A 55169-nucleotide genomic window follows, 5' to 3' on the forward strand; every position below is an offset into this window, starting at 1 on the left:
TGCTGCCGGTCCTGACCTTCGATGAATCGGGGCATGTCGACTCCCGGGATCGAGATACCAAACTCTATCTAGATCACCGTAGCGGCGTCAAAGAGTTTTCACACAGCCTCGACCCGAAGCTGCCATTACTTCGTTATATCGAATGCTTGATGATAGGTAACAGTGCCGTTTGGTTTCGGTAGCCCAAACGAGAAAGCCATAAAGTACTCGGGCGGCACATAGGGCAAGACAAGATTGGCGTCGTTTGCAAAACCAAATCGTTGGTAATAGGACGGGTCACCAAGGACCACACAGCCTGACGCACCTTGCTGAGAAAGCCTCTTCAACGCCCCTCGTATCAGCTCAGAGCCGATGCCGAGTCCTTGCCATTTTGGCGTGACCGAAACTGGGCCAAGCCCAAACCATCCTAAACTGCCATCGGATATGGAAACTGGGGATACCGCGACATTTCCAACGATGGTCCCCTCCATTTCGGCAACTAAGGAAATGGTTAGAGCACTCGCTTCGCGCAACCCAGCAAGAATGAACTGTTCGTTGTGGTCGGTATGCGGTGCATTTAGAAATGCCGATTCCGTTACGGCTTCAATTGCTGGAACATCTTCTTCTGCTTCGCGGCGGATGATTGGCGTTCTCATGTTGATGAGTATAGGCCGCAACGGCTGCTTCTGGCCAAAATCAATTTCACCCGTCTGCTCAAAGATGCACTCACGCTGGTCGAACTCCCGTAGTCGCCGATATCGCAACAGCTCTCGTGTGTTACGGATAGTCAGCGGTGTGAATCACCTGCTGAGTCTGCGGCACAACTGGATGGCCCACGCTTAGGCGCCCCACGCATTCGCTGGTGAACGTCTGTAAACAGCCTGAAGCAGTCGGCAGCGGAAAAACTCCGGACGTCCGTTCCTGGCCGCTTGCAGCCGTTCGAGAGCAGTGCTACGCAGTTACAGTGAGAATTCCTTTGGGCTTTCTGCGCCTATCGGGTGGCAGATCCAGCGCCTCTAAGCAAGGCGCTGTTTGCCATTTGTGCGGATCTAAAACGTCATTCTGAAACCCGCCGTTGCGGTGACGATGTAGCTGCCGGAGAAATCCGCGTCGGCGTCGACCTGGGCGTAGATTGCATAGCGATCGCTCCAACCGTAATTTGTGCCCAGCCCAACGCTGCCCCACGTACGCGCCATGCTGCTGGACGCGGGTACGCCGGCCACGCGCACACGGGTTCCGTCCAGGAATTCATGTTTCACATTGGCGACGCCGTAGACGCTCGATTCCCGATTCACGCCACCCGTTTGCCAATTATTTTTGTAGTCCAGCGCGATGCCGATGCGGGCCAGCAGGCTGTCGCCCCTGTCGCTTTCCACGTGCGCGCCGAATCTGTCATTGAAACTGTCGAAGCGGGTTGATACGTAGCTTAGCTGCGCCTGAGGGATCAGGGCCAGCCGCTCGTTCAACCCGAACGCCTTGCCCGCTTCGATACCCAGCCCGTAACTGTTGGCTTGGCTGCCGCCCTTTAACTTGCCGGCCAGCCGGGACTTCAGGTCGCTGTCGAACCAGGTTGCTTGGGCCTGTGTGTCGATATAGACGCCATTCTTGCCATACCAGGTCAGGGTCGGTGTCAGACCATAGGCCGTGGTGTCGATCGTGCCGTTGCCATACATCGAAAACACGTGTGTGTCGGCCTTGCCGTAGTAAACGGCTATGCCTCCCACCAGACGAGATCCTTCTTCCTGACCCGCCAGGATACGGTCAACACCAAATTGCGCCTTCCAGCTGTCGATATCCTGGCGCGCGCCCGTGGTGGACGTGGAAGGCTCGAGCCGGCTCGTCGTGCCCTCCATCCGGCTCCATACGCCGTTGTGGCCGACATCCGCCGAATCATAGAGGCGATTGCCGACCCGCTGGCGCAGGGTGGGCAGCCGGCTCAAGTTAAGCAGTGTGTTGGCGTAGGCTTCATAGACCGGCACACCGGGCTGATACAGCAGGGGCGGTTCGGCGCCCGGCGAAACGCCACCGGTCGGCGGAGTGCCGGGGCCGATTGGGGGCGTGCCAGGATCGATCGGCGGTGTGCCAGGATCGATCGGCGGTGTGCCAGGATCGGTTAGGGACGATCGCAAATACCAGCCACCGTCTGCGGAGTCCTGCTGCAGGACATAGCCATAGGCGCCGGCCACCAGGGCTGGCCGTCCCTGGATGACGTAGTCGCCATTGGCCAGGTTGAACTGCCCCGCCGAGATCCCGTTGACCTGCACGATCTGTATGCCCCGTTGGGTCAAAGCGCCAGCGCCTCCCATGTTCTTCACGTTGACGGGCGTCGCGCCTGCGGTGTCGCCCGTGACGACCAACTTATCTGTTGGAGAGTTGTCCCCGCCAAGCTGGGTGCGGATCTCCAGGTTCCCGCTCTGGGCCGTATAGTTGCCTGCGATAGTGAGGGTGCCGAAGCCGCTGCGCGGCCCCGGTGCGACGGTCCCCCGGTTGACCGTTGCACCGACTCTTCCCGTGCCGGTCATCCATGCCCCCGTCAGGACGTTTACCGGCCCGCCGAGGACGCCATCGATCTGCAATGTGCCGGCGTGGATATCGGTGGTTCCGGTGAAGGCGGAGCTGTCGCCCGACAAGGTCAGCCTGCCGGCACCCAGCTTGTTGAGGCTGGAGGTTCCGGAGAACGCGGTCATCACCCCCACTTCGTAGCCGTTGGTGTCGAACGAGGCTCCCTCGCTTCCGATCGCCTGCGTCAGGAAGCCATTGAGGAAATTGGCCTTGTCGCGCCGAGCGCGCAGGACGCCGCCATCCAGGGTAAAGGTCGCGTTGCCGGCGCCCTTGATGACCGAGCCGGTCTCCAGTACGCCGCGGCCGCTGGCATCGCCAATAAGGTTCAGCGTGCCTGTGGCGGTGCTGCTTACGGTTACCCACGTGTCGCTACCGGCGACCGCCAGACCGCCCTTGGCGATGTTCAAGGTTCCGGTGCCTGCCGAGCCAATTTCGATACGATCGCTTGCCCTAAGTGTCGAGATATCGGAAGTCGTGCTGGATACGCTCACCGTGCCGACGCCGCTCGCCTGGTTGCCGATGTAGATCGATGCGGCGGCGCCTGGCGCCGACGATCCGACGGTGCGCACGGTGGCGCCTTCCAGGACGTGCAGGTCTCCAAGACCCTCGAAACCGACGTAGATATTGTTGAACGGGTCCCAGACGGATGTCGGCCCAGATACCGTGACGCTGCCCTGGCTGCCGGGGCCGCGCCCGATCAGTGCCTGGCCACTATGCACGGCGCCGCCATCATCAATACGCAGCGTGCCCTTGCCAAGCGCGCCGATCTGGAACGCATTCGGCGTGGCGAGATTCCAGGTCGACCCTGCCCCGGACACGTGCACCTCGCCGACGCTGCCGTTGTCTCCGCCGATGACGGCCGACTCGCTTTGCGCCATGCCTCCGTTCAAGATTCTTAACGTGCCGTCGCTGCCGGTCTCCCCCCCGATATACACCGGGCCGAGGCTGTTCCAGGTGGACGCTGTGCCACTGCCGTCACGGCCGGAAACCGTCAGGGTGCCCACGCCGCCGTTGCGGTTGCCAATGAGTGCCCAATCGTTTTGCACGGAGCCGCCACCGGAGATAGTCAAAGTCCCGGTGAGGGAGTCGCCCACGATCAGATCGCCTCCAAGGGCCCAATGCGGCGTTTGGACTGCCCCTGGCACTATGTCCCCGGTACTGGAGACCGCCTGGGCATAGGTGGGATGCGCGACATGGGCAGCACATAACACGAAAATCGCCGACGTCAGCCGATTTACCGTCACTTTATAGGTACAAACCACGACAAACCCTCCTCAAACTGATGCGAAGTTTTGAGAAAGATTACATTGTGTCGTAGTGTGTCGCCAGAAAGAAAAAGTTAAGGATGGTCAAGCGGCCTAAAGCGGCCAAGCGATAGGAGATTACGACCGACTGCTCCTGGCCGCTGGCAGACGTTCGTCGACCGCGTCGAGCTCACAGATGTTGTAGGGTAGGGCAGGCGCACTGGCATGGGGGCCTCGAGATGTGATGGTCCCAATCATCACCCAAGTTCAATGAACTTTCTGGGGAAGAATGCGATGTTCAATGAACCACTGCGGCCAAAGTGGATGAACCAAATTTCGCTAAGTCCATGATTCACAACATGTCGAGTTTCCACCTTCAATGAACTTCGACACTAGGGCGCGTTTTTTCCTGCCTGAGGGGGCATCTGTGGACGATTTGAATAGTGCCGATGTGCCCGACGAAGAGGTTGGGGTATCTGAACTGTGGCCAAGCTATATGCAAAGCAAGAAGGTGCACAAGATGTGCGCCTTGGCGCGGCTTGTTTCCGGCTGGATAGAAGAGCAGTTGTACAGGGTCGGAATCTCGACGTGCAGTGCTGATCATCTGTCCTTGACGGCGTTCTCCGTCGTACACGAACACCACAAGTCTTGTGTTTTGTTGGTAGAAGAAGGCCTTTTTGGCTCCGCGGCAGCGTTAATGCGGCCGTCTCTAGAGGCTTACTTTCGTGGTCTTTGGTTGCAATGGGCAGAGGGGGATGAGCTTCAGAAATTCCAAGAAGGGAAGCACAGTCTTGAGCCGCAGCGCTTCATCAAGCAGCTCCTTCAGAGATCAAAGGTCGAGCGCTATGGTGATCTGCTGCCGATGTGGGAAGAATCTAAGCAGACGCTCCATGGTTACGTGCATCACGGGTACCAATCGCTTGTGCGCAGGTCAGGGGAAGTTGAGGTGACCGCCGAGGAGGTTACGACAATGTTGAAGTTCAGTACGGGGCTCGCTCTGCATGCTTCGCTGGATTTCACCGAGCTAGTGGCTAGGAGGCCCCCGGCAGGAGAGGAGACTGAACTTCGTCAGGCTGCGGTCGCGCTGCAAGGAAAAATAGTAGCTTTTATGCGCGCGCTGGACCTGGCCACGGTGAGGTAGAGCTTAGCTGCCTCTTGGCGGCATTCGTGGATCGCAGGTTTGTCTATGACCGCGGCAAGTGGGTTCTGGTCGGTGATGCCGAACGGCCAGAGCTACGCCGGAGGGCACGGCTACACCCTCGCCACCGCTTCGTATCAGTACGCATCGGCGTGCGTGGCTCCTTACACAGCGCAAACGGATGGCATGTTCAATTTCACCTTGTACGGACTGTCCGGCAGCGCGTCCGCCACCATTACGTTTAAGCACGATCTCAATTGCAGGTGGCCACAATGAAAAAAATTGGTCCAACGTTCCATGCGGAGCTGATGGCGGCAGGCTTGGCTGGCTTGCCGTTTGTTTGGCGCGAAGATGGAACATTTCTTTTCACGACGGAACCCAATGGGATGGGCACCAAGCCCATGACGCCGGAACAGATCGCCGCGGTAATGGCGGTATACGACGCGCATGACCCAGATGCCGAACCGCCGGCGAACGTGCCGCAAGTGGTATCGCGCTTTCAAGGCCGCGAAGCTATGCACCAGACACTCCTCGGCGAGGGCTCTCTATTCGACGCGGCCGAGGCCGTGCTTGCACATCCGGACACGCCTGCGATGTACCGGCGCGCCTGGGATGACTTGCAGGAGTTCCGACGCGATAGCGAAATGCTCGCCGCCATTGCCGAGATGTTGGGTTTGACGTCGGCGCAGATCGACGCGCTGTTTATCCTGGCCGGAAGCATTGAGGCGTGAAGGGGCGGTGATGGGAATTTATGCGGACGTGCAAAAGCTCGAAGTCGGCGAGCTGGTGGACCTGTACGAGCTAGACGCCAGCGGCATTGGGGGAACCCGCCGCGGCCCGTCGGGCCCGCAAAGAGCTTTTGGCAAGGGGAACTCGGAGGCGGCATGGTCCGAGGGGTACGCCTTCATGCGGCGACGCGTGCCGCCGCTGCAGAGCTTTATCGCGCACGCGGCGTTGCGGCGAACGACGTGGCGATCTGGGTCGTCATCGAATTCGACGACGTGCTGGCTGCCGGCCTGGCGCGGTTGCTGCTCTGGTCGGATCCACGACGTTTGCCGGCCGTGGGTGATGAGGAAGGCTCTTGGGCGCTCTACCTGCGCACTTGGCGCCCCGGCGCTTATGACCGCGGGACGCCCAGCCAACGCAACGCGCTTCGCGCTAAGTGGGCCTCGAATTACGGGGCCGCGATGAGGGAGGTTTGCCATGCTGGCATGGCTTGAGCGATTCAAACGGTATCTGGTGGCGATTGGCGCCGCTCTGGTGCTGGCCGTGGGGACGTATCTGCGGGGGCGCAGCGCTGGAAAAGGGGGCGGAGCGGGAACGACGGGCTGCGGAGATCAACGAACAGGCCGCTCAGGCCCGCAAGGAGGTGCGTGATGTGCAGTTGGAAACGGCCCGTATGGGCGACGACGCTGTTGCTGCTGAGCTTGAGCGGGACTGGGTGCGCGACCCCGGAACGGGTCGGCGTTGATTATTGCGAACATGCGCGGCCGATCTATTTCGATTCGCAGGCGCAAGTCGGAGCAACGCCCGCACCTATTCGGCGCCAGGTGCTGGAAGGGAATAAGGTCTGGCGACGTCTCTGCGATGCTTAGGGCAGAAAGGATGCAGCGCCATGCCCTAGTAAAAATGGCATTCGCCAGCTCTCGCGTCCATGCGATGAGCCAGCGCTTATAGACTTGCTGGGGATGCTAAGTGGAGGCGGCGCCGCGTCTAATTACAAAAGAGCGACTGATGTCCAAGGCTACTGCGGCGTGCGCTGCTTGGTGGGATCGCCCTGAACCTGTTTGCGCGCTGCTTCTTCTTTTTGTTCTTGGGTTTGTTGCTCTTGCTGCTTGTTCGACTGTTCGTCCTGACCGGGTTGCGAAGGAGGACCGGCGGCGCTAAAGCGAGTAGGGAATGTCATGATGTGTACCTCTTGAGTTGTCGTGACGTATGCCACCTATTCACGGTACTCCCCACAGCACGTACGTCCTAAGACTGAATTGAAACAACCGTAAGGCACTGACCGTCCCGGGCCTACACTAGGTTTAGGTAACCGGCGGGAGGACGCCATGACACAGTCAACGGGTGTAAACGCACAGGAGCGTTGGGACGATGAAGGTGGCTCGCAGCTTGCTTCGCTGGCCAAATCATTCGCTATCGAGGAATACGAGGAGTCTGAGCGTCGAATTCTCGCCTTCCTTGGGGCGTCCATTTTGAGCCTTTGGGATGAGCTTCCGCTTGACGCGCGCCAACAAGTGCTGAATCGTCAAAGTGCTCAAGCAGCATTTACTAAGTCTGCACTTAAGGCGAAGATTGCGCGCCTAGCAACGGATGATCTTTTGTAGGATTCGCCATGGACCACGATCATCAAGATGACCATGAAATTGAGCGCTGGCTGAACGAGGGGGGCGTGCAACTGCCTACGTTTGTTGAGATGCTGGACCCTCGGGTTCTTGACGAGCATGAGCGGCGCGTCATTGGTTGCCTGGGAGCTGCGGTCGTGAGCGTTTGGCACTCTATGTCGACCGACGCTCGAAGGGTTGTATTGCAGGCTGCCGTCAGGAATTCAACTTATGATGCTAAGTCGCTAAAGGGAGAGGTTGCAGCGTTTTTGCGAGGGAAGGGAAAATCGGCGTGACAGGCCCCAAGAAAACTTCCGGGCAGAAGTGCGCAACCTCGCGCGCCCCTTTTTTTCTGGTATTGCGTGGATGAGGTTCGACATCTGGTACGGCCTTGCTGGCAACGACAGTCCACTGTCGGGTCCAGATGCGTGCGCCGGGAGTTCGTCGTTCCGTGCAGGCAGTATCTGCACTTGAAGGGGGTGCTGCGGCGGCTCAGGCGGAGGTGCCATTCGCCTGAGGGCCCGAAGGATGTGCCCACCGCCGCAGCGCCTTGGGGCTCGCAAGTACTGTGCCCAGGCGCTGGCTGTTTGCAAAGTTAGGAGGCCGCCTGCTCTGCGCTATCAACGCCCTTGGCCGTTCGGCAAGCGCTGCCGATTTTCGGAGAGCCAATTCGCCATTGCATCCACCACGTCCGGCAGTAGCGCCGCCCGCCCACTGTGGCTGGACGGACTATTTCTTCCAGTCGGTGTGTCTGCGAGGACCGTGCCCGCGGCCGTCTTTAACGGTGTTGGAACCTTCCTCTTTTGTAGGCCGCTCCTGGCTAGGCGCCGCAGGGCTCTCTGTCTTATTCGGCGTTTGCGTTTCACGCGAAGAGTGGGACGGAAGTGAACTTTTCTTACCGCTATCGCGTGTGCTGCTTTGATGTTGAGTGTTTAGCCGCATAGGCTGACCATCGACGTCAAAGTCCGAGCTGCTTAAGTTCTTCATGAGGAACTCCCTTTCTAGTAGGCATGTCTGCCGATCAAAATCACGCTACTCAGAGGAGGGCGAGCCTTTGCCGGACGAACAGTCCTGCACGCTGTCACGATCCTTCGAGTTAAGCCATCTTGTCGACGTCGGACTCCTTTTTTTCGCCCAGTGTGGTCTCTTGCCTGGCGTCTTCCTGTTGTTGCCGCGGTTGCTCCAATAGGTGTTTCTCCGGCAAGTCTTTCTCGTTAAGTCTGCCTGATTGGTCACCAGGCGAATTCATGCGGACGGTTAAACTCATATATGTACCTTTTGATCTATTGCGGCGAAATGCCACCTCTTTACGGTACGACCTTCCGAAGCCTTTCCCTACCGCTCATTTGAAACAAGCAATCTTTGGGTGAGGTGCGCGGGGACACGGAGGCGCCCATGTGTAGAAATGGTCTGCTCGGACAGAAGCTCTGCCGTTCCTGCACCACCTCCGACGCCCGCCGCGTGCCGAAGTGGACGCGCGCCACTTTGTAAGGTTTGCGTTGCGACGGTTTAGCCTTCCACCCACTGCAACCACCATCCCTGGTAGTAGCGCCTTCGGTCGATCCTTTCGAAGCCGCAGACCATCTCCCTCGGCCTGCCCCCAAGTGTCAGAAAGTCGAGGTCGAGCAGATCTGGGGCTAGCCTCTTTCGGTCGTTCCTGTAGCTCGCAGTCTTTCAATTGCGGGCAGTGGCTGGACACGTGCTATCCACTCGGAAGGGACAGATCAAGGCTCGCCCGCCACTAGGCGTCACGGCAATCGAGGGAGTTTGTGCAATCTCCTGTGATGTGGGCTTAGACTCATGTGAAAGGCCATCGCGACATGAATCGGAGAGGACATGAGGCTATTGACGTACGACTGGGCGCAGTCTGTCGAGACGTTGCTAGAGTCGGAGCGGGTCACGCTGGCTCGGCTAGTTGAAGCTGAATCCTTTATTCCGCGCTACGCCCGCAGGGATCGGACTTCTGTTCACATCGCCTTGAGAGAGCTGCAAGGCGTTCTTCAAACGTCAGCGGAGGAACTGCACAAAGCACAAGCTGCCCACTTGAATGCTGACCGCCGAGGCAGGTCGAAAGAGCCGGCCGTTCAGCTAGGTCAAACTTGGCGGGGGGCAGTGCGGGAAGGCCTGTTGCTTTTTCCGAAGCACAAGACAAACGCCTTGCGCGTCACACTTCGGGGATGGGAGAGGGCCTTGCATATTGCCGACGACTTATTTTCTATGGCGTCAATGCGTGGCTATGAGGCTGTGGCCTGGAAGAAGGGGGACAAAACTCTCAAGATCCGCTCCGAGGGTGCTGAACTCGAGTTCAGGATCATGGAGAAGCTAGCTCGAGTGCAGGACGACGCCAAAGGCTCCGCGACGGGCACCCCCTACGAAAACTACTTCGTGACCACAGGCATGATGTCGATTCATCTCAGTCGTTTTGGCGGGGGAATAGAGGTGGTTGACGGAGATGGGACATCTCTCGAAAGCCAACTGGAAGAGCTATTTGATCGGATTCCGCGCGAGTTCGTGCTTGACCTGGCTCAGAACCGGGAGCGGCAACGAGATGAAGAAGCTTCCGCCCAAGCTCGTAGAGCAGAATTAGAGCGGGAACGGCTGAGAGATCTGGAGGCGGCACGACGGAAGAAATTGGAGCATGAAGTGCAGAGTTGGCATCGTGCACTCATGGTTCGGCAGTATGCACAAGAGATAGAGCGGGCCATGTCTCCCGACGAGGGAGAGGCGGCGGAAATATGGTTGAAGTGGGTGCGGGCGGTTGCTGATGAGATCGATCCGACCTCGAAGCGTTGCCATCAATTGAGGCACACGGCCGTAGGGACTACGGCTCAGGAGGACATAGAGGATGCCGATGCGTCGAACGATACAACGCGTAGAGCTATACGAGCGAGTATGGAAGGTCCCGATTTCGAAGCTGTGCCAAGAGTATGGCCTCTCAGACAATGGTTTACGTAAAGTCTGCCGGAGGTTGGGAGTGCCCGTTCCAGAAAGAGGGTACTGGGCAAAGCAAGCCGCTGGAAAAGCGCGTGCGCGGCCGAAGCTTCCTGCTCTGGCGGGAAAGCCCGCTTCAGAGACCGTGACCACTAGAGATGAGACTACACCAACTCGCGTTTTGAGGCCCGAGACGAAGGCAATTTTGGAAAGGGATCTGGTATTCGAGCGGGATCCAAGCAACCGCGTGGAAGTCCGCGATCTGCCTATGCACAAAGCAATATTGTCAGTGCAGCAGCGACTCGCTCGTCGAGTGAAAGAGTGGCAGAAGGCTCGCAAGGATCACGAGGCTGCGCTGCAGAGAGCCAAGAACAGGCCTTGGGAGCCGAATTGGTCCGCGTTGAACTCCGGACTAAGCTGGCCCAAATTTGAAGAAAACGGCGGTTATCTGTTCATTAGCAGAGGGTCGTTGATTGGTTGCCATGGGGCAACCCATGGGGCAACTTTTTGCCGGATGGCAGCGTACATTAGCGGACGATCCCGAACAAGCCATGAAAGCTAGATTCAATAAAAACAACGGGTTAGAAGTTCGCTGGCGTTCGCTCTGGTTCACCCTTATCTAATTTGAGAGCAGAGGGTCGTGATCCCACCGCCCCGACCAATATTCATGTGTGTCTACGGATCTCCGCAGGCAGGAAAGACGACAGGTGCCCCAAGTTTAGGACCACCATGCAAGTGGCCCCAACCTCACCGAGGTTGGGGCCATTTTGTTGGTCTGCCCGACTCGCGATCGGGCTTCTAGCGTGTGAGCTTAGGCGTGTAAGCGCATGCTCCGTCCCTTCCTCCTACTGACGCGGGATCTTCGCTTCTTCGATCAGCTTTTGCCATTGCGCATCGCTGCTTGCCACAAACTGGCCGAACGCAGATGGCGAGGTGGCCGGGCTGACCTTGACACCCAATTCCTTGAACCGTGCCTGGATCTCCGGCTTGGCCATGACACGGCTGAACGCGGCGTTCAACGTCTGGACGATGGGGTCCGGCGTATTCGACGGTGCGAAAATTCCGGTCCAGAAGTAATAGTCCATCCCTTTGAGTTCCGGTGTTTCACCCGCCGACGCCAAGTCCGGGTTGCCGATGTCGCGGTCGCGGCTCATGACGCCCACGCCCGTCACACGGCCGCTTTTAATTAGTTCGAGCAGGGCTGGCAGCCCGGACACCGCGATATCAACATTGCCGCCGATGACATCGGTCGCGATTTTCGACGCGCTGGAGTAGGGAATGAACGTGATGTCCGTACCCGTGGTGAGCTTGAAGCTCTCCATGGCGATGGCGGGCAGCGAGCCGACGCCCGTGGCGCCGTACGTCAGCTTGCCCGGGTTTGCCTTGGCCCGTGCAATCAGGTCGCCGAACGATTTCACGCCCAGGTTCGGATTCGCCACGACGCCAACGCCGCTTGTGCCCAGCGGCGCGACGGCGGCCAGGTCGCGGTAGGTGTATTTCGCCGACGATTGCAGAATGGGCGCGATCACGACATCGGACACGATGCCCATCAGCACCGTGTACCCGTCGGGCTTGGCGTTGACGGCGCGCGTGACGCCGATGATGCCGCCGGCTCCCGCGACGTTCTCGATGACGATGGTCTGCCCCAGCTCGCGGCCCAGTTCGGGGGCGATGATGCGAGCGAACGTGTCCACCGATCCTGCCGGCGCGTAGCCCACGATGAGCTTGATGGGATGGGCGGGGTAGGCCTTCGCATGCGCCGCGCTCGTTCCTCCCAACACAAGGGCTCCCAGCAGCGCTGCGCTGGAAAGGGGGCGAATAGTCATGGTTGTCTCCTGTTTTTTTCGTTCGTGTTGCTTCAGCTTTGCAGCCACTTCAAGACGCGTTGGAACACCTCGTCGCTATTGCGGTCCATCATCGGCAGGTGGGAATTTCCCGCGACGCCGTTGGCGGGCAGGTCCAGCACCGACACGCCGGCGCACCCCCGGATGGAATCCAGATAACGCTCGGCTTGTTGGCGGTAGCCGACCCAGTGCGAGCCCGACGCTTCGATGAAGTCGCCCCACACAACAAGATGCGGCGGCAGTGCTTCAATCGGCGCCGCTTGCGGCATACCGCCAGGCTCCACGCCCACCACCCGGCGCACTGCTTGGGGACGGCGGCGCGCAATTTCGGCTGCAAAGCCCGCGCCCTGGCTGTGGGCGACGATATGGCAATGCCCCACCCGGTCGATCAACGCTTCGTACGCCGCCAGAATCATGGATTCATGGCCCGGCCAGCGCGGCACCCATTGATTGGCGAACGCGTCAAACGCCTCGGTGGGAAACTGTTGCCCTGGATAGGCCTTTCGCTGCGGCGGATCCGGGTCGTAGACGGGTCCGATCCGAAACGTCGTCCAGGCCTCGCGCTTGGTGCGAAAGACGGGCGATTCGCGATACACCTGCGGAAAGCGTGCCCAGGACGAACGGCCGCGTTCCACTGCGTCGCTGACCAGGACGTCGTAACCGGCGTCCAGGAATTTCCACAGCCAGCCGTCGCGGCCATCGGGGGTCGTTTCCCATGTGCAGCCGGTCATGCCCCCGCCATGCCACAGCAGCACCGGATCCGCATGCCGGGGCTGTGCCAGGCGGTATTCCTGGACATACATCTGCCCATAGACCTGCTCTCCGTTCGGGTTGACCTCGCGCGGGGAACCGTTCAGGACCATGCTGCGATATTCGACGGGCAGGCCTTCAAGCACGGCGGTTGCACCGCCCACGAAGAAGCTGTTCATCGATTTCAGGAAAATGCCGTTGCCTTGTGGATTCATGATGGCTCGTTGAAGTGATGCCTGTATGTTCAGGCCGCGCGTATAGTTACGTCTATCGAAAAAATTTCAACGATTCTTGATCCATGCGAATCAATTACGATCTAGAAGATATCCGCGCGTTCTGCTGCGTGGCGCGCATGGGCCAATACACGTCGGCCGCCGCGCTGCTGTGCGTCACGACTTCGGCTTTGAGCCGGCGTATCGCAAAGCTGGAATCGGAAATCGGCGGACGCTTGTTTGAACGTACGACGCGCAGCGTGGTGCTGACGTCGATAGGCCGCGCGCTGTATGAGCGCGTGCTGCCCATCGTTACCCAGATGGATGCCAGCCTGACCGAGGCCGCCCGCCGCGCGCGGGGGCACGAAGGCACGCTGATGGTGAGCACGGTGGCTTCGGTAGGCTATTCGGTGCTGCCGAATGTGCTGCCCGAATTCTATGCACGGCATCCGCAGGTGTATCTGTCCATCCGCGACGGCAACGCGACCGTCACGACGGGACTGGTCGAAGAGCGCGAGGTGGAATTCGGCATCACCACGCCGGTGTCATTCGGTCCCACCCTGGAGGCCGAGCGCGTCGCCACCTATGGCTACAACCTGGTGTTTGCCGAGGGTTCTGCCCTGGCGCCACGCAGCCGCAAGCTGTCTTGGAAAAAGCTGCCGGGCCTGCCGGTAGTGGGGCTGAATCCGGTCAGTTCCACCCGTTTGCAGATCGACAGCGTCCTGAACGCTCGCGGGCTGGAGTTGCCCTGGACCATCGAAGTCGATCAGCTGGCCACCATGATCGGGCTGGTGCAATCGGGCAATTTCGTGACCATCATGCCCGCGTTGTTCGAAGCGCATGGGTATGGCCTGAAGTCGATCCCAGTGCTGGATCCCGACATCGCGCGGGATGTGTATATCGTGCGCCGCCGTGACAGCACGCCGACGCCGCAAGGTCAGTATCTGATGGAACTCGTACGCGCCTACCTTGCGCGTTGAAACACGCCTATCGAACGCGGCGGTTGACACATCGCGTTACTTCGTTCGCTGCTACTTCTGAACCCCGCGTGGTAGATATATCGCCGGGAGATTCCGTTCGGCGTGTCGCCGGGCGCATGTCCCTATTTTGAGGAGCTGACCATGAATACTGTTCACAAGATGAATGCTGTTCAAGTGCCCCTGAAAAGAGTTTCCGCGATTCTTTGCGTGGCGGGTATGACGTGGGCCACGGGCGCGGCTTACGCCGCTGACACCAGCGCTACCTCGCAAGCGCAGCATCAGCAGGATGTCGCCACCTGCAAGAGCGGCGCCTCCGGCCAACCGCTGGAAACTTGCCTGCGCGAAGCGGCGGCGGCACGGCAAGAGCGTGATCGTCAGAATCTGAGTGCGGAGAGCCCCGAGCAATTGCGGCAAAACGAGCTGGCTCGCTGCAACCGTCTGCCCGAATCGCAACGTGCAACCTGCGTGGCCAAAATGACCTCGCCCACGAATGTGCAGGGTAGCGTTCAGGGCGGTGGCGTATTGCGCAAGAAAGAGATTCAGGTGCCCGCCACCCCGGCGAATTCGGCTACGCCAGCCAGCACCGCACCGGCGCCGGCCCGCTGAACGGCCTGTCGTAGAACGCACAAACGTAGCGATTTGCAGCCACGCGAGAAACGTTCGCGTGGCTGCATTTGTCTGTTTGCGCGCGACTGACTAAAACCGCTGGTCCTTGTCGAACGGCACCTCGGCATCGCTCGGACGTTCGAACGTCGGCGCTTCACCGTTCAGGTCGGCAACATGAATCTGCGCGAGGCGGGTCGCCTCGGCAATAGCGCCATGGGCGGAATGAAACCGCTCGTCGATGGCGATGTGTTCGGACGGCACGCCGGCGATCGGTGAGATCAGCGTGTAGCCGATGCGCCATTCATCGCCTTCCTGCTCTGGCTGCGCGATCTGAAAGTCCCATTTGGCTGTTTGCATAATTCCTCCAGTCGGTCGGTTCATCCTACTGCACTCAATGCGCCCTTGAAAGGTTAGACGCTTTGCACCGTCGTCAGCACGGCGCATTCCGCGGCGGCGGGCGATGGGCATAAGAGTTGCTGTGAGATGCCGTTCATCCTTGCAGACTCATCGCCATGGCCAAACCAAAGCTCGAAGTCCGATCAGGACAATATGCCGGCAAGCTCCCGCGCGACACGTTCCGCTTGCGGTTCATGCGCCGCTTCTACGATCCGGCCTTCAAGGTGGAAGCCGACGCGTTGGACCGGCTTGAAGCCATCGCTTGGGATGCCTACGAGAACGGACGCAAGGCGCCTGTCACTGTCAAGGCAGGAGCGGACTATGCAGATCCCGATTACGACATGTCGGTGGAGTGGAAGGAAGCGCACGATCGCCTCGCTCGCGCGGCACTGGTGCAGCGCGATCCCCAGACACGCTCCCGCGTCCTGGTGGTCAACGGCGCGGCGCGCAATGACGGGACCTGTCCTGGCGAGGTCTCAAAGACCTGGCGGCTGTCGGAAATCGTGCGCGACGAACTGGAGTCGGCCAGTGTGCAGGCGGACATGCTGGATCTGAGCCGCCTCACGTCGGAATACCAGTACCTCATCCACCCCTGCAAAGGCTGCGTGTCCACCGCGATGCCGCTCTGCCATTGGCCCTGTAGCTGTTATCCCAACCATTCGCTCGCGCAGGACAACGATGCGATGAACGACATCTACGAGCAGTGGATGGCGGCGCATGGCGTGATCCTGCTCGCGCCGACCTATTGGTATCAGTCGCCCAGCGTCCTGAAGCTGATGATCGACCGGCTGGTCTGTGCGGATGGCGGCAACCCCGATCCGACGACGACGTCAGGCAAAGACGCGAGGAAGGCCAAGCAGATCGAAATGGACGGATGGCCGTTTCCGAAGCATTTGGCTGGCCGCGCCTACGGCGTGGTGGTGCACGGCGACGTGGCGGGCATTGAGGGGCAGCGGCGCGCGCTCTGCGACTGGCTCGAATGGATGGGGTTGGTGGATGCCGGGGCGTCGTCGAAGCTGGATCGCTACATTGGCTACTACAAGCCGTATGCCACGAGTCATGCCGAGCTGGACGAGGACTCGGCGTTGCAGGAAGAGGTGCGCAATGTGGCGAAGGCGATGGTGCTGTGCCTGCCGCGCCTGCGGGCCGGAGAGTGGCCCGCCGTGGATCAGGGGTTGCCATCGCCGCGGCCGAAGTAGGCGCCGCGGGCGATATGCGGTCGACACCTAAACCAAAATCGGGCAGTCAACGCCGACGAGACGTTCAATTCCCCGTCGGCAGCAACTGCATCCCCGTGCGGCGCGCGAACTCTTCATAACTGATCGGCGCGCCCGCCTTGGTGCTCGCGCTGTTCCCCTGCCAATGCACCCACGAGCGCCCCGTGGACGCATCAAACACAACCTTGAACAGATGGCTTGGCACCGCCACGCCGGAGCCAATCTCCTTGGGCTTGTCGCCGTAGTACGGCCCGGTGAACACATACACGTCGCCCGATGCCCGCATTACGTATTTGCGCGTGTCCTGTTCAATCTGGCTCCACGGCCCACCATTGTGGCGCTGGTCCTGCGGCACCATGTTCGCCAGCGAAAAGCTTTGCGCCATGGCCTCGTGCGTGGACATGTCACCCGCCGGCGCCATGTGACCGCGCGAGTAGCCCGACCCCTTGTAGTCCGTCAGTTCAGCGCGTTCGGCGCGCGGCACGCGTGCCTCGGCATAGAACTTGTCGGACCGTTCCATGCCCTGTGCCTGCGTCAGGATCTTGCGGTTCAGACGCTCGGCCACGAACACCGGCGTCTTGGTCTGTCCGTTGTGCAGGATGGCGAAGTTTGAAAAGCACAGCTCGCGCAGCGCCTGGCTGGCGGGCACGACGGGCGGGCGCTGCTGCGGGAAGAATTGCGGGCAGTCGGCAAAGCGCGTGTGCGCCATGCCGCCGGCGGGCACCGCGGCGGGGGCGAACTTTTCCTGGGTCGGCCAACCGACGCGCGCAAGGATGTCGTCGATGGAGAAGTGGGCGCGCCATTGCGGGTTCAGCGCGTACGTGGCCGCGCCGAAAGCGGCCAGCGACGTGAGCGTGAACGTTCGCAGGAATCGGTAGATGCGGCCGGGGCTGGCGGCCCGGCTTTTGCTGGCCGGTGCTCTCTTTCTGGGTGCTGATTTCTTCGCGCGGGTCATGCTGCCTGTTTGTTGCGGGCCGGCGCCATTTCGCGCTCGGCAACTGGCGGCATTGTAGATGACCGCAACGTGACAGACGTTAACCGGCCATTGCGGCGCACGCCCACGCTGCGCGCGGCAGCGGGCAGAGTATTCTTATGCTCGTTCGGAATTCACAAACACAACGGCCGCGTTTGCCGGCTGACACAGGACTGGGGAAGTTCAATGAGATCGTCCGTGCTTTTCGTGGCCGCCATCGTGGCGGGCTGCGCTGCTCCCGCGCCGGGAGACATGATCACGCAAGATAAGGTGCAAGCCATCCAGATCAACGTCACGACGTTCGATGAGATGGTCCGCGACTTTGGTCCCCCTCGCACGCAGCAGGTCAACCCGCAAGGCCTGCGCACCGCGTCATGGTTCTACTTCAACAACAGCGAGTACGGCGCCATGCAGGACCAGCGCACGCTGACGGTGACCTACAACAAGGACGGCACGGTCAAGGACTACATGAACGCGTCCGCGGGCGAAAGGGACGGCGCGCAAAAGAAGCGATAGGGCGCTCGTCGCAAAGACGCGTGGCTTAGGCCGCCGAACCCTGTCGGCGCGCCATCACGGACGGCGACACGTTTCAAGAACGAGGGGTCACTGCGTCGGCGCCGCCTTCAACGCATTGGCCCGAATCTGCTCCGATCGCTGGCGCTGCTCGTTGCGGATCGGAATGCAGTCCACCACCAGCACCTCTTCGCCGGTCCGCAGGTCGATGACCTTGGCGGCGCGGTACAGGTTGCTGGGCGGGCCGCGATCCAGGCAGGCACGCTTGGCGCCCGAGCTTGCCCGGAACAGCTCGGGCACGCCTTCGTACTGCGGGTTGGGCACGCTCCATTTGCCGCTCATGTCCTGGGTCCGCACCACATACTGGCCAAAGGCCGGGCCGCTGCACAGCAGGATGGCCAATGCGCCGGCGGCGCCAGCTGCGATTCTCATGGCGGACGATCCTTCAAGGACGACGGGTAGGGCAGCGTAGCAGCGCGCCGCCGCCTTCGCCGTCCGTCAGAAGGATGAGGATTACCTCACCAGCTGTATGCCGATCACGATCATCAGGATGCCGACGCAGGCATCCAGCACACGCCACGCGGTGGCATTGGCGAAGACGGGTCGCAGGAGCCGCGCGCCATATCCCAACGCAAAGAAAAAGCAGAACGACGCGCAGATCGCGCCGGCAGCAAAGGCCAGCTTGCGCCCTTCGTACTGGCTGGAGATGGAGCCCAGCAGGACGACGGTGTCCAGGTAGACATGCGGGTTTAGCCAGGTGAGCGCCAGACACGTGGCCAGCGCCGCTAACGGGCTATTTGCCTGACGGGACGAGGGTGATAGATGGTCGTGCTGCTTGCGAAACGCCGAGTGCAGGCTGCGCGCCGCGTAGACAAAGAGAAACAAGGCGCCGCCGTAGCGCATGGCGGGCTCCAGCCACGGCAGCAGGCCGACCGCCATGCCAAAGCCCGCCACGCCCGCCGCGATCAGGATGGCGTCGGACAGCGCGCAAGTCAGGCAGATCAGGAAGACATGCTCCTTGCGCAAGCCTTGCCGCAGCACAAAGGCGTTTTGTGCGCCGATGGCGACGATGAGGCTGAGGCCGAGGAGAAATCCAGGGATGAAGGCGGTGGACATACTGCAAGGTCTGGCAGGTCATTAGGGGGCGCTCAGACTAGCGCTGGCTGGGAAATTAGAAAAACTAAATATCCTAATCTTTGATTAGCATGGCTAATCATCCCTGACTTGCCTGCTCCCGGTCGATGCGCACGCCGAAGCCCCGTCCAAGCCCACGCCAGTTCACGACTCGCTGCTCGCGCCCGCCGCCACCAGATGATCCAGCAACAATGCCGCCGCCGCAGGCAGCGCCGCTTCGCTACGCATGCAGATCGCAAAGCGCCGCCGGCTCCAGGCGTCTTTCAGCGGCAGCACCCGCAGCCCGTGCGCCATCGCATAGGGCGTGGCGACTTCGATGGGCGCCACGCTGATGGCCAGTCCCGCCAGCACGACGCGAAAGGCCGAGTCGAAGTTGCTGACCGTGACGCGGTGCCGCAGCGCCTTGCCGCTGTCGTTGGCTGCCGTCTGCAACATGCGCAGGACGGCGCCGGCGGCCGGCATGCTGACATGCTCATACTCCAGCGCGTCTTCAAAGAAAACGGCTTCGCGGTCAGCGAGCGGATGGCCCGGCGCGGTGACGATGGCCAGGCGGTCGCCCCGGTAGGGACGCCGTTCCAGCCCATGAAAATCGGCCGCATCCCAGCAGATGCCCAGGCTGGCGATGCCCTCGCGGACGCCGCGCACGACCTCCTGGCTGACGCGTTCTTCCATGTCGACCCGGATGTTGCGGTGGGGGGCGGCTTGAAGAAAGGCCGCGATGTCCTCTGCCAGGGATTCGGCCAGGACCGACGCGGTGGCCAGGATGCGCACTTGCCCCTTCACGCCGCTGGCGTAGGCGGACATGTCGCGTTCGATGCGTTCGGAACTGGCGAGGATGGCGCGCGCGTGCTCCAGCAGCGTTTCGCCGGCTTCGGTGGGCTCGACGCCCCGGCGCTTGCGCGTCAGCAGTTTGGCGCCCACGGTGTCCTCAAGCTGCGCGAGCCGCTTGCTGATGGCCGACCCCACGATGTTGGCGCGCTGGCCGGCGCGGGCAATGTTGCCGGTCTCGCAGACGGAGACGAAGAGCCGCAGGGTGGTGATGTCGAGGTCGCGCATGGCGGTCATCCTGTTTGATGTTCCGAAACGGAATTTTAAGCGTTCCAAAATACCGCTTGTGGCTGGTTTGAGAATATCTACACTGGGCTTTGTCTTTTTAGAGGCCTTGTCGCCATGCCCATCCAAGAACCCGCCTGTCGCCCATCGGCCGTCACGGTCCGTGAAGTGGGCCTGCGCGATGGCCTGCAGAGCCTTTCTGTCGTGATGCCCACGCAGATCAAACTCGACTGGATCGACGCGGCCTACGCGGCGGGCCAGCGCGAGATCGAAGTGGGCTCGTTCGTGCCCGCCCGCCTGCTGCCGCAGTTGGCGGATACGGCGGAACTGATCGCGCATGCCACGCAGCTTGCCGGCCTGATGGTGTCCGTGCTGGTTCCCAATCTGAAGGGCGCGGAATTGGCGCTGGCCAGCGGCGCCCACCTGATGCTGGTGCCGCTGTCGGCCAGCCACGCGCACAGCCTGGCGAACCTGCGCAAGACGCCGGACGAGGTGGTGGCGATGGTCGGCCAGATGCGCGCGGCGCGCGACGCGGCGGGTTCGTCCATGCTGATCGAGGGTGGCGTCGGAACGGCCTTTGGCTGCACGTTGCAGGGCGAAGTGCAGCAGGAGGAAGTGCTGCGGCTCATGCAGGCGCTGCTGGATGCCGGCGCCGACCGCGTCAGTCTGGCCGATACCGTGGGATATGCCGATCCGGCCTCGGTGGGACGCCTGTTTGAGGCGGCAAGGCGCATCGCGGGCGATCGCCTGTGCTGCGCGCACTTTCACGACACACGGGGGCTGGGGCTGGCGAACGTGCTGGCCGCGCTGGACACCGGGGTGGCCCGCTTTGACGCCTGCCTGGCCGGCATCGGCGGCTGCCCGCACGCGCCAGGCGCCAGCGGCAACGTCAGCACCGAGGACCTCGTGTTCATGCTGCAGAGCATGGGCATCGAGACCGGCGTCGATCTGCCCCGTCTGCTCGCCTTGCGCGAAGCCGCCGCCGGGTGGCTGCCCGATCAGCCCCTGCACGGCGCGCTGTGGCGCGCCGGCCTGCCCAAGACCTATCCTGCACGCATCGGCCAGCCGGCCTGAGCGCGCGCATCACGCATCGACATCGAGCCTTACCATGCAAAACGCCGCCGTTCCCCCATCCTCCCGTCCGTTGCCGCTGGCCGGCCTGCGCGTCGTGGAGTTCACCCACATGGTCATGGGCCCCACCTGCGGAATGGTCCTGGCCGATCTGGGCGCCGAAGTCATCAAGGTCGAACCTGTGCGCGGTGACCGCACGCGTCATCTGCTGGGCGTCGGCGCGGGCTTTTTTCCGATGTTCAACCGCAACAAGAAGAGCATCGCGCTGGACATACAAAGCCCGGCGGGCGCGGAAGTGGCGCGCAAGCTGGCCGCCAGCGCCGACGTGGTGGCGGAAAACTTCCGGCCCGGCACGATGGCGAAATTCGGCCTGGACTACGCCTCGCTGTCCAAAGCGAATCCGCGCCTCATCTACGTCAGCCACAAAGGCTTTTTGCCGGGCCCTTACGCCATGCGCACGGCCCTGGACGAGGTCGTGCAGATGATGGGCGGGCTGGCCTACATGACCGGGCGGCCGGGCGATCCGGTGCGCGCCGGCACCAGCGTGAACGACATCATGGGCGGCATGTTCGGCGCCATCGGAGCGATGGCGGCGCTGATCCAGCGCGGCATCACCGGGCGGGGGCAGGAAGTGCAGTCGGCGCTGTTCGAGAACAATGTGTTCCTCGTGGGCCAACACATGCTGCAGTACGCGATCACGGGCCAGCCGTCCGCGCCGATGCCGCAGCGCGTGTCCGCCTGGGCGCTCTACGACGTCTTCACGGTCAAAGATGGCGAGCAGATATTCCTGGCGGCAGTGAGCGACGCGCAGTGGGTGACGTTCTGCGATGCCTTCGGATTCGACGACCTGAAGAACGATCCCGCAATGGCCACGAACAATGACCGGGTCCTGTTGCGGCCCACGCTGCTGGCGGATCTGCGCAAGCGGCTGGCACATTACCGCGCCGCCGAACTGGCGGCCGTATTCGAACGCATCGGTCTGCCGTTCGCCCCCATCGTCAAGCCCGAGGAGCTGTACGACGATCCGCACCTGCGCGCCACCGGCGGGCTGGCCGAGATCCGTCTGCCCGACGGCGAGCGTGCCGGGCAGACCGCCGGCGCCGCGCTGTTTCCGCTGATGATGGACGGGCAGCGGCTTGGCGTGAGGCGCGATCCGCCTGTGCTGGGAGCGGACACCAACGAACTCCTGCAAGCGCTGGGCTACGACGCCGGACAGATCGAAGCGTTGCGCGAGCAGGGCGCCGCGGCATGAGGTAAGGGCGCGCGCAAGGCGGGCAGCATGCCGCGCCGCGCCAGAGCAATGATTGAAGCCCTTTGCAGTAAACGGCCGCGCAAGTCGGCCGATACAAAAACCATCAGGAGACAGACATGAGCAATCAACGTGCGGGCGGGCGCTGGAGCCGCCGCCAGGTTCTGGGTGCGCTGGGCGCCGCCATGCTGAGCGTGCCCGGCGTGACGTGGGCGCAGTCGGACCGGCCGGTGAAATTCATTTTGCCGGTGGGCGTGGGGTCCGGCGTGGACACGATCACGCGGGCGGCGGGGCCAGCGCTGTCCACCGCGCTGGGCCATACCGTCGTGGTGGAAAACCAGCCGGGCGCGGGCGGCATCGTGGGCACGTCGGCGCTGGTGCGATCGGCGCCCGATGGGTACACGCTCAGCATGGTGTCGAACAACCATGTCATCTTCCCGAGCGTCTACAAGAGCCTGCCGTTCGATCCGCTGACCGCGCTCTTGAAGAGCCAACCCGGCCGCTATAACTACGCGTCCTCGGGTAACGGCACGATCCTGCACCTGGCCGCGGAAATGTACGTGCAGCAAGCGGGCGTGAAAGCGCGGCACATTCCCTACAAGGGCGTGGGTCCGATGATGGCCGATCTGATCGGCGGTCAGGTCGACTTTGGCGTGCTGTCGCTGCCGTCCGTGCTGCCGCAGATCAAGAGCGGCGCGCTCAAGGCGCTGGGCGCCTGTGGCGCAGAGCGCATGGCGGCGCTGCCCGACCTGCCGACGCTGCGCGATCAGGGGATGGCGGACTACGAGATCGGCGGATGGTTTGCGGCGGTCGGGCCGGCAAAGCTGCCGCAAGCGGACGTGCGCCGCATCTACGACGCGCTGGGGCGCGCGTTCAACTCGCCGGAGGTGAAGCAGGCGATGGCGACCCAGAACAACCGTATCGTCCTGATGCCGCCGGAACAGACGGTGGCGTACTTCCGTTCGGAAATGACGAAGTACGCCTCCGTCGTCAAGGGCGCGGGCCTGGAACTGATGTAGCCCGCGCCGAGCGGCAGGTCAGCTGCCGTTGCTTTTGCCGTGGCCGTTCTGGTCGGCCGCGCGGAGCAGGCCGTAGAGCTTGTCTTTCAGGTGCAGTTTTTCTTTTTTAAGCACCTCGATCGCGGCGCCCGAGGACGGCTTGATGCCGTCCTCCATGTTCTGGATTTCCTGGTCCAGATCGTTGTGCCGCTGGAACAGCGCCGAAAAGTGAGCGTTTTCGGACTTGAGTTGGGTTATGAGCTCGCGGTATTCAGGGAACATAAAGGCCTCTTGAGGAACCGGTTGACGGGACCGACGATGCGCCTGTCACGACGCGATCATCAGCGTCAAAGGCCATGACACGCCAATGACCACGCCTTGTCAACCTTACGGGTCGAACCACGGCTGTGCGCCGTTGACCCCGCGCAAGGGTGTCAAGAAATGAGCCATTCTGTCGTGAGCGTTCACGTTTCTTTACAGAAGGGTCCGTCCCCGGCGATACACTCGCTTCCCCTTGGACTGTCCCAGATCCCCAATGAAACAGCACGCCCCCGTCTATCGCAGAGTGATGGATCTTTTCAAGCAGGACGGCCGGATTCATCCCGGCACCGGAATGATGAGCGGCGTGATCGCGCTGTTTTTGGCGATTCTTTCTGTGCTGGGCGTGCTGGCGTTTCACTTTCCCGCCTACCTGACCACGCCCGAGCTGCGCAGCTTCTATTCGGTGGAAGCCATGCGCACGCTGCTGTTCGGCGCACTGCTGGTGTCCGGTTCGATCGCGCTGGCCAACACGGTGCTGGGGCGGCAACGCTGGCTCAATATTTCCGCGTTCGTGCTGGTGTGCTGCGCGGTGGCTGCTGGCGGCAGCCAGGTAGCGGTCAATGCCACCAACACCGGCGGTCATCCGTATCTGGGTCTTGATTGGTTCATCCTGGATCTGCTGGCGTCCAGCACCGTCTTCATCATCTTTGAAAAGCTGACGCCGCTGTACCCCGGCCAGCCCGTGTTCCGCGGCGAGTGGCAGGTGGACATGAAGCACTTTCTGTTCAATCACCTGTCGGTGGGCGCGGTGCTGCTGTGCATCAACTTCTTCATCCACCGTCTGTTTTCCTGGGCGGCGTACGAACCGCTGCAACAGGCCATCCAGTCGATGCCATATCTGCTGGAGCTGTTCGTGGCCGTGCTGGTGGCGGACCTGGCGCAATACGCCGCGCATCGCATCTATCACGAGGTGCCTTTCATGTGGCGCTTCCATGCCGTGCATCACAGCACGCGCACGCTGGATTGGCTGGCCGGCTCGCGCCTGCACATCGTTGAACTGCTGATCACGCGCGTGGCCGTGTTGGGCGTGCTGTTCGTGCTGGGGTTTTCGAAGGCGGTGCTCGATGCCTACATCATCATCGTGGGATTCCAGGCCGTGCTGATCCATTCCAACGTGAAGCTGCCGTGGGGCTGGCTGCGCTACATCATCGTGACGCCGGACTTCCATCACTGGCATCACTCGTCCGACACCGAAGCGATCGACAAGAACTACGCGGCGCACTTTTCCTTCATCGACTATCTGTTCGGCACCGCGGTGCGCGGGGCGGGCAACCGGCTGCCGCAGAACTACGGGATCCTGGACAACGATATGCCCGGGACATTCCTGGCGCAGCAGGCGTATCCCTTCGCCCGCAAGCGGAAATGACAAAGGCCCAGGCGATTTGCCTGGGCCTTTTTTTCACCGCTGTCTCAGCGTGGTCTGGCCGGCAAGCCGGCCGCGCGGCAACCTTACTTGGCCGCCTTGAAGGCCGAGTACGAGGCCATCAGGTTGCGGTAGTCGGGGATGTGGTTGGCGAACAGGGTGCCCAGGCCTTCCACGTCGTTGCGCCAGTCACGGTGCAGTTCGCATGCCACGCCGAACCACGACATCAGTTGCGCGCCGGCCTGTTCCATGCGGCGCCAAGCGGCGTCACGCGTCACTTCGTTGAAGGTGCCCGAAGCATCGGTCACCACGAACACGTCAAAACCTTCTTCGATGGCCGACAGCACGGGGAAGGCGACGCAGACTTCGGTGACGACGCCGGCGATGATCAGTTGCTTCTTGCCGGTGGCCTTGACGGCCTTGACGAAGTCTTCGTTGTCCCAGGCGTTGATGTTGCCGGGGCGGGCGATGTAGGGAGCGTCGGGGAACTTGTCCTTCAGTTCCTGGACCAGCGGGCCGTTGGGGCCGTCTTCGAAACTGGTGGTCAGGATGGTGGGGAGCTTGAAGTATTCGGCCAGGTCAGCCAGGGCCAGCACGTTGTTCTTGAATTGATCGGGTTGGAAGTCGCGCACCAGGGACAGGAGGCCGGCTTGGTGATCCACCAGCAGAACGGCGGCTTGGGACTTGTCGAGCTTAACGTAGGGGCGGGTCATGGCTGATTCCTTGGTCTATTCAGGTTGCGCGGTGTTGCGCGGTGTTTTGTGCAACGCTGAGTGCGTAGGAAGGATATTAATTTCAGGACAACCGCGCCGGTAGACGGGAATTTCGACTCTCAGCGTTCTAATTATCGGACAACGATTGGACCGGTTGCAGTGACGGGATGCCGTGGCGCGTCTGGGTCGCAGCTTCGCAGCGCGCGTTTTCACGATACGCGTCTCCCATGAAATCCAACAGCTCCCGCACGGCGGGCAGCAGGCCCCGGCGCGACGGGAACACGGCATGCACGCTGCCGGGCTCGGGTTGCCAGGGGGCGCCCACGGGCACCAGCGTGCCCGCATCGAGTTCCTCGCGGATCATCAGGAGGGGCAGGGCGACGACCCCCACGCCCCGCAGCGCGGCTTGCTTGAGCGCCAGCATGTCGTCCGTGACGAGCCGGGGCATGAACGGCACCGCCAGGCGCGCGTTGTCGGGACCCAGCAGGCGCCATTGGCATTCGCGCTGCTCGGTGCCGAGCGCCATGGTCGGCTGCCGGCTGATGTGCTGCAGATCGGCGGAATCCGGAAGGGTGCGAGCCAGCGCGGGGCTGGCGACCAGGCTCTGGCAGCTCAGGCCCAGGTTCTTCATGACAAGGTCGCTGCTTTCGATGGCGCCAAAGCGCACCCGCACCGCCAGGTCGAAGCCTTCGCGCAGCACGTCCACCGGCCGGCTGAAGCTCTTCAGGTAGACGTTCACCTTGGGGCACTTTTCCATGAAGCGCGCCACCACGTCCCCGAGGAAGTAATAGATGAGCGCGGGCGGTGCGGCGATGCGGATGGTGCCTTGCGGTTCGGCGTGCGTGCGGTCGATGACATCCTGCGCCGCTTCGGCGCCCGCCAGCATCGCCAGGCATTGGTCGTAGTACTCCTGGCCCAGTTCGGTCACCGCGAACGTTCGGGTGGAGCGCTGGATCAGGCGCACGCCAAGGCGTTCTTCCAGCAGGGCGATGCGGCGGCTCAGGCGCGACTTCGGGATGTCCAGCGCCCGGCCGGCCGGCGCGAATCCGCCGTGTTTGACGACCTCGACGAAGTAATAAAGGTCATTCAGGTCGTGCATGCAAATTCCTCGAGAGTCGTCGGTGCCCCGCATGATACGGCGCGTGGCCCAGTTCCCCGCGGGATCAGGCGCACCCGGCTGGATCGGCTGAGCCTGGCGGGACTACGGATCGTATTCGAGGATTTGCGGCAATTGCCCGGAAACCGGCAGATTGCGCGTGGCTAGGCGGCCAGTGCCGTCTCGTCCTTCCAACGCTGTTTGTCGCGCAGCGGCGGCGTGCCGAACAGGCGGCTGTACTCGCGGCTGAACTGCGATGAACTCTCGTAGCCGACGGCATGCGCGGCCAGCGCCACGCCGGCATCGTCCGTCAGCATGAGCCGGCGCGCCTCCTGCAGCCGCAGGTGCTTCTGATACTGCAGCGGGCTCATGGCCGTGGCCTGCTTGAAATGATGATGTAGCGACGACACGCTCATGTGGACGTCGCGCGCAATCTCTTCCACGCGCAGGGGTTGCGCGAAATTGTCCCGCAGGATGCGGATCGCCTTGGCCACGCGGTTCAGTTGGCTGTCCTGCAGCACCGTCTGGCGCAGCACGACGCCCTGGCCGTTCATCAGCAGGCGGTAAAGCAGTTCACGCTTGATCATCGGCGCCAGGATCGGAATGTCCCGTGGCGTGTCCAGCAACCGCAGCAGGCGCAGCACCACGTCCAGCAGCGTGCTGCCCAGCGGATTGACGCAAAGCGCGCGCGAGGCTTCGGCCGGCACCAGCGGCGGCAGGTTCTCGTCGCTGATCAGCGCGGTGATCTCCTCGGGGTTCAGGTCCAGCCGCAAGCCCAGATAAGGCAGGGTCGGGCTGGCCACCGACACCTTGGCCACGAGGGGCAGATCCACCGAAGAGATCAGGAAGTGGAAGGGATCGTATTCATAGGTCTCGTCACCGATGAAAAGCCGTTTCGATCCTTGCGCGATCACAGCCAGTGCCGCTTTCTGCACGACCGGTTTGGCCCCCGACGGCTGCGACAGCCGATGCAGGTACAGGCCTTCGACCGGCGTATCCAGCGCCCCTTCAAGGTTGCCGGTCATGCGCTCGAGCGTGCAGAGCAGCTCGGACCGCGCCAGTTCGCAGGCGGCGTCCTGGGCGGCGATGCCGGGCGCGAGGGATCGGGCAGAATTCAGGGACATCGAGGGGCTCCCGGGGGCGCGCCGCCCGTAAACAAGAGGGGCGACGGCGGCAGAGGATTGGGTGTCCGCCAGTGTATTGCCATCTTGCGCGGTCCGCGCCGGCCGGCATGGGGGAACGGAGGATTAGGCAGGAATTCCGGAGAAAACGACGGGTCGCGTTGAATTGGCTGCCGGGCCGGAGAATCGGGCAAAAAAAGGGCAGGATCAAGCAGCGTGCGCGTGGCTCGCCGGACGCATACTGTCCGCACCCCGGCAGGCTGCCGCAGCGGTGTCCCACTCCGGGGCCCGGCGCGCTCGCCCGCCCCTGAAGGAGCACACATGCGATACAAGAAATTCGGCAGCACGGGCCTGTTCGTCTCGGAGCTTTGCCTGGGCACGATGACCTTCGGCGGCGAAGGCGAGCTCTGGAGCAAGATCGGCAGCCTGCAACAGGAAGACGCCAACCGGCTGGTGGGCCGCGCGCTGGACGCGGGCGTCAATTTCATCGACACGGCGGATGTGTACTCCGAAGGCCGCTCAGAAATCATCACGGGCCAGGCGCTGCGCGATCTGAAGATCCCGCGTGAGGACGTCGTGATCGCCACCAAGGTCTTCGGGCAGACGAGCGCGGGCGTCAATGCCCGCGGCAATTCACGCGTACACATCCTGGATGGCGTCAAGAAGAGCCTGTCCCGCTTGCAGCTGGACCATATCGACCTGTATCAGATCCACGGCTTTGACCCCGCCACGCCGGTCGAGGAAACCATGCGGGCGCTGGACACGCTGGTGCAACATGGCCACGTGCGCTACATCGGCGTATCGAATTGGGCCGCGTGGCAGATCATGAAAGCGCTCGGCATCGCGCAGCGCCTGGGGTTGGCGCGCTTCGAGTCGCTGCAGGCGTACTACACGATTGCCGGCCGCGATCTGGAGCGGGAACTGGTTCCCATGCTGCAGAGCGAGGGCGTCGGGTTGATGGTGTGGAGTCCGCTGGCCGGCGGCCTGCTCAGCGGCAAGTACAGCCGTGATGGCGAGGCCGAGGCGGGCAGCCGCCGCGTCGCGTTCGATTTCCCGCCCGTGAACCGGGAGCGCGCCTACGACAGCATTGATGCGCTGCGGCAGATCGCAGACGCGCGCGGCGTGTCGGTGGCGCAGGTGGCGCTGGCCTGGCTGCTGCACCAGCAGATCGTCACCAGCGTCATCATCGGCGCCAAGCGCGTGGACCAGCTGGAAGACAATCTGGCCGCCACGGATATCCGGTTGACGCAGGACGAACTGGCCGCGCTGGACAAGGTCAGCGCGCTGCCGCCGGAGTATCCGGGCTGGATGCATGTGCGGCAGGGCGAATATCGGCGACAGCAATTGCGCGAGGCCGGCGCCGCCTGACGCGAACCGCGTTCATGGATGGACCGGCGCGCCAGCGCCGGTCCGCACCAGCCAGGCGTCATGCATTCTCGTGTTGAAGGCCAAGGGCAAACTCCGTACACCAACGGCGGTCGGCCATCTTAGTGCGGGGATTCTTCACCCCCCGCTAGTAAAATCGCACCGGTCTCCAACCTTGAAGTTTCAACATGAGCGAGTTTTTCACGTCTGGCGAACTGCTGGCGTTGCGTGAGCACGGCATCGCGGTGTTTGCCGGCCGCCTGCTGATCGATGTGCAACCCCCGATGTCCGACGCCCGCATCGCCGAGATCGAGGCGCTGTGCGAGGGCCCGCTGCCGCCGGCGTTGCTCGACCTGTGGCGGCTGACCGCCGGCGGCGAGCTGGCCTACGATCTGCGCGCGCAGATGGACGGCAACGAAGAGGCCTTGAGCTGGTCCGAGCTGTTCTACGACGGCAGCGACCAGTACCGCGACCTGCAAGGGTGGATCGAGCACGAGCAGGAGTGCGCCGAGGAAGCCGCCGCCGAGGATGGCGCGACGTGGAATGGGAAGCTGCGCTATCTGCCGATAGGCGGTTTCGAATACTGCGACCGCATCTACGTCGCCGTGGAACCGGGGCCGCGAGCAGGCAGCGTGGTCGCGTGGAAGCAGGGCCTGCCGGGCTGGACGCACGCCTTGCAGCAGGACGGCATCGCGACCATCGCGCCGGACCTGCATGCCGCGTTTGCCGCGCTGTGCCTGGAAACCGACCCCGAGGAAGACGAAGACAGCCCCGGCCTGCGCGTTCTGGAGTATCTGGATGAGCGCGTGTCGGGTCACGGCATGCCGCAGTCGCTGGCCGACCGCGTGGCGGTCTTCTACCGGCAGGCGCTGGTCGACTGGCGCGGCCCGCTCGAGGACGGAACGCTGGCCGCCAAGCCTGGCCTGGCCGCGCTGGCCTTGCAGCACGCGTTGTCGCAGGATGACGCGGCCCTTGTGCGCCGTCTGTCGGCGCAGGGCGTGCGCCTGGATGCGCCGCTGCGCGGTAGCGCCCAGGCGCTGGACGTCGCGCTGATGCAGCATGCGTATGCGGCGGCGCAGGCGCTGCTGGACGCGGGCGCGCCGGTCAGCCCCACGGCCATTCACCGCTTCGATCGTGAGCCGCCTGCCGAGCTGGTCGCCGCACTGCTGGCGCGGGGCGCCGACGCCGACGCGCTGGGTGTCGCGCGCTGCGTCGCGTGCGGATCGCCCGATGCCGCGCGTATCGTTGCCCAGGCCTGCGGCGAGGGCATTGCCGAGGCGTACGCGCAGGTCCGCGATTCGATGGCCACCCGCTATCAGGAAGACCTCAAGCGCGTGCGCGCCGGCAAGCTGGGCCACTATCTGGGCGCGGACGGCCTGGCGGCGCGGGTCGAGAATCTGCGGGAGTTTGTCCTGTGAATCGTCTTGCCGCCGGGTTCGCGCTGTTGATCGTGCTGTGCAGTCCGGCGGCCTGGGCCACCGGCAAGCCATCATTCGATTGCGCAAGGGCCCGGACGGCGGTCGAGAAGGCGATATGCGCCGATAGCGGGTTGGCCGAACAGGACGCCAGCATCGCGAAACACTTCGGCAAGGCCAGAATGACCTTCGATCCGGCGACGGGCAAGGCGCTGACGGAAGACCAGCGGTGGTTCGTCAAGGTGCGGGACGAGGCCTACGCGTCGCCGCCCGGCAACGACCCGCCCCAAAAGGAACTGGCGGACCGGTTGAAGTATCGCGACGCCTTTCTGTCGTCGCTGGTGCTCAAGCGCCGTCAAGGCTTTGAAGGCGATTGGGAAAACCTCGCCGGTGGCATTTCGATCAAACGGCAGCCGGATGGCAGCCTGGCATTCGACGGCTCCGCGGCGCATCCGGAAAATGGCCGCTGGGTGTGCGACGTGCGCGGCGCGGGCGCGGTCAAGAACAATGCGGTGGTCATCGAGACGGTCGACGCCGACGGCTGGACGCTGACGTTGTCGCGCAAGGGATACGGTCTCGTGCTGTCCGAAAACCCGCCGGCCGAGGCCGCCGACGCAGCCAGCCGGCCGTATTGCGGCCTGAACGGCGCGCTCGGCGGCGTTTACTATCCGGTTTCAAGGCCTTGATCGGCGCGCCGCCGCCGCGACTAGAATGTCATTCCGAATCGCAGTGAACACGTTCTTGTTTTGAAAGGACAGGCGTGACCATCCCGTATTTGCGCCGGCTGACCGCTGTCAGCCGTAGCCCGCAAGCCAATCGCCATCTTGCCTATCTGCTGACCTTCACCGCCGGCGCCGTCAACGCGGGCGGGTTCCTGGCGGTCCAGCAGTACACCTCCCACATGTCCGGCATCGTGTCCATGATGGCCGACCACATGGCGCTTGGCGGGGTGATCGTGGTGCTGCAAGGGCTGGCGGCCCTGGTGTCGTTCATGGCGGGGGCGGCCAGCTCCGCCTTTCTGATCAACTTCGGGCGCAGGTCCCGGCTGGCCAGCGAGTACGCGCTGCCGTTGCTGCTCGAGGCCGTGCTGCTGCTGATCTTCGGCCTGCTGGGCGCCAACCTTGAGACGCTGCGCTGGTTCTACGTGCCCGGCACGGTGATGCTGCTCTGCTACATCATGGGTCTGCAGAACGCGATGATCACCAAGGTGTCCCGGTCCGAAATCCGCACCACGCACGTGACGGGCATGGTGACCGACATCGGCATCGAGCTTGGCAAGCTGTTCTACTGGAACGTCGCGAAGGGCGACCCGCAGTCAATGCCGCGGGTGCTGGCCGACCGCGGCAAGCTCGTCGTGCTGAGCCTGATGGTGACCTTGTTCTTCGTCGGCGGCGTGACGGGCGCGTATTCGTTTTTCAACTTCGGCTTCGGGTCGACCTGGCCGCTGGCATTGCTGCTGATGCTGCTGGCCGCGGTGCCGATCCTGGACGATATCCGCAGCTTCATGCACCGCGCTTAGCCGGCCGCGCCTGGCCGGCCGCGCGGGGCCCGCCGACATTACCGCTTGGATTTGACCGCGGCGGAATGGCTCAGGAAAACCTGGAGCGCCGCCAGCGTTTCATAGTGCAGACGTTCGAAGCGGGCGTCCTTGACCGGGTCGGTGATGGCGTGCCCCTTGACGTCCAGCGCGTAGGGTTCGCCCAGCAGCCGGCCAATGTCGACCTGGTAGTAACTGGAATTTCCATACGGACGCTTGCCGTCGACGTAGGGCATGGGCCAGAAGCGATCCCCTTCGCGCAAAACCGCGCCCAGCGCCTGATCGTCCACTTCGCGCCAGACCGCGGCGCGCAGCAGGACAAGATGCTCCTTGCGTAGATTGAACATGCCCTGCGCATCCACGCCGCTTTCCGGAAAGTCGAAGGCCTCGCGCATTTCGGCTGGCACGGCGTAACGGCCGGGTTGCAACCTGCCGATGGATTGCACATAGCGCGGGACCAGGCGGCAGACTTCGGCCAGCCGCCGGATGGCCAGCGCATCGTCGGTTGTCTTCAGCGCACCGCGGGCAGTGGCAAGCGTATCGGCGCCGCCAAGCAGCGGTTGCTCGAAATCGATGCCGGGCGCGCCGGATTCGACCGGCATCCATTGCACCCGCAGCAGGCGCACCAAGGCCGCGTGCTGAGGGGTGTAGGACAGGCTGGCGTCCGGCGCCGCATAGACCTTGCGGACGATGGCATCGCGGGCGGGAGAGGCCAGAGCGCGCAGCGGCGCGGCAATCAGGCTGCCCAGCATCAGCAGCAGGGGACGACGGTTCATGGGGTCTCCGGGCGCATTGGCCCTATTGGGGCAGGGTTGCCAACTGGGTTTCGGTGAAGGCGTAGCCGGGCTGCAGGCGTAGCGCGGCCTCGTAGGAGTTGCGGGCGTCCGCCAGACGCCCAAGCCTGCGTTGCAGGTTGCCCAGATTCGTCAGGATCAGCGCGCTGGCCGGCTTGGCGCGCACGGCCTTCTCAAAGGCGCTCAGCGCTTCCTCCGGGCGGTTCAACGCATCCAGCACCGACGCCTGCAGGTTGTAGCCGATGCTCCAGCCAGGAAACTTTGCAGTCAGCACCTGCGTTGTCGCCAGCGCGTTGGGCAGGTCCGCGCGCTCGGCCTGCGCGCCCGCCTTGTTGACGTACGCCCATCTGTTGTCGGGATTCAATGCGATGGACTGCTCGAATAACGCAAGCGCCGCCGCCATGTTGCCTTGCTGACCGTGCAGCTTTCCCAGGAACAGCCTGATGTCGGCGTCGGCGGGCGCCTGCCGCGCCATGTCTTCGGCGATGCGCTGCGCCTCCTGGCGATCGCCGGCTCGCAGCGCCGCGGAGATCTGCGCGTTCTGCGCCTGCAGGGCAGGGGGCCACTGCTGGATGCGCGCACGCAGCGCGTCGTTCTCCGCTCGCAGCTCTGCAAGATAAGCGTCGTCCAGCTGCGACGCGTCCTGGGCATGGGCTGGCTGGCCCATCAGAACGCTGACGAGAAGCAACGGAGAGAGAAGACGGATGCGAAGCGCTGCAAGCATGAGAAGGGCCGCCGGGCGTCATGTCGGGCCCATACGATACCGGAACCATCGCGGACGAAGCGCCGGCGGGGCGGCCGCGCCCGACATTTCAGACCAGCACTACAATGCCCGAGCGCGTATTGCGAACGATCAGGCGCCCCGGCAACGGCTGAAGGTACGCTGATCCCGGCAGTTGCGACACGTATTCATAGGAGGAGCAGACAAGTCATGGACGCGGAATTCTGGCTGGAACGGTGGCGCGAAGGGCGCACGCATTTTCATCAGGCTCGGATCACGCCGCTTTTGCAGAAGTACTGGCCGACGCTTGACGTCCCCAAGGGCGGCAAGGTGCTGGTCCCGCTTTGCGGCAAGTCGCTGGACATGGTGTGGCTGGCCGCGCAGGGCCATCAGGTGCTGGGCGCAGAGCTCTCGCAGCTTGCGGTGGAGCAGTTCTTCACCGAAAACGAATTGCGGCCGGTCAAGCACGAGTCCGCATACGGCACGCACTACGTGGCCGGCAACATCGAGATCGTCTGCGGAGACATCTTCAAGATGGATGCGCAGGTGCTGTCGCATTGCGTGGGCGTGTTTGACCGCGCGGCGCTCGTCGCGCTGCCGGACGCGATGCGGGCAAGCTACGTGCGTCACGTCTACGGGCAGCTGTCGCCGTCCTATCGCGGCCTGCTCATCACCTTGGACTATCCGCAGGAAGAGATGGCAGGCCCGCCGTTTTCCGTGGTCGACAGCGAGGTGCAGGCAATCTTCTCGGACGTTTCGCCCGCCGTCATCATCGACCGCCGCGACATTCTTGATAAGGAACCCAAGTTCCAGTCTGCGGGCGTCAGCCGCCTGGACACGGTGGTTTACCGGCTGGGCGTGCAGGACTGAGCGTGTCGCGGGCTAGGTCATCAGCCAGCCGCCCGCCACGTCCAGCACCTGCCCAGTCACGAACCTGGCCTGATCGGACGCGAAGAACAGGCAGGCATCCGCCACTTCCTCGGGCGTGCCCAGGCGCCGCAGCGCAGTCATCGCCGCCACCGCGTCGTTGATTTCCTGCGGCACGCTTTTCAGCAGCGGTGTGCTGATCCGGCCGGGCGCCAGCGCATTCACGGTCACCTGATGTTCGCCGAGCTCGGCTGCCCAGTGCCGCGTCAGCCCGATCAGCCCGGCTTTGGTGGCCGCGTAATGCGCCGCCACGATATCGCAGTATGCCTTGCCGGCCACCGACGACATGTTGATGACGCGCCCCTGTCGCGCTTGCACCATGAGCGGCGTGGCCAGATGCGTCATGTAGAACACGCCGTTCAAGTTCACCGAGACGACGTTGTTCCACTCCGCCGGCGGCATCTCCCATACCTTCAGCGCGCGGCCGTTCGTCTTGGGCGAGATGCCGACGTTGTTGACCAGGACAGTGGCGGCGCCCAGCTCGCGCGTGATGCGGTCATAGGCGGCCTGGCACTGGTCGAAATGCGCGACGTCGGTGGGCACGAAACACACGTCATGGCCACGCTTCTGGAGTTCCTTCTCGTAGGCTTGCCCGGCCTGCGCATTGAAGTCGACGAGACCCACGCGGCCGCCTTCGGCCAGAAACGCCTCGACGATGGCCGAGCCGATGCCGCCGACCGCGCCCGTGACGATGATGGTCTGGCCGGTAAAGCGCGCGTTCATGGCCGCACCTGCAGCATGATCTTGCCGATGTGCTTGCTGCTTTCCATCAATGCGTGCGCGCGCGCGGCCTCGGCCAGCGGGAAGACCTCGTGGATCAGGGGCAGGCACTTTCCCTGATCCATGAGCGGCAGCACCTTCTGCACAAGCGATTGCGCGATGGCGCCCTTGTCCTCGTCGGACCTCGGGCGCAGCGTGGATCCGGTGAATTGCAGCCGTTTGGTCATGATGGGCAGGGCGTCGATCTCGGCCTTGCTGCCCTCCAGGAACGCAATCTGCACCAGCCGTCCGTTCAGGGCCAGCAACCGCAGGTTCTTGTTGATGTAGGCGCCGCCCACCATGTCCAGGATCACGTCGACGCCCACGTTGCCCGTGCCCTCGCGCACGGCGGCCTCGAAGTCTGCGTCGCGGTACTGCACGGCATGGTGCGCGCCGGCTTTCCGGCAGGCATCCGCTTTCTCTACGTTGCCGACGGTGGTCCAGACTTCCGCGCCGAATGCGCGTGCGAGCTGGATTGCCGTCAGGCCGATGCCGCTCGAGCCGCCGTGGACCAGAAACTTTTCGCCTGCGGTGAGGCGTGCTCGGTCGAACACGTTGGTCCAGACGGTGAAGTAGTTTTCGGGAATGGCCGCGGCCGTCAGCAGATCCAGACCGCGCGGCACCGGCAGGCAATGGCGCTCGTCGGCCAGGCAGTACTGGGCATAGCCGCCGCCCGGCGTCAGCGCGCAGACCTGGTCGCCGGCCTTCAAGCCTTGCACCTCGGGACCGGCCGCCACGACGGTGCCCGACACTTCCAGGCCCAGATAGGGCGAGGCGCCCGGGGGCGGAGGATAGGAACCCGAGCGTTGCAGCACGTCCGGGCGGTTGACGCCCGCGAAGGCTACTTCGATCAGCACCTGGCGGCGCGTCGGCGCTTCCATGTCGCGTTCGGCGATGCGCATGCAGTCGGGCGCGCCGCCCTTGCCATGGTCGATGAATGTGCAGCGTAAAGACATGAGACGTTCGTCCTTGGATTTCAGTGGCCCAGATAGGCCTTCTTGACGTGAGGGTCGCTGAGCAGTTCCGCGCCCGTGCCCGTGCGCACGATCGCGCCGTTTTCCAGCACATAACCGCGATCCGCCAGCCGCAGCGTGCGGAACACGTTCTGCTCCACCAGAAGCACCGTCACGCCGTGCGAGGTGACGTCGCGGATGATGTCGAACATCTGCTGCACCAGCAGCGGCGACAGCCCCAGCGACGGTTCGTCGAACACCAGCAGCTTCGGGTCCGCCATCATGCCGCGCGCAATCGCCACCATCTGCTGCTCGCCGCCCGACAGCGACCCGGCGTACTGGCTCAGCCGCTCCTTCACGCGCGGGAAGATGCGCAGCACTTCGTCGAGCTTGCGTTCGACGATCGGCCGCGCGGCGCGCTTGTACGAGCCCATGAGCAGGTTGTCCCGCACGGTGAAGTGCGGGAAGAGCTGTCGCCCTTCGGGAATCATGGTGATCCCGGCGTCCACGATGTCGTAGGGTTCGCGGTTCGTCAGGTCCTGGCCTTCGAACTCCACCTTGCCCTGCGTGGCGGCAATCACGCCGCACAGCGTCTTGAGCGTGGTCGTCTTGCCCGCGCCGTTGGCGCCGATCAGCGTGACGATCTCGCCCGCGTTCACCTCGAAATTCAGGCCGTTGAGCACCTGGCTCTTGCCATAGCCCGACGTCAGATTCGACACCTTAAGCATCCTGATACTCCTTGCCCAGATAGGCTTCGATGACGGCCGGGTTCTCGACCACGTCCTTGGGGGCGCCGCTGACCAGCACGCCCCCTTCATTCAGGACGATGATGCGGTCGGACAGCGCCATCGTGGCCTGCATCATGTGTTCGATCAGCAGCACCGAAACGCCGGAATCGCGGATGCGACGGATCATCTGGATGGATTTCTCGATGTCCGTGGGGTTCAAGCCCGCCATCACTTCATCCAGCAGCAGGATGCGCGGCTTGATCGCCAGCGCACGCGCCACTTCCAGACGCTTCATGCCGCCCACCGTGAGGCTGCGCGCTTCGGTGTTCAGATACTTCACCAGGTCGGTCTGCTCGGCCACCTTCAGGGCGATCTGCTCGGCCTCGTCGCGGTCCGACGTGTGGATGAACGCGCCCAGCATGATGTTTTCCAACACCGTCAGTCCCGTGAACGGTTTGGCGATCTGGAACGTGCGGCCCAGGCCCTTGTGCGCGAAGGCGTCGGGCGTCTTGCAGGTGACCCAGTTGCCTTGCTCGTCGCGCATCGTGATGTCGCCCTTGTCCGGCGACAGAAAGCCCGACAGCAGGTTGAACACCGTGGTCTTGCCCGCGCCATTGGGCCCGATCATGCCCAGGATTTCGTGCTGGTTGAGCGTCAGCGATACGTCGTTCGTGGCGCGCAGGCCGCCGAAGCTCTTGAACAGTCCCTCCGCCTTCAGGACCGGCTGCTCGCTGCGGGTGGCGTTACGGATGCGGATCTCGTCGGCCAGCTTGAGCTTGGCCGGCGGCGTGCCAAGGTAGGGCAGGCGCGCCAGCATGCGCTCGATGAACGGCCCGAACGCACCTGCCAGCCCACGCGGAATGGTTAGCACCACCGCGACCAGGATCAGGCCGTAAATCAACCCGTGCATGCCGTTGCCGACGCTGCTGAGCCAGCCGCGCGCCAGTTCCGCGATGGGCAGCACCAGGAAGGTGCCCGCGATCGGGCCGGAAACGGTGCCCAACCCGCCGATCAGCGCAAACATCGCGACCTGAATGGACAGCTCCAGCGAGAACGCGGAGCTGGGATCGACGAAGGTCAGGTAGGTGATGTGGAACGTGCCGATGATGCTGGTCAGCACGGCGGACACCACGGCGGCGATGATCTTCACGCGCACGGTGTGGATGCCCACGGCCAGCGCGGCATCCTCGCGTTCGCGGATCGCGATCAGGTAGTGTCCGATGCGCGACTTGCGGATGTACCACGAGACCCACGTCACCAGCACGAACAGACCGAACGCGATGATGACGTAGTTGATCTTCTCGCGGAACACGATCCACGCCCAACCGATGTTCAAGGGCAGGCTGATGCCGCTGGAGCCGCCAGTCCAGCTTTCCTCGTGGATGACCAGAAGGCGAACCACTTCCAGGATGGCGATGGTCGCCAGCGCAAAGAAGGGTCCGCGCAGGCGTAGCGTGGGATAGCTGATCAAGATGGCGACGGCCGCGGAAATGGCGGCTCCCGCGAACATGCCGATCCACGGCGAGATGCCGAAGTTCTGCGTCAACAGCGTGGCCGTGTAGCCGCCGATGCCATAGAACACCGCATGGCCGAGGGACAACTGGCCGGCATAGCCGCCCACGATGTTCCAGGCGACCGACAGCGCGGAAAACACGAACAGCAGGACGAAGAGGTTGGTCCAGAAGGGCGTGCCCATGACGACGGGCACGAGGAACATCGTGATCAGCAGGATGAGGCTGACGTAGGCTTTGGGATGTCGAAAGTCGGGAAACACGTCTTGCTCCTTGTTGTTCTGGTCACTCTGTACCGACACCGAACAGACCGTTCGGCTTCAGGACAAGGATCAAGAGGAAGATCCCGAAATAGACGACCTCTTTCAGGTCGGGCGCGATGTAGAAACCCGCCAGCGTGTCGACGATGCCGATGATCATGGACCCTGCGACGGCGCCATACAGGCTGCCCAGCCCGCCCAGCACCACGATCACGAACGCGGTCAGCACGAAGTAGGTGCCCACCGTGGGGAACACCGGGTACTGTGGCGCAAGCAACCCCGCGGCGATGCCGACAAAGGCGGTGCCCAGCCCGAAAGCAATGGCGTAGACGTTATTGACGTTCACTCCCATCAGCGTGGCGGCGTAGCGGTGCTGTGCCACAGCCCGCAACGCGCGGCCCAGATAGGTGCGGTGCATGAACAGGTGCAGCAGCACAGCCAGCGTCAGGCCGATGATGAACGTGACGACTTGTCCCGTGACCATCGAAAACGGACCGAACTCGATGGCGTTGGTGCCCAATTCGACCGGCGCGCGATAGACGTTTGCGCCAAAGATCACCAGCGCCAGGTTCAAGAGGATGGTGGACACGCCCACCGTGGCGAAGATCTGGATGTGTTGATCCGCATGAAGCAGCGGCTGGATGATGCCCTTCTGCGTCAGCGCGCCCAGCGCGAACAGGATGACGGCCACCGGAATCAGACCCGCGTAGGGGTGGACGCCGAACTGCGCCGCGATCAGATAGACCATGTACATGCCGATCATCAGGAACTCGCCATGCGCGAAGTTCACGACGCGCACGACACCGAAAATGAGCGTCAGCCCCAGGCTGATGATCGTGTATGCGCCGCCCAGCAACAGGCCGTTGATGACCAGTTGAATGAATAATTCCATTGTGCAACCTCTAAGTGCGGGAAGCGCCCCGTCCCTGTCCCGCAGCGTCCAGGGGCGGGGCGCTCAGGCCCCGGGTAAGACCGGACGCGCACCGGGGGCGCAAGGCCCCGGCGCCCGGCCGCTGGCATCGCGCTTTATTTCTTGAAGATGGGCTTGCCGAGAGCGAGGTTTTCCGGGCCGATGGTGACGAGCTTGCCGTCTTGCCACTGCATCACGTAGAAGGTCGAGGCATTGTTCTGCCCGTCTTCGCCGAAGTCGAAGCCCCAGCCGTTGGCCGTCTGGCCGGCGGGCTTCTTGTAGGCCAGCACCGCGGCGCGGATCTTGTCCTTGTCCGTGGACTTGGCGTTGGCGATGGCTTCAAAGAAGGCCTTGGCGCCGACGTAGTTGGTCAGGCTGTGGCCGGATTGCGGATCGCTCTTGTAGGTTGCCTTGTAGGCTTCGAGGAACTTGTCCAGGCCTGGCGCGCCGGCCGGATTGATGGACGCTTGCGGGAAGTCCAGGTCGAACACGCCGTTCATGTCGGCGCCCACGGCCTTGGCGGTGTCGGCCAGCGAATAGCCGCCGCCCGCCCCGATCACGACCTTGGGCTTGAAAGCCGCCGCGCGCGCCTGGCTGAAGAACAGGATGGCGTCGTTCTGGTAGGCCGTCTGCAGCACCACGTCGGTCTTCGCGCCCTTCAGGCGCAGGATCAGCGACGACAAGTCGACGGTCTTGGCCGAATACGGCAAAACCTCCACCACGTTGTAGCCAAGTTCCTGGGCGCGCTTCTTCTCGGTGGCCGCCACGTCGGTCCCATACGGGCCGTCTTCGTGGATGATGCCGATCTTGATGTCCTTCGGGTTCAGGCCCATGCCCGGCGCGATGGTGTCATGCAACGCGTTCACGACCGACACGCCGTACAGCGCGGTGTTGGGGTTGCTGCGGAACAGGTACTTGTAGTTGCGCGTGGTGATCTTATGCGCGGTGGCACCCAGTTCGAAGTAGGGCACGCCCGCCAGCTCCGTCACGGGCGAAGCCGCGTACGAAATGCCCGATGCATAGCTGCCGAACACCCCGACCACGTTGGCCGAGATCAGGCGCTTGGTCTCGGACACCGCCTGGGTCGGATCGACGGCGTCGGCCTTGATGATTTCGATCTTCTCGCCGTTGATCCCCCCGGCCGCGTTGATCTCGTTAACGGCCAGTTCCAGACCGCGATAGCTTTCCTGTCCAAGCAGCGCAAGCGCGCCGCTGAACGGGAATAGCGCGCCTACCTTCATGTCGGCCGCTGCGGTGCCGCTTGCCAGCGCGCTGCATACACCCAGCGCCAAAACAATTTTGTTGAACTTGAACACTGTCTACGCTCCTTTGTTGGTATGGAATGCGGACTGGATCTGCGTTCCGTCCGTCTTTTGCTATATATGATATATGTGCCGGCGGGGCGAGGAACCCTCGCCTTGGATTCTAGTGGCGGTCGCTTCATGCCGAATCAGGGAATTCCCTGAAACCGCATGAATAACGCCTTAGCGGCCGAAATACGAGGAAAATGCGCAGCTGATTCCGTCAGGCGAACGACGCTTTTTGGATGAAGCGGCACACGCAAGACGGATCACAGGATAGCTGGTTTTATCATATATCGTATATGATGGTCCGCACTTATAAGAACGATCCTAGGAGACAAGCGCATGTTCGAGGAAGTGGATTTCACCGGCAAGAAAGTACTCATCACCGCCGGCGCCGATGGGCTGGGCCTGGAAATGGCCAAGGTCTTTCACCACGCGGGCGCTACCGTGTTCGTGTGCGACGTCAACGAGGAACGGCTGGCCGCGTTGCCTACGGAACTGCCCGGTGTGCAGGTGGCGCGGGCCGACGTATCCGACGAAGCCGGTGTTGAACAGCTGTTCGCCGCCGTTCGCCAAACACTCGGCGGCCTGGACATTCTGATCAACAACGCGGGTGTGGCCGGTCCCACGGGTTTCGTCGAAACGCTTTCCAAGGCGGATTGGGACCGAACGCTCGCCGTCAACATCACCGGCCAGTTCCTGTGCGCGCGTCAGGCCATTCCCCTGCTCAAGGAATCGAAGGCCGGCGTGATGATCAATCTCTCTTCGGCGGCGGGGCATCTTGGCTTTGCGGGCCGGTCGGTGTATTCCGCCTCCAAATGGGCGGTCATCGGGTTCACCAAGTCGCTCGCGATCGAACTGGGCGGCCATGGCATTCGCGTCAACGCCATCCTGCCCGGCGCGGTTGAAGGCCCGCGAATTCGCGCCGTCATCGCCGCCAAGGCCGATACGCTGGGCCGGCCGGTCGAAGAGATCGCGGCGCAGTACGAAAACCAGGCCGTGCTCGGCCGCATGGTCACAGCCCGCGACATCGCCAACATGGTCCTGTTCAACGCCAGCGAAGCGGCGCGCAGCGTGACAGGCCAGGCCATCGTCGTGGACGGCTTCACGCAGAAGCTCTACTGATGGCCGCGGACCACATGCCGCGGCGCGCGGCCATCATTGGAACGGGACTGATCGGGCAAGGGTGGGCCATCGTGTTCGCGCGCATGGGCTGGGAAGTGCGGCTTCATGATGTGAACGCTGCGATGCTTGCCGAAGCGCGTGCGCTCATCCTGCAACAGCTTCGCGTGCTGGAAACACAGGGCCTGCTCGACAACGCGGATGCCATCGTCGACCGCGTGCAGGTGTCGGCCAGCTTGCAAGAGGCATTGCAGGGCGCCAGCTACGTCCAGGAGAATTCCCCGGAAAGCGTCGAGATCAAGCGCGCGCTGTTTTCCGAACTGGACGCGCTGGCCGAACCCCACGCCATCATAGGCAGCTCCACGTCCAGCATCCCGGCCAGCCAGTTCACCGAGCATCTCGCCGGCAGGCACCGGTGCCTCGTGGCGCATCCGGTCAATCCGCCGTACCTGATTCCGGTCGTCGAACTGTGCCCGGCGCCGTGGACCAGCCCCGAAGCGCTGTCCGGCGCGCGCGACGTGATGACTGGCATCGGCCAGAAGCCCGTGCTGGTGCGGCGCGAAATCGAAGGCTTCATCCTGAACCGCCTGCAAGGCGCGTTGCTGCAGGAAGCCTTCCGGCTGGCAAGCCAGGGCATCGCCAGCGCCGAAGACATCGACACCACCGTCAAGGACGGCCTGGGTCTGCGCTGGTCCTTCATGGGACCGTTTGAAACCATCGACCTGAACGCGCCGGGCGGCATCGCGGATTACTGCCGCCGCTATGGCGGACTCTATCAGTCCATTGGCGCAAGCCAGGGCGATTGCGTGGCCTGGGAAGGCGCGCTGGTCGACGCACTATCCGAGGAGCGGCGCGCCCTGCTGCCCGAGGAAGACCTTGCCGCACGCCGCTTCTGGCGCGACGAAAAGCTGATGCGCCTCATGCGTCACAAACAACACGGAGACAACAATGGCTAAGCCCAAACAGAAAGTCGTCATCACTTGCGCCGTCACGGGCGCCATCCACACGCCCAGCATGTCGCCGCACCTGCCGGTCACGGCCGACGAGATCGCCGAGGCGGCCATCGGCGCGGCCAAGGCCGGCGCCGCCGTCCTGCACCTGCATGCGCGGGATCCGCAGACGGGCAAGCCTTCGCAGGATCCGGCGCTGTTCAAGCCTTTCCTTGAGCGCATCAAGCGCGAGACCGACGCCATCATCAACATCACCACCGGCGGCAGTCCGCACATGACGGTGGAAGAACGCATGCGGCCGGCCACTACGTTCCAGCCGGAGCTGGCGTCGCTGAACATGGGCTCCATGAACTTCGGCCTCTTTCCCATGCTGGACCGCTTCTCCGAGTTCAAGCACGACTGGGAGCGGGAGCATCTGGAGAACAGCCGCTCGCTCATCTTCCGCAACACCTACCAGGACATCGAATCCATTCTGACGCTTGGCAACGCCAACGGCACGCGCTTTGAGTTCGAGTGCTATGACATCAGCCACCTCTACAACCTGGCGCATTTCGTGGACCGCGGCCTGGTCAAGTCGCCGCCCTTCATCCAATCGGTGTTCGGCATCCTGGGCGGCATCGGCCCGCACCCGGAAGACCTGATGCACATGAAGCGCACGGCGGACCGCCTCTTTGGCAACGACTACGAATGGTCGATTCTGGGCGCCGGCCGCAACCAGATGCCGTTGGCAACCATCGGCGCAGCGATGGGGTCGAACGTGCGGGTGGGCCTTGAAGACTCGCTGTGGATCGGACCGGGGCAACTGGCCGAATCCAATCGCGTGCAGGTGGAGCGCATCCGCGGCATCCTCGAGGCGCTGAACCTGGAGGTCGCCACGCCGGACGAAGCGCGGGCCAAGCTGGGATTGAAAGGTAAGGACAACGTCGCGTTCTGATGCCGCGGGCGGGCAGGGCGGCCGGCGGGCATCAAACCCGCCAGCCCTTGCTCTGCAGTGGGGTCAGGCGTGACGGCGCAGCGCGGCGGCCAGCGTGGCCACATCCAGCGTACGGTCAAAGTTGGCGGCATGGCGCGCTTTCAGGCTGAGGTCCGCCGCCAGCGACAGTTCCGCATCGGACGGCTCGCCGGCCGCGCCAAGTTCGCGCAGCGTGACCGGCAGACCGACCTGGGCATACCACTGCTTCAGATCGGCCAGCATGCCGTCGTTGCGGTTCTCCAGGTCAAGCTGCACCAGCAAGCCCACCGCCACCTGCAGGCCGTGCAGCGCGGTGGCGACGCCGTTGATCTTTGGTAGCCCGCGCGTCAGAGCGTGGGCAATGGACAAGCCACCGCTTTCAAATCCCAGACCGCTCATGAGGATCATCGCTTCCACCACGCGCTCGAAGGCGGGCGTGGGTTGGCCGGTTCCGGCAACGGCCACGGCATCCGCGCCGTCCGCCAGCAACGTGCGCAGGCAGCCGTCGGCGATGAGCTGGGCCGTGAGCAGCGGCGCCGCGTCGTACATGTTCTTGCCGCCGTTGCGCTGGCATTGTTCGGCTTCAAACTTTTTGGAGATTGCATCGCCCAGCCCGGCCCGGAAGAAGTGCACCGGCGCGGTCGCGATGATGGCGGTGTCGACCAGCACGATGGTCGGATTGAACAGCATGTGCTCGACGGCCAGGAGGTTGTGATGTGCGTCGTAAAGCACGTAATTCTTGCTGGTGGGCGCGTCGTTGGACGCCACGGTGGGCACGGTGATCAGGTGGCAGTGCGACGACTTGGCCACGGCTTTGCCGGCATCCAGCGACTTGCCGCCGCCCACCGCAATCACCATGTCGATGTTCGCCGGCGACGCCTGCGCCCGCAATCCGTCGATGACTTCAGGCGTCAGGTCGCCTTCGACGATCAGCGGCGCAAGCACTACGCCATGCTGGGCGCACAGCGCTTCGATTTTCGGTCCCAACACGCCATGGACATAGCTGTCGATGACCAGCGCGGCGCGCTTTCCGAACAGCGCCGCGTATTGCCCCAGCGCGTCCAGGGCGCCCGATCCCTGGATGTAGCGGCTGGGCGCTCCGAAAATCTTCAGCATGGCGTCTCCCTATTTGCGAGCCCCTGGGGGGCGGTAGTCGAGTTCTTTTTCCCGTTCGACCAGCCAGTCGATCATGATCTTTCCGCCCCAGACCAGATCGGCCTGGATGGCGTTGCGCGCCGCTTCCGAATCACGCGCTTCCAGGGCCTCGATGACGGCCTCATGGCGATGCTCGTTTTCGGAATAGTCCAGGCCGGCAGTCTTGACGTGAAACACCTTGAGGATGGGGCCGGTGATGACCCAGAACGACTCAACGGTGTTGCGCAGGATGGGCTTGTTGCTGGCTTCGAGGATGGCGAAGTGGAACTTGCGGTTCAGGTAGCTGGCGCGCTTGGGGTCGGTGGACGTGCACGAGATGAAATCCCGTTGCAACGCGATCAGGTTGTCGAGCTGCTTGCGCGTGATGTTTTGCGCGGCCTCGGCGGCGCCCATGCCTTCAAGGTGGAAGCGGATCTGCTGGATCTCCCGCAGCTTTTCCGAGTTGACGTACGGCACGTAGACCGCGGTGGCCGCCTGCATCTCGAGCCCTTGCTCACTGATCAGCCGGAAGATGGCCTCGCGCACCGGCGTGATGGACACGCCCATTTCCTGCGCCAGCTCGCCGATGATCAGGCGCTCGCCAGGTTCGTATTGCCCGTTGATCAGGGCATTACGGATTTCGTTGTAGACCCTGACGGAAAGGTTCTCTTTTTTGACCGGTTTGAGGCTGGGCATGGCGTTTCTGGCTTGCTGTATGGAGGGTGCAGGTGAATCCAGGAGCGATTCTAGCCCGGCGTAGCCAATTCGAGCGCAATGGGTATATTATATATCATATATCCATACAACAGGAGGAGGCGCGATGCGCAAGGATCAAGAGGCCCCTACCGCAGGGGAAATCGCGATGCTGCGGGAAAAGGCCCGCCATATCAGGCTGGAGACCATCCGCCTCATCGAAATCGCCAAGGTCGGACACTACAGTTCCGTCTTTTCGTGCGCCGAGATCTTCGCGGCGCTTTATTTTGATGTGATGCGTCTGCGCCCGGGCGAGCCGCAGTGGCCGGATCGTGACCGCTTCCTCATGGGCAAGGGCCACGCCGCCGTCGGCCTGTTCCCCGTGCTGGCCGATCTGGGCTTCATCGATCACGCGCTGCTGGACGGCTACACGCGGTTGGGCAGCCCCCTCGGCGATCACCCCGACATGAGCAAGGTGCCGGGCGTCGACTTCAGCTCGGGCTCCATCGGTCATGCGCTGTCCAACGGCGTTGGCATGGCCGTCGGCGGCCGCATGAACCAGCGGGACTTCAACGTGTTCGTGATGCTGGGCGACGGCGAAATGCAGGAAGGGCAGGTGTGGGAAGCCGCATTGTTCGCCGCGCACAACCGCTTGTCCCGCCTCATCGCCATCATCGACCGCAACGGCTATCAGCTCGACGGCAAGGTCGACGACGTCATGGGGGTGGAGTCGCTGAAAGAAAAGTGGCAGGCGTTCGGCTGGGAGGTCCACGAAGTCGATGGTCACAATCTTGCCGAACTGACTGCGCTGCTGCGCCGCCTGCGCGCCGATGATGCGCGCGCCAAGCCCGCATGCGTGATCGCCCGGACCATCAAGGGCAAGGGTGTCTCCTATATGGAAACCGAACCGGGCTGGCACCTGGGCTACCTGGCCCCGCAAGATGCGCAAAGCGCTGTCGAAGAAATCCTCTCCCGCGAGATCTGAATGGCACAGGCACAAGTACTCTCTCCCGATTCCTGGCAGTACCGCGCCCTGAATGCGGTGAACCCCGGGCTGTCCTACCTTTCCGACGGATTGATCGAGCTGGTGAAGGCCGGGCATCCCGTCGTGGCCGGATCGGCCGACCTGCAGTATTCGAACGGGCTGAACCGCTTCGCCGAGGCCTATCCCGACCGCTACGTGCAGTTCGGCATCTCTGAGCAGAACATGGTTTCGGCGGCCGCCGGGCTGGCAACGACCGGCATGATGCCGTTCGTCGCCACGTTCGCGTCGTTCCTCGGGTTGCTGTGCTGCGAACAGATCCGGATGGACGTCGCCTACACGCGCCTTCCGGTTCGCCTGATCGGCCATCACACGGGTATCAGTCTGGGTTTCTACGGCACCTCGCACCACGCCACCGAAGACATCTCCACCATGCGCGCGCTGGCGGGCCTGACGGTGGTGTCTCCCGCGGACGGCCCGCAACTGGCGGCGGCCATCAAGGCGTCCGCGGACTGGCCCGAGCCCATCTATTTCCGTATCGGCCGCGGGCGCGATCCGCAGGTCTACGAAGACAACACGCAGTTCGAATTCGGCCGTGCCATCGTCCACGAAGCCGGTAGCGACCTGACGCTGATCGCCTGCGGCATTACGCTGCACGGTGCGCTGGCCGCGGCTCGCCAGTTGCGCGAAGAGGGCCTGTCGGTTGGCGTGATCGACATGCCGACGATCAAGCCGCTGGACCGCGACGCCATCCTGAAGGCTGCCGGGCAGTCGCGCCTGATGATGACGGTCGAAGAGCACAATGTGCTGGGCGGCCTGGGATCGGCAGTTGCCGAGGTGCTGGCCGACGCGGGCACCGGCACGCGGTTGCGCCGTCATGGCATCTATGACGAATACAGCCTCATTGCGCCGCCCACCACGCTGTACGCCCATTACAAGCTAGACGCCGAAGGCATTGCCGGCGTCGCGCGAGAATTCATCCAGCATTGATCCGGAGACATCCATGAAGGAAATCAGCGGCAACACGCGCCTGTTCGGCATCCTGGCCGACCCGATTCACCATGTGAAGACGCCGCAGCGCATGAACGAACACTTCGCCAAGATCGGTTTCGATGGCGTCTGCGTGCCATTTCACGCGCGGCCCGACAACCTGGCGGCCGTGGTCGACGGCCTGCGCCGCCTGGAAAACCTGGGCGGCGTGATCGTCACGGTGCCGCACAAGACCGCCATCCTGGAACTGGCCGACGACGCCACGCCCGTCGCCCGCAAGATCGGCGCGGCCAATGTGTTGCGGCGTGAGGCCGATGGGCGCCTCGTGGCGCACATGCTGGACGGCGAGGGCTTCGTGCGTGGCCTGCGCAGTTGCGGCGTCGCCCCCGAGGGCAAGAGCGTCTACCTGGCGGGCGCGGGCGGCGCAGCCAATGCGATTGGCTTCGCGCTGGTGCAGGCTGGCGTCTCACGCCTGACCATCGCCAACCGCACGCCCGCCAAGGCCGAGGACCTCAAGGCCCGCATCCTGTCGCTGCATCCAGACGCGCAGATCGCGGTGGGCAATGCCGACCCCGCCGGCCATGACCTCGTCGTCAACGGCACGTCGCTGGGCATGAAAGAGGGCGATCCGCTACCGCTGGACGTCAGCCGCCTGACGCCGGAGCAACTGGTTTGCGAGGTCATCATGCAGCCCAAGGACACGGCGCTGCTCGTGGCGGCGCAGGCGCGCGGCTGCAAGATTCATTACGGCGCGCCGATGCTGGCCTGCCAGATCGAACTGATGGTGGAAACGCTGGGCGTGACGCCCGCCCGTTAGGCGGCGCTGCACACATTCGGTAGACAACGATGGGCGACTACGACTTCATCATCGCGGGCGGCGGAACGGCCGGCTGCATCCTGGCCAACCGCCTCAGCGCGGACGGCAAGTATCGCGTGCTGCTGCTGGAGGCCGGCCACGAGGCGCGCAGCATGTGGATTCCCATTCCGGCGGGCTTTTCCAAGCTGCTGGTCGATCCGCAATACAACTGGCGCTTTGCCACCGAACCCGAGGACAACGTCCACGGACGCGTTATCGCCGTACCCCGCGGCAAGGGATTGGGCGGGTCCACGCTGATCAACGGCATGATCTACGTGCGCGGCCAGCCCCAGGATTACGACGGCTGGGTGGCCGCGGGCGCTGCCGGTTGGGGACGCGACGTGGCCGAGCGCATCTACCGCAAAATAGAGAACTACGCGCCGGGCGGTGAGACCCGCGGCAAGGACGGCCCGATGCACCTTGAAGAGGTAGCCGAGCGCTTTCCGGTGTCGGACGCCTTCCTGCAGGCTGCGCGCGAAGACGGCCAACCCTTCAATCCGGACTACAACAGCGGCGATCAGGAAGGCGTGGGCTACTACCAGGTGCTCCAGCACCACGGCCGGCGCTGGAGTGTCGTGGACGGCTACCTGAAACCGGCCGCGGGACGGCGCAACCTCAGTATCGAATGCGGCGCCCATGTCACGCGTCTGATGTTCGAAGGCAAGCGCTGCGTCGGCGTGGTCTACCGCCAGAACGGGCAGGAACACGTCGTGCGCGCACGCCGAGAAACGCTGGTCTGCATGGGGGCGGTGCAATCCCCGCAATTGCTCGAACTGTCCGGAGTGGGCAATGCAGCCTTGCTGGCCTCGCACGGTATCGGCGTGGTGCACGCGCAGCCGGCGGTGGGCGAAAACTACATCGACCACTTCGCCACGCGCATGAACTGGCGCGTCAAGAACACGGTCACCTTGAACGAAATGTCGCGCGGCTGGCGGCTGGCGCAGCAGGTGGCGCGTTACTACATAAGCCGCAAAGGCATCCTGACGCTGGGCACAGGGTTGGTGCACGGCTTCGTGAAAAGCGCGCCCGGATTGCCCACCCCCGACGTGCAGTTTTTCTTCGTGCACGCCAGCTACGCCAACGCTGCCGAACGCATCCTGGACCGGCATCCCGGCATGACGATCGGGGTGGCGCAGTTGCGTCCCGAGTCCGTCGGGTCCATTCACATCAAGTCGGCCGATCCGCTGGCCGGACCTGCCATCCGGCCCAACTTCCTGTCCGCGCAGGTCGACCGCGACAGCCTGGTAGGCGGGATGCAGGTGGCGCGCCGCATCGTGAGCCAGCCCGCCCTCAAACGCTACGTGGAGGCCGAGGTCAGCCCCGGCGTGCAGGTGGACAGCGACGACGAATGGCTGGACTTTGCGCGGCGCAACGGACAGACCATCTACCACCCCATCGGCACCTGCCGCATGGGCACGGACGCCGCGGCCGTCACGGACGTGCGGCTGCGTGTCAACGGGCTGACAGGCCTGCGCGTGGTGGATGCCTCGGTCATGCCGAAGATGGTTTCCGGCAACACGCAGGCCGCCGTCATGATGGTGGCCGAGCGCGGTGCGGAGATGATCCTCGAAGACGCGGCGCAGGCGTAGGGAACTTCCGGTCAGTAAAAATGGCGCGCTTGCTTACGGCTGGCGCGCCATTTTTCTTGAAGGCGCCCGGCATGCGCCTTGCTAACGCGCTGTTCCGACTGCAGACTGCAGGTTAGGCTGCACCAACTGAAAGGAGAACGTATGACCTACGACCTTTGGTATTGGGATGGCATTCCCGGGCGGGGAGAATTCGTGCGCCTGGCGCTGGAAGCGGGCGGTATTCCGTATCGGGAACGCGCCCGCGATCCGGGCGCCGACGAAAGCGCGTTGATCGACGACATGCAATCGGCCCGCAAGCATCCGCCTTTTGCGCCGCCTTATCTGGTGGCCGGAAAAATGACGTTGGGGCAGACCGCCAACATTCTGCTTTTCCTCGGCGAAAAGCATGGCCTGGCGCCCGAATCGCTTGAAGGCCGGTTGTGGGTAAACCAGTTGCAACTCACCATTGCCGACATGGTGGCCGAAGCGCACGACACCCATCATCCCATTTCCGCCAGCGATTATTACGAAGACCAGAAAGAAGAGGCCGCCCGCCGCGCCAAGGTATTTCGCGAAGCGCGTATTCCGAAGTTCCTGGGGTATTTCGAACGGCTGCTGGACGGGCCGCAGGCGTGGTTGGCGGGCGGCGTCAAATGGACCTACGTGGACTTGTCCCTTTATCACCTGGTCGATGGCTTGCTGTTCGCGTTTCCCAAACGCATGGCGACCGTTGCTGCGCATTATCCAAAGGTGTTGGCCCTGCATGAGCGCGTGACCGCTTTGCCTGAACTGCAGGCCTATTTTTCGAGCGGCCGGCGCTTGCCGTTTGGCGAGGGCATTTTCCGCCAATATCGCGAGCTGGACGCGGCTTGAATCCGGGATTTCCCGGGTGTGCGTCGTGACGACGCTTTGAATTCTTTTTAAAAAGGGACATTCAGAATTACATCGGGCCATGATAATTTCTGGGATTAAGTAGTTTCCATTAGATACATAAGAATTACGTGTACCAGGCACGCCGGCAAACACACCCTGGAGGTTTCCATGCTTTGGCATACTCTTGGCCGCTTCATCCGTGGATATCGCAGTACCGATAAAAACGACCTGCTGGGACAGATCGACGCCATTCACAAATCCCAGGCGGTCATTGAGTTTGATCTGAACGGCCACATCCTGATGGCCAATCAGAACTTCCTGGACACCACGGGCTATTCGCTCGAAGAAATCCAGGGGCGTCACCACCGCATGTTCATCGATCCCGATGAACGCGGGTCGCCGCAATATGCAGCCTTTTGGGAAAGGCTGGGACAGGGCGCACATGATTCCGGTCGTTATCGGCGGATTCGCAAAGATGGCTCGGACGTCTGGCTGCAGGCGTCGTACAACCCCATCTTTGACAAGCGCGGACGGCCGGTGAAGGTGATCAAGTACGCCACCGACATCACCGATCAGCAAAATCGCCAGGCAGATTCCGAAGGCCAGCTCGCGGCGATTTCCAAGGTCCAGGCGATCATCGAGTTCAATCTCGACGGCACCATCCTGCGTGCCAACGACCTGTTTCTCGGTGCGGTGGGGTATCGCGCCGACGAGGTGCTGGGCCGGCATCACAGCCTCTTTGTCCCGCCCGAAGAAGCCCGAAGCACGGCGTACAAGGATTTCTGGCGCCGGCTGCGCAATGGCGAGCACGACACCGGCCAGTACATGCGCTTGGGCAAGGGCGGACGCCAGGTCTGGATCGAAGCCAGCTACAACCCCATTCTCGACGCGCAGGGCCGGCCATTCAAGGTGGTGAAGTTCGCTACCGACATCACCAAGCGCTTTACCGCCGCGCAGACGCTGCAAGTGGCCGTCCAGGGCCTGACCGAAAACGCCGAACGCGCGCGACAGGCCAACAGCCTCGCCCAGGACGCCAGCCGCATCGCTGAAACGGGCGGCGATACGATGCGCGACGTGGTGACGACCATGGAAGCCATCACGGGCAGTTCGCGCCGCATTTCCGAGATCATCGGGGTCATGGACGGCATTGCATTCCAGACCAACATCCTTGCGTTGAACGCGGCCGTCGAGGCCGCGCGCGCCGGCGAGCACGGCAGGGGCTTCGCGGTCGTGGCCTCAGAGGTCCGCAATCTGGCGCAAAGCAGCGCGGCGGCCGCGAAGGAAATCAAGGCGCTCATCACGACCTCCGTGGCGCAGGTCGAAGGCGGCGCGGTGCAGGTCCAGTCCGCCGGCGGCACAATGGAGGGGATCGTTGCGTCGTCTCGCCGCGTGACCGAAATCATGGCTCAGGTCGTTGAAGTGTCGCTGGCGCAATCGGACAAGCTGGCCGGCGTGACCGAAGATCTCACCGATACCCACGCCGAACCCACAAGACGATTGCGCGCCGCCTAGCGGGCAGGGCATCTGCGCGCGAGTGCGCTATAAAGACGGCATTGCCGATCATCTGTGGCCCGCGCGGGCAATTTCCGCCGCGGGCCATGCCTTTTGCCCGATGTCCATGACTGAATCCGAAGCCCTCGCGCTTGCCACGCACCGCCACTACAAGGGTGGCCTTTACCGCTACATAGGCACTGCCCGCCATTCCGAAACCGAAGAGTCCATGGTGGTGTACGAACACCTCTGGCCGCACGCGCGCGGGCTGTGGGTGCGCCCGGCCGATCTGTTCTTCGGGCAGCTTGCCGACGGTTCGGCCCGGTTCGCCGCCCTGCATCCGGCGGAGTAAGCGCGTGACGTATTTCTATCGGCGCACGCGTGCGGCCAGCGCATCGCCGGCCCGTCCCACGGCGCGTGCGCAAGCGGCCTTGACGCACGCGCTTGAAGCGTTGGGCCGCCCCTTCATCGTGGCCGACCTGGAAACGACCGGCCTGTCCACCGCAAGCTGCGAAATTCTTGAATTTGCGGCGGTCAGAGTGGGCGAGGGCGGGGCGGTCGTCAACGAATACACGCAGGTCGTTCGCACTTGCGGCCGTGTCCCTTCCTTCATATCCCGTCTTACCGGCATTACGCAGGCTGAAGTCGATCGCGACGGCATTCCCGTCGCGCAGGCCTTCTCGTCGTTCCTGGATTTTGTCGAGGATCTGCCGGTGTTCTTCCATAACGCCTCGTTCGACCGGCGCTTCCTGAGCGCGGCCGCTGACCAGACGGGGCTGCCTTTTTCGAACGCCACGCACTGCACGTTGGCATTGGCGCGCCGCGCGTGGCCGGAGTTGCCGTCGCACAAGCTCGACATCCTGGCGCGGCACGTCGGCGCCTCGCAGCCGACCCACCGTGCGTTGGCAGACGTGCGGACGACGGTCGCGGTCGCGCTTGCAGCCAGCGCTCGGCTGGCCTGCGCGTAAACGAGGCGCCATTTCTTTGGGAGTTCCCATGTCAGACCTGGAAGCAATCCGCCTCGCCGTGCGCCAGTTCACGGCTGAACGCGAATGGCAGCAATTCCATTCGCCCAAGAATCTGGCGATGGCGCTGGCGGGGGAAACGGGCGAACTCGTCTCGTTGTTCCAGTGGCTGGATGAAGACGAGTCGCGCAATCTGCCGGCCGCCCGGCTTGCGGACGCCGCGGACGAGATCGCCGACGTGCAGATGTATCTGGTGGCCCTGGCGGATCAGCTTGGCATTGATATCGCGCAGGCGGTTGCCGGCAAGATGGTGAAGAACGCCAACAAGTATCCCGCCGATGCGTTCCGGCGCAGCGCTCGCAAATACAACGAGCCCCCGGAAGAATAAGCGCCGGTCCGCGCAGCCGCTGGACCGGCGCCGAAAGTTCAAATCACTTTTTGCTCGTGGTGCACTTGGGGCGGCTCAACGAAAAAGCCGCCGACCAGCTTGCGCCATTCCTGGAAGTCGGCCGATTCCCGGAAATCCACCATGTGGTTTTCGACCGTTTCCCAATCCACCACCAGCGTGTAGCGCTGCGGCTGCTCGATGCTGCGGTACAGTTCCATGCCATGGCAGCCCTTGGCGCGCAGAAAAAGCGGCTTCGCCTGGGTAACACCGGCTTCAAACAGCGCTTCCTGTCCTTCGCGGACGTGGATGCTGGCAATCTTCTGAATCATGGCTTGGTCTCCGATTGATGGGGGTAGGCAAGGCGGGAGTAGTATGGCCGAAAACCTCGATTCCAGCCCGCTTCATGAATTACCGAGCCGTCACATTGACTCGTCTCATTTCCGTCCGCCTACTCTGGTATGTCGCCGTCGGCATCATTGCTCTGATGTCCCTGTACCTGCATACGCAATTCGGCGTTGTGGTGCTGCTGTCTGCCATCGCCATCTACATTCCTTTGTCGATGCTTGGATTGCCGCTCGTTGCGTGGCTATGCCTGTCGCGCCGCACAAGCGGCGTTGCGGCCGGGCTGCCGCCCGCCTGGCCCGCGTATCTTGCGGGCGTGACCGGCATTGTCCTGCTGGGCAGCTATCAGGTGCTTGCCAATCTGTACGTGGCCGAATGCGGCTTCCTGCTTGTGCTGGTGGCCGTGGACCTGATGCTGGCGCGCCGCGAGACCGGCTGGCTGCTACACCTGGCGCGTTAGATATCACGCGTGAGCCTCACGCGCGCGGCCCCATCCTTTGAGTTGAAACCCACCCGCAAGCGGGGCTTGACGGACGCATTGCGTCATCCATACGCATGGCCGTGCGAAGCCGGTATCTCCGCTTTCAGGTTTGTGTAATTCGCGAGTCCATCCTCCAGAAAGACCCGGTCGTTCGTTTAACCGATACCGACCTGCCTAGGACGGCGCAATCATTCCGTACCAATACGAAAGTCCCACGCCCTGCGAATGCAAGGGCGCAGTTCCTGGGTAGTAACGGTCCGCGCCGGTCGGTCTCCGGCACCTGTGCATCCGTGCAGACGGATCAGGAGGAGCTCAAATGAAAAAGCTCGCAGCAGTCGCCGCGTTGTCATTGTTTGCCGCATCGGCTTACGCCACTGGCCCGGGCCAGGTCGGCGGTTCGGTGACCG

Annotated in this window: 57 protein-coding genes and 1 pseudogene (1 of these 58 running past the window's edge); 33 read left to right on the forward strand and 25 right to left on the reverse strand. The window is 63.2% G+C overall.

Annotated elements, in window-relative coordinates; translation table 11 throughout:
• Positions 1 to 125: 125 nt before the first annotated feature.
• Positions 126 to 635 (reverse strand): GNAT family N-acetyltransferase, encoded by a 510-nt coding sequence (locus tag HV681_RS25845; protein ID WP_175126020.1) that lies wholly within the window; start codon positions 633 to 635, stop codon positions 126 to 128.
• Between the two features lie 393 nt (positions 636 to 1028).
• Positions 1029 to 3803 carry an autotransporter family protein gene (locus HV681_RS25850; RefSeq protein ID WP_175125967.1) on the reverse strand — a complete coding sequence of 925 codons (2775 nt, stop codon included), beginning with the start codon at positions 3801 to 3803 and terminating at the stop codon, positions 1029 to 1031.
• A 361-nt stretch (positions 3804 to 4164) separates the two neighbouring features.
• On the opposite strand from HV681_RS25850, the gene HV681_RS25855 reads away from it, so the two are divergent.
• From HV681_RS25855 to HV681_RS25865, 3 genes are all read left to right on the forward strand, one after another.
• Positions 4165 to 4926 (forward strand): DUF6988 family protein, encoded by a 762-nt coding sequence (locus tag HV681_RS25855; RefSeq protein ID WP_175125968.1) that lies wholly within the window; start codon positions 4165 to 4167, stop codon positions 4924 to 4926.
• A 269-nt stretch (positions 4927 to 5195) separates the two neighbouring features.
• Positions 5196 to 5654, forward strand: a complete 459-nt coding sequence (locus HV681_RS25860; protein WP_246282929.1) for a hypothetical protein — start codon at positions 5196 to 5198, stop codon at positions 5652 to 5654.
• A 153-nt stretch (positions 5655 to 5807) separates the two neighbouring features.
• Entirely contained in the window at positions 5808 to 6143 is a 336-nt protein-coding gene (locus HV681_RS25865) for a hypothetical protein (RefSeq protein ID WP_254594367.1), read from the forward strand.
• Positions 6144 to 6667: 524 nt separating this feature from the next.
• Here HV681_RS25865 and HV681_RS25870 read toward each other — a convergent pair.
• Positions 6668 to 6829: a hypothetical protein gene (locus HV681_RS25870; protein WP_175125969.1), complete on the reverse strand. Its 162-nt coding sequence runs from the start codon at positions 6827 to 6829 to the stop codon at positions 6668 to 6670.
• Between the two features lie 148 nt (positions 6830 to 6977).
• On the opposite strand from HV681_RS25870, the gene HV681_RS25875 reads away from it, so the two are divergent.
• From HV681_RS25875 to HV681_RS25885, 3 genes are all read left to right on the forward strand, one after another.
• Positions 6978 to 7253 carry a hypothetical protein gene (locus HV681_RS25875; protein ID WP_175125970.1) on the forward strand — a complete coding sequence of 92 codons (276 nt, stop codon included), beginning with the start codon at positions 6978 to 6980 and terminating at the stop codon, positions 7251 to 7253.
• Between the two features lie 8 nt (positions 7254 to 7261).
• On the forward strand, positions 7262 to 7546 hold the full coding sequence (locus tag HV681_RS25880) for a hypothetical protein (protein WP_175125971.1): 285 nt from the start codon (positions 7262 to 7264) through the stop codon (positions 7544 to 7546).
• A gap of 1540 nt (positions 7547 to 9086) precedes the next feature.
• A complete protein-coding gene (locus tag HV681_RS25885; protein WP_175125972.1) occupies positions 9087 to 10205 on the forward strand; it encodes a hypothetical protein in 1119 nt (372 codons plus the stop codon).
• 821 nt (positions 10206 to 11026) lie between these two features.
• On the opposite strand, the gene HV681_RS25890 is transcribed toward HV681_RS25885, so the two are convergent.
• Complete coding sequence (locus HV681_RS25890) at positions 11027 to 12007, reverse strand: Bug family tripartite tricarboxylate transporter substrate binding protein (protein WP_175125973.1); 981 nt, start codon at positions 12005 to 12007, stop codon at positions 11027 to 11029.
• 32 nt (positions 12008 to 12039) lie between these two features.
• Complete coding sequence (locus HV681_RS25895) at positions 12040 to 12990, reverse strand: alpha/beta hydrolase (RefSeq protein WP_175125974.1); 951 nt, start codon at positions 12988 to 12990, stop codon at positions 12040 to 12042.
• Between the two features lie 83 nt (positions 12991 to 13073).
• Between HV681_RS25895 and HV681_RS25900 the strand changes: the two genes are divergently transcribed.
• Entirely contained in the window at positions 13074 to 13967 is an 894-nt protein-coding gene (locus tag HV681_RS25900) for a LysR family transcriptional regulator (RefSeq protein WP_175125975.1), read from the forward strand.
• 141 nt (positions 13968 to 14108) lie between these two features.
• Positions 14109 to 14573 carry a hypothetical protein gene (locus tag HV681_RS25905; RefSeq protein ID WP_254595073.1) on the forward strand — a complete coding sequence of 155 codons (465 nt, stop codon included), beginning with the start codon at positions 14109 to 14111 and terminating at the stop codon, positions 14571 to 14573.
• 90 nt (positions 14574 to 14663) lie between these two features.
• On the opposite strand, the gene HV681_RS25910 is transcribed toward HV681_RS25905, so the two are convergent.
• Complete coding sequence (locus tag HV681_RS25910) at positions 14664 to 14930, reverse strand: hypothetical protein (protein WP_175125976.1); 267 nt, start codon at positions 14928 to 14930, stop codon at positions 14664 to 14666.
• 155 nt (positions 14931 to 15085) lie between these two features.
• Here HV681_RS25910 and HV681_RS25915 point away from each other — a divergent pair, with 155 nt between their 5' ends.
• Positions 15086 to 16168 (forward strand): flavodoxin family protein, encoded by a 1083-nt coding sequence (locus HV681_RS25915; RefSeq protein WP_175125977.1) that lies wholly within the window; start codon positions 15086 to 15088, stop codon positions 16166 to 16168.
• A gap of 64 nt (positions 16169 to 16232) precedes the next feature.
• On the opposite strand, the gene HV681_RS25920 is transcribed toward HV681_RS25915, so the two are convergent.
• Positions 16233 to 17141 carry a DNA/RNA non-specific endonuclease gene (locus HV681_RS25920; RefSeq protein WP_175125978.1) on the reverse strand — a complete coding sequence of 303 codons (909 nt, stop codon included), beginning with the start codon at positions 17139 to 17141 and terminating at the stop codon, positions 16233 to 16235.
• A 204-nt stretch (positions 17142 to 17345) separates the two neighbouring features.
• On the opposite strand from HV681_RS25920, the gene HV681_RS25925 reads away from it, so the two are divergent.
• Positions 17346 to 17675 (forward strand): hypothetical protein, encoded by a 330-nt coding sequence (locus HV681_RS25925; protein WP_175125979.1) that lies wholly within the window; start codon positions 17346 to 17348, stop codon positions 17673 to 17675.
• Positions 17676 to 17762: 87 nt separating this feature from the next.
• Here the strand turns inward: HV681_RS25925 and HV681_RS25930 are convergent, their stop codons facing one another.
• The 3 genes from HV681_RS25930 to HV681_RS25940 form a co-directional block, all read right to left on the reverse strand.
• Positions 17763 to 18104 (reverse strand): hypothetical protein, encoded by a 342-nt coding sequence (locus HV681_RS25930; protein ID WP_175125980.1) that lies wholly within the window; start codon positions 18102 to 18104, stop codon positions 17763 to 17765.
• An 81-nt stretch (positions 18105 to 18185) separates the two neighbouring features.
• Positions 18186 to 18788, reverse strand: coding sequence for a LysE/ArgO family amino acid transporter (locus tag HV681_RS25935; protein WP_175125981.1), 603 nt, complete (start codon positions 18786 to 18788; stop codon positions 18186 to 18188).
• Between the two features lie 162 nt (positions 18789 to 18950).
• The gene (locus HV681_RS25940) at positions 18951 to 19862 is read right to left on the reverse strand and encodes a LysR family transcriptional regulator (RefSeq protein WP_175125982.1); all 912 of its coding nucleotides are present in this window, start codon (positions 19860 to 19862) and stop codon (positions 18951 to 18953) included.
• Positions 19863 to 19976: 114 nt separating this feature from the next.
• Between HV681_RS25940 and HV681_RS25945 the strand changes: the two genes are divergently transcribed.
• The 3 genes from HV681_RS25945 to HV681_RS25955 all read left to right on the forward strand — a co-directional run bounded on the left by HV681_RS25945 (position 19977) and on the right by HV681_RS25955 (position 23198).
• The gene (locus HV681_RS25945; protein ID WP_175125983.1) at positions 19977 to 20933 is read left to right on the forward strand and encodes a hydroxymethylglutaryl-CoA lyase; all 957 of its coding nucleotides are present in this window, start codon (positions 19977 to 19979) and stop codon (positions 20931 to 20933) included.
• A gap of 34 nt (positions 20934 to 20967) precedes the next feature.
• The gene (locus HV681_RS25950; RefSeq protein WP_175125984.1) at positions 20968 to 22182 is read left to right on the forward strand and encodes a CaiB/BaiF CoA transferase family protein; all 1215 of its coding nucleotides are present in this window, start codon (positions 20968 to 20970) and stop codon (positions 22180 to 22182) included.
• A gap of 116 nt (positions 22183 to 22298) precedes the next feature.
• Positions 22299 to 23198 (forward strand): Bug family tripartite tricarboxylate transporter substrate binding protein, encoded by a 900-nt coding sequence (locus HV681_RS25955; RefSeq protein ID WP_175125985.1) that lies wholly within the window; start codon positions 22299 to 22301, stop codon positions 23196 to 23198.
• 18 nt (positions 23199 to 23216) lie between these two features.
• On the opposite strand, the gene HV681_RS25960 is transcribed toward HV681_RS25955, so the two are convergent.
• Positions 23217 to 23459 (reverse strand): HP1242/YdcH family protein, encoded by a 243-nt coding sequence (locus tag HV681_RS25960; protein WP_175125986.1) that lies wholly within the window; start codon positions 23457 to 23459, stop codon positions 23217 to 23219.
• A gap of 253 nt (positions 23460 to 23712) precedes the next feature.
• Here HV681_RS25960 and HV681_RS25965 point away from each other — a divergent pair, with 253 nt between their 5' ends.
• Positions 23713 to 24864, forward strand: coding sequence for a sterol desaturase family protein (locus HV681_RS25965; protein ID WP_175125987.1), 1152 nt, complete (start codon positions 23713 to 23715; stop codon positions 24862 to 24864).
• A gap of 83 nt (positions 24865 to 24947) precedes the next feature.
• Here HV681_RS25965 and ycaC read toward each other — a convergent pair whose 3' ends face one another.
• The 3 genes from ycaC to HV681_RS25980 all read right to left on the reverse strand — a co-directional run bounded on the left by ycaC (position 24948) and on the right by HV681_RS25980 (position 27794).
• A complete protein-coding gene (gene ycaC / locus HV681_RS25970) occupies positions 24948 to 25574 on the reverse strand; it encodes an isochorismate family cysteine hydrolase YcaC (RefSeq protein WP_056570984.1) in 627 nt (208 codons plus the stop codon).
• A gap of 127 nt (positions 25575 to 25701) precedes the next feature.
• Positions 25702 to 26673, reverse strand: coding sequence for a LysR substrate-binding domain-containing protein (locus HV681_RS25975; protein WP_175125988.1), 972 nt, complete (start codon positions 26671 to 26673; stop codon positions 25702 to 25704).
• Positions 26674 to 26834: 161 nt separating this feature from the next.
• Complete coding sequence (locus tag HV681_RS25980; RefSeq protein ID WP_175125989.1) at positions 26835 to 27794, reverse strand: AraC family transcriptional regulator; 960 nt, start codon at positions 27792 to 27794, stop codon at positions 26835 to 26837.
• Between the two features lie 318 nt (positions 27795 to 28112).
• On the opposite strand from HV681_RS25980, the gene HV681_RS25985 reads away from it, so the two are divergent.
• From HV681_RS25985 to HV681_RS26000, 4 genes and pseudogenes are all read left to right on the forward strand, one after another.
• Complete coding sequence (locus tag HV681_RS25985) at positions 28113 to 29159, forward strand: aldo/keto reductase (RefSeq protein WP_175125990.1); 1047 nt, start codon at positions 28113 to 28115, stop codon at positions 29157 to 29159.
• Between the two features lie 185 nt (positions 29160 to 29344).
• Positions 29345 to 30574 carry an SMI1/KNR4 family protein gene (locus HV681_RS25990; RefSeq protein WP_175125991.1) on the forward strand — a complete coding sequence of 410 codons (1230 nt, stop codon included), beginning with the start codon at positions 29345 to 29347 and terminating at the stop codon, positions 30572 to 30574.
• A complete protein-coding gene (locus HV681_RS25995; protein WP_175125992.1) occupies positions 30571 to 31257 on the forward strand; it encodes a lysozyme inhibitor LprI family protein in 687 nt (228 codons plus the stop codon). Before HV681_RS25990 ends, HV681_RS25995 begins: the two co-directional genes overlap by 4 nt.
• Before the next feature lie 74 nt (positions 31258 to 31331).
• Positions 31332 to 32084: pseudogene (locus tag HV681_RS26000) on the forward strand (YoaK family protein); the annotation flags it as partial.
• A 44-nt stretch (positions 32085 to 32128) separates the two neighbouring features.
• Here HV681_RS26000 and HV681_RS26005 read toward each other — a convergent pair.
• Both HV681_RS26005 and HV681_RS26010 read right to left on the reverse strand, forming a co-directional pair.
• Complete coding sequence (locus HV681_RS26005) at positions 32129 to 32884, reverse strand: hypothetical protein (protein WP_175125994.1); 756 nt, start codon at positions 32882 to 32884, stop codon at positions 32129 to 32131.
• A gap of 22 nt (positions 32885 to 32906) precedes the next feature.
• Entirely contained in the window at positions 32907 to 33626 is a 720-nt protein-coding gene (locus tag HV681_RS26010; RefSeq protein WP_175125995.1) for a tetratricopeptide repeat protein, read from the reverse strand.
• A 207-nt stretch (positions 33627 to 33833) separates the two neighbouring features.
• Here HV681_RS26010 and HV681_RS26015 point away from each other — a divergent pair, with 207 nt between their 5' ends.
• Positions 33834 to 34493 carry a thiopurine S-methyltransferase gene (locus HV681_RS26015; RefSeq protein WP_175125996.1) on the forward strand — a complete coding sequence of 220 codons (660 nt, stop codon included), beginning with the start codon at positions 33834 to 33836 and terminating at the stop codon, positions 34491 to 34493.
• A 12-nt stretch (positions 34494 to 34505) separates the two neighbouring features.
• On the opposite strand, the gene HV681_RS26020 is transcribed toward HV681_RS26015, so the two are convergent.
• The 6 genes from HV681_RS26020 to HV681_RS26045 form a co-directional block, all read right to left on the reverse strand.
• On the reverse strand, positions 34506 to 35273 hold the full coding sequence (locus HV681_RS26020; RefSeq protein ID WP_175125997.1) for an SDR family oxidoreductase: 768 nt from the start codon (positions 35271 to 35273) through the stop codon (positions 34506 to 34508).
• The gene (locus HV681_RS26025) at positions 35270 to 36265 is read right to left on the reverse strand and encodes an NAD(P)H-quinone oxidoreductase (protein WP_175125998.1); all 996 of its coding nucleotides are present in this window, start codon (positions 36263 to 36265) and stop codon (positions 35270 to 35272) included. Before HV681_RS26025 ends, HV681_RS26020 begins: the two co-directional genes overlap by 4 nt.
• 20 nt (positions 36266 to 36285) lie before the next feature.
• Positions 36286 to 36990, reverse strand: a complete 705-nt coding sequence (locus tag HV681_RS26030; RefSeq protein ID WP_056570664.1) for an ABC transporter ATP-binding protein — start codon at positions 36988 to 36990, stop codon at positions 36286 to 36288.
• The gene (locus HV681_RS26035) at positions 36983 to 38764 is read right to left on the reverse strand and encodes a branched-chain amino acid ABC transporter ATP-binding protein/permease (protein ID WP_175125999.1); all 1782 of its coding nucleotides are present in this window, start codon (positions 38762 to 38764) and stop codon (positions 36983 to 36985) included. Before HV681_RS26035 ends, HV681_RS26030 begins: the two co-directional genes overlap by 8 nt.
• A gap of 22 nt (positions 38765 to 38786) precedes the next feature.
• Positions 38787 to 39653, reverse strand: a complete 867-nt coding sequence (locus HV681_RS26040) for a branched-chain amino acid ABC transporter permease (protein WP_175126000.1) — start codon at positions 39651 to 39653, stop codon at positions 38787 to 38789.
• A gap of 134 nt (positions 39654 to 39787) precedes the next feature.
• Complete coding sequence (locus HV681_RS26045) at positions 39788 to 40987, reverse strand: ABC transporter substrate-binding protein (RefSeq protein ID WP_175126001.1); 1200 nt, start codon at positions 40985 to 40987, stop codon at positions 39788 to 39790.
• A gap of 330 nt (positions 40988 to 41317) precedes the next feature.
• Here HV681_RS26045 and HV681_RS26050 point away from each other — a divergent pair, with 330 nt between their 5' ends.
• From HV681_RS26050 to kce, 3 genes are read left to right on the forward strand one after another with little or no spacing between them, the layout of a single operon-like run.
• Complete coding sequence (locus HV681_RS26050; protein ID WP_175126002.1) at positions 41318 to 42100, forward strand: SDR family oxidoreductase; 783 nt, start codon at positions 41318 to 41320, stop codon at positions 42098 to 42100.
• Entirely contained in the window at positions 42100 to 43053 is a 954-nt protein-coding gene (locus tag HV681_RS26055; protein WP_175126003.1) for a 3-hydroxyacyl-CoA dehydrogenase, read from the forward strand. The genes HV681_RS26050 and HV681_RS26055 overlap by 1 nt, the downstream gene beginning before the upstream one ends.
• Entirely contained in the window at positions 43046 to 43981 is a 936-nt protein-coding gene (gene kce / locus HV681_RS26060; protein WP_056570653.1) for a 3,5-dioxohexanoate:acetyl-CoA acetone transferase, read from the forward strand. The genes HV681_RS26055 and kce overlap by 8 nt, the downstream gene beginning before the upstream one ends.
• Positions 43982 to 44044: 63 nt before the next feature.
• Here the strand turns inward: kce and HV681_RS26065 are convergent, their stop codons facing one another.
• Complete coding sequence (locus tag HV681_RS26065) at positions 44045 to 45115, reverse strand: glycerol dehydrogenase (RefSeq protein WP_175126004.1); 1071 nt, start codon at positions 45113 to 45115, stop codon at positions 44045 to 44047.
• 9 nt (positions 45116 to 45124) lie between these two features.
• On the reverse strand, positions 45125 to 45829 hold the full coding sequence (locus HV681_RS26070; protein WP_056570648.1) for a GntR family transcriptional regulator: 705 nt from the start codon (positions 45827 to 45829) through the stop codon (positions 45125 to 45127).
• Between the two features lie 124 nt (positions 45830 to 45953).
• Between HV681_RS26070 and HV681_RS26075 the strand changes: the two genes are divergently transcribed.
• From HV681_RS26075 to HV681_RS26115, 9 genes are all read left to right on the forward strand, one after another.
• Positions 45954 to 46811, forward strand: coding sequence for a transketolase (locus HV681_RS26075; protein ID WP_175126005.1), 858 nt, complete (start codon positions 45954 to 45956; stop codon positions 46809 to 46811).
• Entirely contained in the window at positions 46812 to 47798 is a 987-nt protein-coding gene (locus tag HV681_RS26080; RefSeq protein ID WP_175126006.1) for a transketolase family protein, read from the forward strand.
• Between the two features lie 13 nt (positions 47799 to 47811).
• The gene (locus tag HV681_RS26085; RefSeq protein ID WP_175126007.1) at positions 47812 to 48615 is read left to right on the forward strand and encodes a shikimate dehydrogenase family protein; all 804 of its coding nucleotides are present in this window, start codon (positions 47812 to 47814) and stop codon (positions 48613 to 48615) included.
• A gap of 29 nt (positions 48616 to 48644) precedes the next feature.
• Positions 48645 to 50243 carry a GMC family oxidoreductase gene (locus HV681_RS26090; protein WP_175126008.1) on the forward strand — a complete coding sequence of 533 codons (1599 nt, stop codon included), beginning with the start codon at positions 48645 to 48647 and terminating at the stop codon, positions 50241 to 50243.
• A gap of 141 nt (positions 50244 to 50384) precedes the next feature.
• On the forward strand, positions 50385 to 51095 hold the full coding sequence (locus HV681_RS26095; protein WP_175126009.1) for a glutathione S-transferase: 711 nt from the start codon (positions 50385 to 50387) through the stop codon (positions 51093 to 51095).
• Positions 51096 to 51263: 168 nt separating this feature from the next.
• Positions 51264 to 52607, forward strand: coding sequence for a methyl-accepting chemotaxis protein (locus HV681_RS28070; protein WP_175126010.1), 1344 nt, complete (start codon positions 51264 to 51266; stop codon positions 52605 to 52607).
• 106 nt (positions 52608 to 52713) lie between these two features.
• Complete coding sequence (locus HV681_RS26105) at positions 52714 to 52938, forward strand: DUF1653 domain-containing protein (protein WP_056570982.1); 225 nt, start codon at positions 52714 to 52716, stop codon at positions 52936 to 52938.
• A 4-nt stretch (positions 52939 to 52942) separates the two neighbouring features.
• Complete coding sequence (locus tag HV681_RS26110) at positions 52943 to 53554, forward strand: 3'-5' exonuclease (protein WP_175126011.1); 612 nt, start codon at positions 52943 to 52945, stop codon at positions 53552 to 53554.
• Between the two features lie 28 nt (positions 53555 to 53582).
• On the forward strand, positions 53583 to 53939 hold the full coding sequence (locus HV681_RS26115; RefSeq protein WP_175126012.1) for a nucleotide pyrophosphohydrolase: 357 nt from the start codon (positions 53583 to 53585) through the stop codon (positions 53937 to 53939).
• A 38-nt stretch (positions 53940 to 53977) separates the two neighbouring features.
• Here the strand turns inward: HV681_RS26115 and HV681_RS26120 are convergent, their stop codons facing one another.
• Positions 53978 to 54268, reverse strand: a complete 291-nt coding sequence (locus HV681_RS26120) for an antibiotic biosynthesis monooxygenase family protein (RefSeq protein ID WP_175126013.1) — start codon at positions 54266 to 54268, stop codon at positions 53978 to 53980.
• Positions 54269 to 54423: 155 nt separating this feature from the next.
• On the opposite strand from HV681_RS26120, the gene HV681_RS26125 reads away from it, so the two are divergent.
• Both HV681_RS26125 and HV681_RS26130 read left to right on the forward strand, forming a co-directional pair.
• On the forward strand, positions 54424 to 54741 hold the full coding sequence (locus HV681_RS26125) for a hypothetical protein (protein WP_254594383.1): 318 nt from the start codon (positions 54424 to 54426) through the stop codon (positions 54739 to 54741).
• A gap of 337 nt (positions 54742 to 55078) precedes the next feature.
• Positions 55079 to 55169, forward strand: partial view of a hypothetical protein gene (locus HV681_RS26130; protein WP_175126015.1) — the start only. Its footprint extends 386 nt past the window's final position; only the first 91 of its 477 coding nucleotides appear in the window; its start codon is at positions 55079 to 55081; the stop codon falls past the right edge of the window.

The sequence above is a fragment of the Achromobacter animicus genome, from assembly GCF_902859585.1.
Classification (GTDB): domain Bacteria; phylum Pseudomonadota; class Gammaproteobacteria; order Burkholderiales; family Burkholderiaceae_B; genus Achromobacter; species Achromobacter animicus.

What these genes read in the sequence shown, in the direction of transcription:
- HV681_RS26015 (WP_175125996.1), top strand. Translation starts at nt 33,834, where the DNA reads ATGGACGCGGAATTCTGGCTGGAACGGTGGCGCGAAGGGCGCACGCAT.
- HV681_RS26055 (WP_175126003.1), top strand. Translation starts at nt 42,100, where the DNA reads ATGGCCGCGGACCACATGCCGCGGCGCGCGGCCATCATTGGAACGGGA.
- HV681_RS26065 (WP_175126004.1), bottom strand. Translation starts at nt 45,115, where the DNA reads ATGCTGAAGATTTTCGGAGCGCCCAGCCGCTACATCCAGGGATCGGGC.
- HV681_RS25960 (WP_175125986.1), bottom strand. Translation starts at nt 23,459, where the DNA reads ATGTTCCCTGAATACCGCGAGCTCATAACCCAACTCAAGTCCGAAAAC.
- HV681_RS26105 (WP_056570982.1), top strand. Translation starts at nt 52,714, where the DNA reads ATGACTGAATCCGAAGCCCTCGCGCTTGCCACGCACCGCCACTACAAG.
- HV681_RS26030 (WP_056570664.1), bottom strand. Translation starts at nt 36,990, where the DNA reads ATGCTTAAGGTGTCGAATCTGACGTCGGGCTATGGCAAGAGCCAGGTG.
- HV681_RS26025 (WP_175125998.1), bottom strand. Translation starts at nt 36,265, where the DNA reads ATGTCTTTACGCTGCACATTCATCGACCATGGCAAGGGCGGCGCGCCC.
- HV681_RS25915 (WP_175125977.1), top strand. Translation starts at nt 15,086, where the DNA reads ATGGCCAAACCAAAGCTCGAAGTCCGATCAGGACAATATGCCGGCAAG.
- HV681_RS25965 (WP_175125987.1), top strand. Translation starts at nt 23,713, where the DNA reads ATGAAACAGCACGCCCCCGTCTATCGCAGAGTGATGGATCTTTTCAAG.
- HV681_RS25940 (WP_175125982.1), bottom strand. Translation starts at nt 19,862, where the DNA reads ATGCGCGACCTCGACATCACCACCCTGCGGCTCTTCGTCTCCGTCTGC.
- HV681_RS28070 (WP_175126010.1), top strand. Translation starts at nt 51,264, where the DNA reads ATGCTTTGGCATACTCTTGGCCGCTTCATCCGTGGATATCGCAGTACC.
- HV681_RS25895 (WP_175125974.1), bottom strand. Translation starts at nt 12,990, where the DNA reads ATGAATCCACAAGGCAACGGCATTTTCCTGAAATCGATGAACAGCTTC.
- HV681_RS26010 (WP_175125995.1), bottom strand. Translation starts at nt 33,626, where the DNA reads ATGCTTGCAGCGCTTCGCATCCGTCTTCTCTCTCCGTTGCTTCTCGTC.
- HV681_RS25985 (WP_175125990.1), top strand. Translation starts at nt 28,113, where the DNA reads ATGCGATACAAGAAATTCGGCAGCACGGGCCTGTTCGTCTCGGAGCTT.
- HV681_RS25930 (WP_175125980.1), bottom strand. Translation starts at nt 18,104, where the DNA reads ATGAGAATCGCAGCTGGCGCCGCCGGCGCATTGGCCATCCTGCTGTGC.
- HV681_RS26080 (WP_175126006.1), top strand. Translation starts at nt 46,812, where the DNA reads ATGGCACAGGCACAAGTACTCTCTCCCGATTCCTGGCAGTACCGCGCC.
- HV681_RS25950 (WP_175125984.1), top strand. Translation starts at nt 20,968, where the DNA reads ATGCAAAACGCCGCCGTTCCCCCATCCTCCCGTCCGTTGCCGCTGGCC.
- ycaC (WP_056570984.1), bottom strand. Translation starts at nt 25,574, where the DNA reads ATGACCCGCCCCTACGTTAAGCTCGACAAGTCCCAAGCCGCCGTTCTG.
- HV681_RS25885 (WP_175125972.1), top strand. Translation starts at nt 9,087, where the DNA reads ATGAGGCTATTGACGTACGACTGGGCGCAGTCTGTCGAGACGTTGCTA.
- HV681_RS26120 (WP_175126013.1), bottom strand. Translation starts at nt 54,268, where the DNA reads ATGATTCAGAAGATTGCCAGCATCCACGTCCGCGAAGGACAGGAAGCG.
- HV681_RS25905 (WP_254595073.1), top strand. Translation starts at nt 14,109, where the DNA reads ATGAATACTGTTCACAAGATGAATGCTGTTCAAGTGCCCCTGAAAAGA.
- HV681_RS25870 (WP_175125969.1), bottom strand. Translation starts at nt 6,829, where the DNA reads ATGACATTCCCTACTCGCTTTAGCGCCGCCGGTCCTCCTTCGCAACCC.
- HV681_RS26115 (WP_175126012.1), top strand. Translation starts at nt 53,583, where the DNA reads ATGTCAGACCTGGAAGCAATCCGCCTCGCCGTGCGCCAGTTCACGGCT.
- HV681_RS26075 (WP_175126005.1), top strand. Translation starts at nt 45,954, where the DNA reads ATGCGCAAGGATCAAGAGGCCCCTACCGCAGGGGAAATCGCGATGCTG.
- HV681_RS25955 (WP_175125985.1), top strand. Translation starts at nt 22,299, where the DNA reads ATGAGCAATCAACGTGCGGGCGGGCGCTGGAGCCGCCGCCAGGTTCTG.
- HV681_RS26050 (WP_175126002.1), top strand. Translation starts at nt 41,318, where the DNA reads ATGTTCGAGGAAGTGGATTTCACCGGCAAGAAAGTACTCATCACCGCC.
- HV681_RS26125 (WP_254594383.1), top strand. Translation starts at nt 54,424, where the DNA reads ATGTCCCTGTACCTGCATACGCAATTCGGCGTTGTGGTGCTGCTGTCT.
- HV681_RS26090 (WP_175126008.1), top strand. Translation starts at nt 48,645, where the DNA reads ATGGGCGACTACGACTTCATCATCGCGGGCGGCGGAACGGCCGGCTGC.
- HV681_RS25875 (WP_175125970.1), top strand. Translation starts at nt 6,978, where the DNA reads ATGACACAGTCAACGGGTGTAAACGCACAGGAGCGTTGGGACGATGAA.
- HV681_RS25980 (WP_175125989.1), bottom strand. Translation starts at nt 27,794, where the DNA reads ATGTCCCTGAATTCTGCCCGATCCCTCGCGCCCGGCATCGCCGCCCAG.
- HV681_RS25945 (WP_175125983.1), top strand. Translation starts at nt 19,977, where the DNA reads ATGCCCATCCAAGAACCCGCCTGTCGCCCATCGGCCGTCACGGTCCGT.
- HV681_RS25860 (WP_246282929.1), top strand. Translation starts at nt 5,196, where the DNA reads ATGAAAAAAATTGGTCCAACGTTCCATGCGGAGCTGATGGCGGCAGGC.
- HV681_RS26040 (WP_175126000.1), bottom strand. Translation starts at nt 39,653, where the DNA reads ATGGAATTATTCATTCAACTGGTCATCAACGGCCTGTTGCTGGGCGGC.
- HV681_RS25920 (WP_175125978.1), bottom strand. Translation starts at nt 17,141, where the DNA reads ATGACCCGCGCGAAGAAATCAGCACCCAGAAAGAGAGCACCGGCCAGC.
- HV681_RS26095 (WP_175126009.1), top strand. Translation starts at nt 50,385, where the DNA reads ATGACCTACGACCTTTGGTATTGGGATGGCATTCCCGGGCGGGGAGAA.
- HV681_RS25880 (WP_175125971.1), top strand. Translation starts at nt 7,262, where the DNA reads ATGGACCACGATCATCAAGATGACCATGAAATTGAGCGCTGGCTGAAC.
- HV681_RS25990 (WP_175125991.1), top strand. Translation starts at nt 29,345, where the DNA reads ATGAGCGAGTTTTTCACGTCTGGCGAACTGCTGGCGTTGCGTGAGCAC.
- HV681_RS25925 (WP_175125979.1), top strand. Translation starts at nt 17,346, where the DNA reads ATGAGATCGTCCGTGCTTTTCGTGGCCGCCATCGTGGCGGGCTGCGCT.
- HV681_RS25890 (WP_175125973.1), bottom strand. Translation starts at nt 12,007, where the DNA reads ATGACTATTCGCCCCCTTTCCAGCGCAGCGCTGCTGGGAGCCCTTGTG.
- HV681_RS25845 (WP_175126020.1), bottom strand. Translation starts at nt 635, where the DNA reads ATGAGAACGCCAATCATCCGCCGCGAAGCAGAAGAAGATGTTCCAGCA.
- HV681_RS26070 (WP_056570648.1), bottom strand. Translation starts at nt 45,829, where the DNA reads ATGCCCAGCCTCAAACCGGTCAAAAAAGAGAACCTTTCCGTCAGGGTC.
- HV681_RS25900 (WP_175125975.1), top strand. Translation starts at nt 13,074, where the DNA reads ATGCGAATCAATTACGATCTAGAAGATATCCGCGCGTTCTGCTGCGTG.
- HV681_RS25975 (WP_175125988.1), bottom strand. Translation starts at nt 26,673, where the DNA reads ATGCACGACCTGAATGACCTTTATTACTTCGTCGAGGTCGTCAAACAC.
- HV681_RS26005 (WP_175125994.1), bottom strand. Translation starts at nt 32,884, where the DNA reads ATGAACCGTCGTCCCCTGCTGCTGATGCTGGGCAGCCTGATTGCCGCG.
- HV681_RS26085 (WP_175126007.1), top strand. Translation starts at nt 47,812, where the DNA reads ATGAAGGAAATCAGCGGCAACACGCGCCTGTTCGGCATCCTGGCCGAC.
- HV681_RS25865 (WP_254594367.1), top strand. Translation starts at nt 5,808, where the DNA reads ATGGTCCGAGGGGTACGCCTTCATGCGGCGACGCGTGCCGCCGCTGCA.
- HV681_RS25910 (WP_175125976.1), bottom strand. Translation starts at nt 14,930, where the DNA reads ATGCAAACAGCCAAATGGGACTTTCAGATCGCGCAGCCAGAGCAGGAA.
- HV681_RS26020 (WP_175125997.1), bottom strand. Translation starts at nt 35,273, where the DNA reads ATGAACGCGCGCTTTACCGGCCAGACCATCATCGTCACGGGCGCGGTC.
- HV681_RS25935 (WP_175125981.1), bottom strand. Translation starts at nt 18,788, where the DNA reads ATGTCCACCGCCTTCATCCCTGGATTTCTCCTCGGCCTCAGCCTCATC.
- HV681_RS25855 (WP_175125968.1), top strand. Translation starts at nt 4,165, where the DNA reads ATGAACTTCGACACTAGGGCGCGTTTTTTCCTGCCTGAGGGGGCATCT.
- kce (WP_056570653.1), top strand. Translation starts at nt 43,046, where the DNA reads ATGGCTAAGCCCAAACAGAAAGTCGTCATCACTTGCGCCGTCACGGGC.